This is a genomic window from Streptomyces sennicomposti, assembly GCF_019890635.1.
Classification (GTDB): domain Bacteria; phylum Actinomycetota; class Actinomycetes; order Streptomycetales; family Streptomycetaceae; genus Streptomyces; species Streptomyces sennicomposti.
The window spans coordinates 1-56,013 of record NZ_JAIOAB010000039.1 but is presented as its reverse complement, the minus strand read 5'-3'; the positions used below and the strand labels follow the sequence as shown (position 1 = coordinate 56,013).

The 56,013-nt window shown below is 74.5% G+C and carries 52 protein-coding genes and 1 pseudogene (1 of these 53 only partly in view); 29 read left to right on the top strand and 24 right to left on the bottom strand.

What is annotated here, in order from left to right:
- From K7787_RS21115 to K7787_RS21090, 6 genes are all read right to left on the bottom strand, one after another.
- Window positions 1-599, bottom strand: partial view of a class I adenylate-forming enzyme family protein gene (locus K7787_RS21115; RefSeq protein WP_223002548.1) — the start only. Its footprint begins 997 nt before the window's first position; only the first 599 of its 1,596 coding nucleotides appear in the window; it begins with the start codon at window positions 597-599; its stop codon lies off the left edge, out of view.
- Entirely contained in the window at window positions 596-2,386 is a 1,791-nt protein-coding gene (locus K7787_RS21110) for a CoA transferase (RefSeq protein ID WP_223002547.1), read from the bottom strand. Before K7787_RS21110 ends, K7787_RS21115 begins: the two co-directional genes overlap by 4 nt.
- The gene (locus K7787_RS21105; RefSeq protein WP_223002546.1) at window positions 2,383-3,234 is read right to left on the bottom strand and encodes a class I SAM-dependent methyltransferase; all 852 of its coding nucleotides are present in this window, start codon (window positions 3,232-3,234) and stop codon (window positions 2,383-2,385) included. The genes K7787_RS21110 and K7787_RS21105 overlap by 4 nt, the downstream gene beginning before the upstream one ends.
- A 138-nt stretch (window positions 3,235-3,372) precedes the next feature.
- Window positions 3,373-4,947, bottom strand: a complete 1,575-nt coding sequence (locus tag K7787_RS21100) for an AMP-binding protein (protein ID WP_223002564.1) — start codon at window positions 4,945-4,947, stop codon at window positions 3,373-3,375.
- A 1-nt stretch (window position 4,948) separates the two neighbouring features.
- Window positions 4,949-6,337 carry a protoporphyrinogen/coproporphyrinogen oxidase gene (locus K7787_RS21095; RefSeq protein WP_223002545.1) on the bottom strand — a complete coding sequence of 463 codons (1,389 nt, stop codon included), beginning with the start codon at window positions 6,335-6,337 and terminating at the stop codon, window positions 4,949-4,951.
- Window positions 6,334-7,311: a UbiA family prenyltransferase gene (locus tag K7787_RS21090; protein WP_223002544.1), complete on the bottom strand. Its 978-nt coding sequence runs from the start codon at window positions 7,309-7,311 to the stop codon at window positions 6,334-6,336. The genes K7787_RS21095 and K7787_RS21090 overlap by 4 nt, the downstream gene beginning before the upstream one ends.
- Before the next feature lie 527 nt (window positions 7,312-7,838).
- Between K7787_RS21090 and K7787_RS21085 the strand changes: the two genes are divergently transcribed.
- From K7787_RS21085 to K7787_RS21070, 4 genes are all read left to right on the top strand, one after another.
- Window positions 7,839-8,375, top strand: coding sequence for an EF-hand domain-containing protein (locus tag K7787_RS21085; protein ID WP_009192630.1), 537 nt, complete (start codon window positions 7,839-7,841; stop codon window positions 8,373-8,375).
- A gap of 17 nt (window positions 8,376-8,392) precedes the next feature.
- Complete coding sequence (locus K7787_RS21080) at window positions 8,393-9,553, top strand: EF-hand domain-containing protein (RefSeq protein WP_223002543.1); 1,161 nt, start codon at window positions 8,393-8,395, stop codon at window positions 9,551-9,553.
- A 140-nt stretch (window positions 9,554-9,693) separates the two neighbouring features.
- Entirely contained in the window at window positions 9,694-10,932 is a 1,239-nt protein-coding gene (locus tag K7787_RS21075; protein ID WP_247721131.1) for a DegT/DnrJ/EryC1/StrS family aminotransferase, read from the top strand.
- The gene (locus K7787_RS21070) at window positions 10,929-12,065 is read left to right on the top strand and encodes a DegT/DnrJ/EryC1/StrS family aminotransferase (protein ID WP_223002542.1); all 1,137 of its coding nucleotides are present in this window, start codon (window positions 10,929-10,931) and stop codon (window positions 12,063-12,065) included. Before K7787_RS21075 ends, K7787_RS21070 begins: the two co-directional genes overlap by 4 nt.
- Window positions 12,066-12,241: 176 nt before the next feature.
- On the opposite strand, the gene K7787_RS21065 is transcribed toward K7787_RS21070, so the two are convergent.
- A complete protein-coding gene (locus K7787_RS21065; protein ID WP_308036416.1) occupies window positions 12,242-13,480 on the bottom strand; it encodes a nucleotide sugar dehydrogenase in 1,239 nt (412 codons plus the stop codon).
- Between the two features lie 373 nt (window positions 13,481-13,853).
- Between K7787_RS21065 and K7787_RS21060 the strand changes: the two genes are divergently transcribed.
- The 6 genes from K7787_RS21060 to K7787_RS21035 all read left to right on the top strand — a co-directional run bounded on the left by K7787_RS21060 (window position 13,854) and on the right by K7787_RS21035 (window position 20,170).
- Window positions 13,854-14,930, top strand: coding sequence for a Gfo/Idh/MocA family protein (locus K7787_RS21060; protein ID WP_223002540.1), 1,077 nt, complete (start codon window positions 13,854-13,856; stop codon window positions 14,928-14,930).
- On the top strand, window positions 14,920-15,924 hold the full coding sequence (locus K7787_RS21055) for a sugar phosphate isomerase/epimerase family protein (protein ID WP_223002539.1): 1,005 nt from the start codon (window positions 14,920-14,922) through the stop codon (window positions 15,922-15,924). The genes K7787_RS21060 and K7787_RS21055 overlap by 11 nt, the downstream gene beginning before the upstream one ends.
- Window positions 15,925-16,141: 217 nt before the next feature.
- The gene (locus K7787_RS21050; protein ID WP_223002562.1) at window positions 16,142-17,446 is read left to right on the top strand and encodes a M20/M25/M40 family metallo-hydrolase; all 1,305 of its coding nucleotides are present in this window, start codon (window positions 16,142-16,144) and stop codon (window positions 17,444-17,446) included.
- Complete coding sequence (locus K7787_RS21045; RefSeq protein ID WP_223002538.1) at window positions 17,443-18,663, top strand: Ldh family oxidoreductase; 1,221 nt, start codon at window positions 17,443-17,445, stop codon at window positions 18,661-18,663. The genes K7787_RS21050 and K7787_RS21045 overlap by 4 nt, the downstream gene beginning before the upstream one ends.
- A complete protein-coding gene (locus tag K7787_RS21040) occupies window positions 18,660-19,760 on the top strand; it encodes a Gfo/Idh/MocA family protein (protein ID WP_223002537.1) in 1,101 nt (366 codons plus the stop codon). The genes K7787_RS21045 and K7787_RS21040 overlap by 4 nt, the downstream gene beginning before the upstream one ends.
- Window positions 19,757-20,170 (top strand): DUF6917 domain-containing protein, encoded by a 414-nt coding sequence (locus tag K7787_RS21035; protein WP_009192620.1) that lies wholly within the window; start codon window positions 19,757-19,759, stop codon window positions 20,168-20,170. Before K7787_RS21040 ends, K7787_RS21035 begins: the two co-directional genes overlap by 4 nt.
- 15 nt (window positions 20,171-20,185) lie before the next feature.
- Here K7787_RS21035 and K7787_RS21030 read toward each other — a convergent pair whose 3' ends face one another.
- A complete protein-coding gene (locus tag K7787_RS21030; protein WP_233359600.1) occupies window positions 20,186-20,926 on the bottom strand; it encodes a class I SAM-dependent methyltransferase in 741 nt (246 codons plus the stop codon).
- Between the two features lie 608 nt (window positions 20,927-21,534).
- On the opposite strand from K7787_RS21030, the gene K7787_RS21025 reads away from it, so the two are divergent.
- Window positions 21,535-22,305: a hypothetical protein gene (locus K7787_RS21025; protein ID WP_223002536.1), complete on the top strand. Its 771-nt coding sequence runs from the start codon at window positions 21,535-21,537 to the stop codon at window positions 22,303-22,305.
- A gap of 228 nt (window positions 22,306-22,533) precedes the next feature.
- Here the strand turns inward: K7787_RS21025 and K7787_RS21020 are convergent, their stop codons facing one another.
- The gene (locus tag K7787_RS21020) at window positions 22,534-23,469 is read right to left on the bottom strand and encodes a ketopantoate reductase family protein (protein WP_223002535.1); all 936 of its coding nucleotides are present in this window, start codon (window positions 23,467-23,469) and stop codon (window positions 22,534-22,536) included.
- A 178-nt stretch (window positions 23,470-23,647) separates the two neighbouring features.
- On the opposite strand from K7787_RS21020, the gene K7787_RS21015 reads away from it, so the two are divergent.
- Entirely contained in the window at window positions 23,648-24,538 is an 891-nt protein-coding gene (locus tag K7787_RS21015; RefSeq protein ID WP_223002534.1) for a LysR family transcriptional regulator, read from the top strand.
- Window positions 24,539-24,868: 330 nt separating this feature from the next.
- Window positions 24,869-25,597 carry a DUF4097 family beta strand repeat-containing protein gene (locus tag K7787_RS21010; protein ID WP_203620518.1) on the top strand — a complete coding sequence of 243 codons (729 nt, stop codon included), beginning with the start codon at window positions 24,869-24,871 and terminating at the stop codon, window positions 25,595-25,597.
- Window positions 25,598-25,693: 96 nt separating this feature from the next.
- Here the strand turns inward: K7787_RS21010 and K7787_RS21005 are convergent, their stop codons facing one another.
- Window positions 25,694-26,146 carry an Lrp/AsnC family transcriptional regulator gene (locus K7787_RS21005; RefSeq protein WP_043262201.1) on the bottom strand — a complete coding sequence of 151 codons (453 nt, stop codon included), beginning with the start codon at window positions 26,144-26,146 and terminating at the stop codon, window positions 25,694-25,696.
- Window positions 26,147-26,302: 156 nt separating this feature from the next.
- On the opposite strand from K7787_RS21005, the gene K7787_RS31850 reads away from it, so the two are divergent.
- The 4 genes from K7787_RS31850 (at window position 26,303) to K7787_RS20990 (ending at window position 28,775) form a co-directional block, all read left to right on the top strand.
- Entirely contained in the window at window positions 26,303-26,644 is a 342-nt protein-coding gene (locus K7787_RS31850; RefSeq protein ID WP_372456666.1) for an EamA family transporter, read from the top strand.
- Window positions 26,556-27,224, top strand: a complete 669-nt coding sequence (locus K7787_RS32300; protein WP_443742885.1) for a DMT family transporter — start codon at window positions 26,556-26,558, stop codon at window positions 27,222-27,224. Before K7787_RS31850 ends, K7787_RS32300 begins: the two co-directional genes overlap by 89 nt.
- 46 nt (window positions 27,225-27,270) lie before the next feature.
- The gene (locus K7787_RS20995) at window positions 27,271-27,993 is read left to right on the top strand and encodes a DUF2470 domain-containing protein (RefSeq protein WP_223002533.1); all 723 of its coding nucleotides are present in this window, start codon (window positions 27,271-27,273) and stop codon (window positions 27,991-27,993) included.
- 65 nt (window positions 27,994-28,058) lie between these two features.
- Window positions 28,059-28,775, top strand: coding sequence for a siderophore-interacting protein (locus K7787_RS20990; protein ID WP_043262199.1), 717 nt, complete (start codon window positions 28,059-28,061; stop codon window positions 28,773-28,775).
- Between the two features lie 58 nt (window positions 28,776-28,833).
- Here the strand turns inward: K7787_RS20990 and K7787_RS20985 are convergent, their stop codons facing one another.
- Window positions 28,834-29,709, bottom strand: coding sequence for a universal stress protein (locus tag K7787_RS20985; protein WP_223002532.1), 876 nt, complete (start codon window positions 29,707-29,709; stop codon window positions 28,834-28,836).
- 227 nt (window positions 29,710-29,936) lie between these two features.
- Here K7787_RS20985 and K7787_RS20980 point away from each other — a divergent pair, with 227 nt between their 5' ends.
- Window positions 29,937-30,647: a CBS domain-containing protein gene (locus K7787_RS20980; RefSeq protein ID WP_223002531.1), complete on the top strand. Its 711-nt coding sequence runs from the start codon at window positions 29,937-29,939 to the stop codon at window positions 30,645-30,647.
- A gap of 245 nt (window positions 30,648-30,892) precedes the next feature.
- Here the strand turns inward: K7787_RS20980 and K7787_RS20975 are convergent, their stop codons facing one another.
- The gene (locus K7787_RS20975) at window positions 30,893-31,612 is read right to left on the bottom strand and encodes a CBS domain-containing protein (RefSeq protein ID WP_043262196.1); all 720 of its coding nucleotides are present in this window, start codon (window positions 31,610-31,612) and stop codon (window positions 30,893-30,895) included.
- 97 nt (window positions 31,613-31,709) lie between these two features.
- Window positions 31,710-32,417: an HdeD family acid-resistance protein gene (locus tag K7787_RS20970; RefSeq protein ID WP_019979864.1), complete on the bottom strand. Its 708-nt coding sequence runs from the start codon at window positions 32,415-32,417 to the stop codon at window positions 31,710-31,712.
- A 296-nt stretch (window positions 32,418-32,713) separates the two neighbouring features.
- Here K7787_RS20970 and K7787_RS32460 point away from each other — a divergent pair, with 296 nt between their 5' ends.
- Window positions 32,714-32,938, top strand: coding sequence for a helix-turn-helix domain-containing protein (locus tag K7787_RS32460; RefSeq protein WP_019979865.1), 225 nt, complete (start codon window positions 32,714-32,716; stop codon window positions 32,936-32,938).
- A gap of 100 nt (window positions 32,939-33,038) precedes the next feature.
- On the opposite strand, the gene K7787_RS20960 is transcribed toward K7787_RS32460, so the two are convergent.
- The 5 genes from K7787_RS20960 to K7787_RS20940 all read right to left on the bottom strand — a co-directional run bounded on the left by K7787_RS20960 (window position 33,039) and on the right by K7787_RS20940 (window position 35,842).
- A complete protein-coding gene (locus tag K7787_RS20960; RefSeq protein WP_009192602.1) occupies window positions 33,039-33,914 on the bottom strand; it encodes an alpha/beta fold hydrolase in 876 nt (291 codons plus the stop codon).
- A 142-nt stretch (window positions 33,915-34,056) separates the two neighbouring features.
- On the bottom strand, window positions 34,057-34,560 hold the full coding sequence (locus tag K7787_RS20955; protein WP_009192601.1) for a winged helix DNA-binding protein: 504 nt from the start codon (window positions 34,558-34,560) through the stop codon (window positions 34,057-34,059).
- Complete coding sequence (locus tag K7787_RS20950) at window positions 34,557-35,054, bottom strand: MarR family winged helix-turn-helix transcriptional regulator (protein WP_223002530.1); 498 nt, start codon at window positions 35,052-35,054, stop codon at window positions 34,557-34,559. Before K7787_RS20950 ends, K7787_RS20955 begins: the two co-directional genes overlap by 4 nt.
- 171 nt (window positions 35,055-35,225) lie before the next feature.
- On the bottom strand, window positions 35,226-35,603 hold the full coding sequence (locus tag K7787_RS20945) for a hypothetical protein (protein WP_009192599.1): 378 nt from the start codon (window positions 35,601-35,603) through the stop codon (window positions 35,226-35,228).
- On the bottom strand, window positions 35,603-35,842 hold the full coding sequence (locus K7787_RS20940; RefSeq protein WP_009192598.1) for a hypothetical protein: 240 nt from the start codon (window positions 35,840-35,842) through the stop codon (window positions 35,603-35,605). The genes K7787_RS20945 and K7787_RS20940 overlap by 1 nt, the downstream gene beginning before the upstream one ends.
- Window positions 35,843-36,206: 364 nt before the next feature.
- Between K7787_RS20940 and K7787_RS20935 the strand changes: the two genes are divergently transcribed.
- A complete protein-coding gene (locus K7787_RS20935; protein WP_223002529.1) occupies window positions 36,207-37,178 on the top strand; it encodes an alpha/beta hydrolase in 972 nt (323 codons plus the stop codon).
- Between the two features lie 39 nt (window positions 37,179-37,217).
- On the opposite strand, the gene rfbB is transcribed toward K7787_RS20935, so the two are convergent.
- From rfbB to K7787_RS20915, 4 genes are all read right to left on the bottom strand, one after another.
- Window positions 37,218-38,195, bottom strand: coding sequence for a dTDP-glucose 4,6-dehydratase (gene rfbB, locus K7787_RS20930; RefSeq protein ID WP_223002528.1), 978 nt, complete (start codon window positions 38,193-38,195; stop codon window positions 37,218-37,220).
- 463 nt (window positions 38,196-38,658) lie between these two features.
- Window positions 38,659-39,303 (bottom strand): dihydrofolate reductase family protein, encoded by a 645-nt coding sequence (locus K7787_RS20925; RefSeq protein WP_223002561.1) that lies wholly within the window; start codon window positions 39,301-39,303, stop codon window positions 38,659-38,661.
- Window positions 39,304-39,634: 331 nt separating this feature from the next.
- Entirely contained in the window at window positions 39,635-40,141 is a 507-nt protein-coding gene (locus K7787_RS20920; protein ID WP_223002527.1) for an SRPBCC family protein, read from the bottom strand.
- Window positions 40,142-40,302: 161 nt separating this feature from the next.
- The gene (locus tag K7787_RS20915) at window positions 40,303-40,740 is read right to left on the bottom strand and encodes a cytidine/deoxycytidylate deaminase family protein (RefSeq protein ID WP_223002526.1); all 438 of its coding nucleotides are present in this window, start codon (window positions 40,738-40,740) and stop codon (window positions 40,303-40,305) included.
- Between the two features lie 225 nt (window positions 40,741-40,965).
- Here K7787_RS20915 and K7787_RS20910 point away from each other — a divergent pair, with 225 nt between their 5' ends.
- The 8 genes from K7787_RS20910 to K7787_RS20875 all read left to right on the top strand — a co-directional run bounded on the left by K7787_RS20910 (window position 40,966) and on the right by K7787_RS20875 (window position 53,134).
- Window positions 40,966-42,774: a methylmalonyl-CoA mutase family protein gene (locus tag K7787_RS20910; RefSeq protein ID WP_223002525.1), complete on the top strand. Its 1,809-nt coding sequence runs from the start codon at window positions 40,966-40,968 to the stop codon at window positions 42,772-42,774.
- A complete protein-coding gene (scpA, locus tag K7787_RS20905) occupies window positions 42,774-44,945 on the top strand; it encodes a methylmalonyl-CoA mutase (RefSeq protein WP_223002524.1) in 2,172 nt (723 codons plus the stop codon). Before K7787_RS20910 ends, scpA begins: the two co-directional genes overlap by 1 nt.
- Window positions 44,942-45,946 carry a methylmalonyl Co-A mutase-associated GTPase MeaB gene (gene meaB / locus K7787_RS20900; RefSeq protein WP_223002523.1) on the top strand — a complete coding sequence of 335 codons (1,005 nt, stop codon included), beginning with the start codon at window positions 44,942-44,944 and terminating at the stop codon, window positions 45,944-45,946. The genes scpA and meaB overlap by 4 nt, the downstream gene beginning before the upstream one ends.
- Window positions 45,947-46,367: 421 nt before the next feature.
- Window positions 46,368-47,852, top strand: a complete 1,485-nt coding sequence (locus K7787_RS20895; protein ID WP_223002560.1) for an SDR family oxidoreductase — start codon at window positions 46,368-46,370, stop codon at window positions 47,850-47,852.
- A gap of 53 nt (window positions 47,853-47,905) precedes the next feature.
- The gene (locus K7787_RS20890) at window positions 47,906-49,279 is read left to right on the top strand and encodes a cryptochrome/photolyase family protein (protein WP_223002522.1); all 1,374 of its coding nucleotides are present in this window, start codon (window positions 47,906-47,908) and stop codon (window positions 49,277-49,279) included.
- A gap of 255 nt (window positions 49,280-49,534) precedes the next feature.
- Window positions 49,535-51,106, top strand: a complete 1,572-nt coding sequence (crtI, locus tag K7787_RS20885) for a phytoene desaturase family protein (protein WP_223002521.1) — start codon at window positions 49,535-49,537, stop codon at window positions 51,104-51,106.
- Window positions 51,107-51,137: 31 nt separating this feature from the next.
- Window positions 51,138-52,127 carry a phytoene/squalene synthase family protein gene (locus K7787_RS20880; RefSeq protein WP_223002520.1) on the top strand — a complete coding sequence of 330 codons (990 nt, stop codon included), beginning with the start codon at window positions 51,138-51,140 and terminating at the stop codon, window positions 52,125-52,127.
- A complete protein-coding gene (locus K7787_RS20875; protein WP_223002519.1) occupies window positions 52,124-53,134 on the top strand; it encodes a Rieske (2Fe-2S) protein in 1,011 nt (336 codons plus the stop codon). Before K7787_RS20880 ends, K7787_RS20875 begins: the two co-directional genes overlap by 4 nt.
- An 87-nt stretch (window positions 53,135-53,221) precedes the next feature.
- Here the strand turns inward: K7787_RS20875 and K7787_RS20870 are convergent, their stop codons facing one another.
- Window positions 53,222-54,016, bottom strand: coding sequence for an alpha/beta fold hydrolase (locus K7787_RS20870; protein ID WP_223002518.1), 795 nt, complete (start codon window positions 54,014-54,016; stop codon window positions 53,222-53,224).
- 188 nt (window positions 54,017-54,204) lie between these two features.
- Between K7787_RS20870 and K7787_RS20865 the strand changes: the two genes are divergently transcribed.
- Complete coding sequence (locus tag K7787_RS20865) at window positions 54,205-54,597, top strand: MerR family transcriptional regulator (protein ID WP_223002517.1); 393 nt, start codon at window positions 54,205-54,207, stop codon at window positions 54,595-54,597.
- Here K7787_RS20865 and K7787_RS20860 read toward each other — a convergent pair.
- Window positions 54,586-55,896: pseudogene (locus K7787_RS20860) on the bottom strand (FAD-dependent oxidoreductase); the annotation flags it as partial. The gene K7787_RS20865 and the pseudogene K7787_RS20860 sit on opposite strands and share 12 nt — an antisense overlap.
- Window positions 55,897-56,013: the final 117 nt, after the last annotated feature.

Here is a 56,013-nt window from a genome sequence, read left to right as displayed (position 1 = left end):
GGCTCCGCCTCCGAGCCGGAGGAGACGAGGATGCGCGCGGGCGCCTCCGGGTCCACCGGGGACGGCCGGAAGGGGGTGCGCGCGGGGACGGCGAGGGAGCGTCCCTTCGGGTGCGTCGGCTCGGCCCAGGAGAACACGGCCTCCAGGTGGGGCAGGCAGGCCTCCGGGACCGCGTCGGAGGCGTTCTCCACGATGACCGCGCGGGCCCGGGAGCGGCCGAGCAGGCTCGCGGGACCCCGGCTGCCGTGCCCGGGCGGATACGGCAGCGCGACGGCGCCCAGTGCGGCGACGGCCAGCTCCGCCGCCACCGCCCGCCGCCCGTTGGGCACGCGTACGGCGATGATGTCCCGTGCGCCGAGGCCGCTTTCGGCCAGCCGGGCGGCGATGTGCCGTACCTCGGCGTCCAGTTGGGCATAGGTCACGGCGCCCGCCGGGTCCACGACGGCGGTCCGGGTGGGATGGGCCTCCACGTGGCCGGCGAAGAGGGTGTACAGGTCGCGGTCGGGGCAGTGGCCGCGCGCCACCCAGGCGCGGCGCAGTGCGGCGGGCACCAGGTCCCGGATCTCCACTCCGGCGGCCGAGGTCCACACACGGGTCACACGAACTCCCAGGGTGCTCGGGCGAGTACGGGGGCGAAGCGCGGGTCGCGGGCGAGGCCGGCGAGGTCGGTGCACACCGGTGTCGCCCGCGTTCCCGGCGCCGCCAGCAGGGGCAGCATCTCGGCGGTGGGCCGTCGGCGGGCCGAGGCGGCGAGCGCGGCCGGGTCCGCCGTGCGGTGCACGCCGAGGGCGCGGGCGATCCGCTCCGGACGCGCACGGCCCTCGCGGTCCAGCCACAGATGGCCGTCGAGGGTGTCCAGCGGCCGGTCGAGGACGCCCCACCGGGCGCGCCGCGGCTCCCGGGGCACGACGGCGGCGGCGGAGAGCAGCGAGGAGTCGGCGCGCCGGCCGTGTCCGGTGCGCAGCCGGGCCAGCAGCGCGGCGAGCACGGCCTGTGCGCTGACCAGGCCGCCGAGGACGTCGGTGAGGGTCATCAGGGAGGGGGCGGGCGGCTCGTCCTCGGGGCGGACGGCGGCGGCCAGGCCGCTGTGCGCCTGGACGAGGTAGTCGGTGCCCACCGGCGGCCGCGGACCGAGCGCGTCGCCCCAGCCGGACGCCCACGCGTACACCAACCCCGGCCGCACCCGGCCCAGTTCGTCGGCGTCCAGCCCAAGCCGGGCCGCCTTGCCGGGCGCCCAGTTGTGCAGGAACACGTCGGCGTCGCGGACCAGTTCGCACACGGCCCGCCGGCCCGACGGCGTGGTGATGTCGATCTCCACCACGTCCTTGCCCGCGTTGAGCGCGCCGAACCTCGCCGAACACCCCTGCGCCAAGGGCGGGATGCCGCGCATCGGATCGCCGCCGGGCGGCTCGACGCGCACCACCTCGGCGCCGAGCAGACGCAGCACATGTCCCGCGAGCGGGCCCTGGACGCGCCGGGTGGACTCCACGACCCGCAGTCCGGCGAGGGGCAGGTGTGTGCCGGGGACGTCCGCGCCGGGACGCGCGGGTGTGGGTGTGGCGGGGCCCGGGAGGGGGGTGAGCGTCCACGGCGGTGGCGCTCCCGGCGGCAGCGGGTCCTCCCGTACGGGCAGCAGGCTCGCCCCGGACCGGTCCGCCGCCGCGCGCAGCCGGGCGAGGGGGACGGTGCGTACCGTGTCGGCCAGCGCGGCCGGGAGCGGGCAGACGGCGGTGCCGAACCGGGCCTGGAACGGCCGCCAGCCATGCCGTACGGCGTCGGCGGGTGCGCCGAGTTCCCGCCAGAAGCCGATCCACGACTCGGCGTCCAGCGCTTCGAGTTCGACGCGTACGCCGTCGGCCGAGACGAACCCGGCCCCGCCGCGAGGAGCTTCGACGGCGGCCGAGGCGTCGCTCGCGGCCACCGGTTCCTCCGCCGCCGCGCTCGCCGCCGCCAGATACTGGGTGAGGGCGAGCAGCGCGGCCTGGGTCACGGAGGTGCGCACCCCGTCGGGCCGGCCGCCCCGGACCCGGGCGATCAGGGCGGCGCTGACCCCCTGCGCGGCGAGGACTCCGGCGACGGTGGTGGCGAAGTCGACGGCGAGGGGGGCCGGGCGGCCTGCGGCCAGTCCGTGGACGTGCATGATGCCGCAGGCGGCCTGCACGGCCCGCTCCTCGGTGAGTGCGAGGGGCGGTGCGAGGTCCGCCGCGGCGTGGGCTGATGCCGAGGGGGCTGCGAGGGCCGGTGCGAGGTCCGGCGGGCCCGTCCAGTCGACCCTGCAGGCGACGGTGTGCGTGTCGGGGTCGCCCAGCAGGTGCAGCAGGTGTGCGGCGACCCGGGTGGCCACCGGGGGTCCGGTGAGCGCGGCGGGCGGTGCGGCGAGCGTCATCGGTCGCCGTCCCGGGAGGCGCGCCGGGCGGCGGTCGCCCCGTCCACCGGCGGTCGCCGTCCCCGCACCGAGTACATGACGCTGGAGGCGGCGCGGAAGGACGGATCGCGCATCACCTCGCGGACGCGGGCCAGTTGGGCCTCGGTCATGCCCGCGGCCAGCAGCTTGTCCCGCAGGTGGTGGGTGTGGTGGAGCTGGAGCCGCAGGCCCGGCGAGTCGGCGGTGCGCAGCTCGATCCGGGGCTGTACGTCCACGTCGACCAGCCCGGCGGCGCGCAGGGCGGCCGGGGCGCGCCGTCCCCATTCGGGGTCGCCGCCGCCGGCCCGCATGACGGCGCGCTTGGTGGCGAGGAACGTCTCGTACAGCCGCGCGGACTCCTCGTCCGGGGCGAGCAGCGGTGGTTCGTAGGAGGTGTCGAACTCCTCGATCTGGAGCCAGCCGCCGGGTGCGAGGGACCGTACCAACTTGTCCAGGACGGCGAGGCGTTCGGGGATGTGCTGGAGGACGAGGCGGGCGACGACGAGGTCGAAGGCGGCCTCGGGGAGCGGGTCGGTGACGGCGTCGTGCCGGACGGCGGTGAGGCCGGGGCGGGGCTGGATGTGGTGGGGTTTGAGGTCGGTGGCGATCACCTCGCCGTCCGGTGCGACGCGGTCGGCGAGCCAGCGGGCGACGCTGCCGCCGCCGGAGCCGATCTCCAGGCACCGCCAGCCGTTGGTGACGCCGGTCTCGGCGAGCCGGGCGAAGGTCGCGGCGTCGTAGGCGTCGGCGAGGCAGCGGTGCTGTTCGCGGCTGTGCACGCTGTCGTTGTCGAAGACGTAGCCGGGGTCCTCGGCCAGGCGTGAGGGCATGCGGTGTCTCTCTCTGTCCGTCTCGGCCGCTCTGTCTGTCTCGGCCGCTCTGTCTGTCTCGGCCGTTGTGTCTCTCGGCCGCTCTGTCTCTCGGCCGTCGTGTCTTCCTCGGCCGGGTGTCTCTCTTGACCGGGTTCGTCAGGTCCAGCGTCCGGTGCCGCTGGTGCCGGCCGTGCCGGTGAGCTGTCGCAGCAGGGGGGTGCGGCGCACCTTGCCCGTGCCGGTGCGCGGCACCTGTTCCCAGCGCAGGGCGACGGGGTCGGCCAGCGGCGGCAGGCCGCGTACCGCCGCGCGCCAGTCGGCGAGGTCGAGGCGGCCGTCGGCGGTGACCACGACGGGCAGCGGGGCGCCGCCGGCGCCGGTGAGGACGATGCATTCGAGCGCCTGCGGCAGCCGCTGTTCGAGCAGGTCCTCGGCGTGCAGGCAGCTCAGTCGCGGGCTGTGGTCGACCTCGCGGTCGAGCAGTTCGACGCTTCCGTCGCGGTTGCGCACGCCGATGTCGCCGGTGTTCCACCAGCCGCCGTGCTGCTTGGCGGACCAGCGATCCTCCTCGCCGACGTACTCCAGGGCGCGGGCGTGGGTGCGGGCCAGTACGAGTCCGGCCCGGCCTCGGGGCAGCGGCCGGAAGGTGTCGGGGTCGACCACCCGCAGCCGGGTCTTGACCGGGATGGGGCGGCCGAGGTTGCGGGTGCCGGGGCCGGGCAGGGTGCCGCCGGGGCCCCGACGGTGGAAGCGGAAGGTCAGCGGGCCGGTCTCGGTCTGCCCCCAGCCCTGCATCCACAGCGGGCTGCGGCGCCGGCTGGCCGCGAGGTAGGCGCGGATGGTGGGCGGGTGCATGGCGTCGTAGGTGCTGACGAAGAGGCGTACGTCGCGAAAGGGGTTGTCGAGCCGTTCGGTCAGCGGCCGGAAGCGGACGTAGGAGGCGGGGAGCGCCTCGACGACGGTGGGCGGGTGGGCGCGCAGCACGGGGTCGGCGAGGTCGGGGTCCTGGGTGGTGACGACGACGAGGTGTGCGGGGGCCAGGCACAGGGTGCTCGCGGTCCAGCAGAAGGTCCGGCCGTGGGCGAAGGAGCTGGCGTTGAGGAGGGTGTCGTCGCGGCGGACGCCGATCCTCGGGTAGCGCACGCACTCGAAGCGGGCCAGTTTGCGGATGATGGTGCGGGTGGAGTGGGTGACGAGTTTGGGCACGCCGGTGGTGCCGGAGGTGTGGTTGATGACCAGGGGTTCGTCGTCTGCGCGGCGGATCGGGGCGGGCGGGGTGTGCCCGCGTACGTCGTCGGGGCCGAGGGTGCCGGGCACGTCGTCGTCCAGGACGAGGGTGGCGGTGGCGAGCGCGGCCGGGTCGGGGCCTTCGCCGCGGGCGCGTTCGAGGATGTGTGCGGAGGTGACGAGGAGGGCCGGGGAGAGGCGGGTGAGCAGGGTGGCGAGGGCGTCGCCGGACAGTCCGGCGGACAGTTGCGCGGGTACGGCGCCGAGGCGTACGGCGGCGCAGGCGAGCAGGTCGTAGTCCCAGTGGTTGTCCTTGACGATGGCGACCCGGTCGCCGCGCCGGACGCCGGCCGCGGCGAGCTGCCCGGCCGTCTCCCGTACGAGGAGGGCGAGTTGGGGGACGGTCCAGTCGGTGCCGGCCTGCGGGGCGATGTCGAAGGGGCGGTCGAGGTGGACGGCCGTGCCGGTGGCGTGTGCGGCGCACTCGTCGAACAGGACGCCCATGTCATGCGGTTTCACGGGCCTCGCTCCTCGGGGTCACGGTGGTCGGGCGGGGGGTGCGGGCGGTGGGTACGGGGCGCAGCCGGGCCAGGACGCGGGAGGCGGCGAGCGCCCCGGAGCGGACGGCGCCCTCGCCGGCGGGGCGCAGCATCACCCAGTCGCCCGCGTACTCCACAGGGCGCAGCGGCCGGGCCATGAAGGCCGGGCGGTGGCGCAGTGCCTCGGGGGTGGCCTCGGGCAGGCCGTGGGCGAAGGTGTGGGTGAAGTGGCGGCGCGGGGCGGTGTCCAGGCCGGGGATGTAGCGGGTGGCGGCCCGGACGAGCCGGTCGGCGGTCTCCTGCCGGGTGGCGCCGCGGAGTTCGGGGATGCGCCGCGGGTCGGCCATGAGGGTCAGCAGGCCCTTTCCGGCGGGTGCGCGGCCGGGGTGTTTGGCGTGGTCGACGATGATGCCGGAGAGCACGTCGTCCTCGGCGTCGGGTGTGAGCAGGGCGTACAGGGGCCGGCGGGAGGGCGGTGCGAGGGGCCGGTCCAGCAGGCAGCTGACCTTGAGGGTGGGGGTGAAGGTGCACGCGGTGAGGAAGTCCCGTTCGTCCTCGGGTGCTTCGGGGCGCAGCTTGGCCGCCACGGGTGCGGGGACGCACAGGACGGCGGCGCGTGCGGTGACGGTGCCCGCGGAGCCGTGCAGCCGGACGGTGTCACCGTCGGCGGCGACCTCGTGCACGGGGCTGCCGGTGGCGATGTCGAGGCCGTCGGCGAGGCGGCGGGCGAGCAGGTCCATGCCGTCGTGGTAGGTGCGCCAGCCGGTGACCGGTCCGACGGCCTGCATGAGGCCGATCAGCGGGGCGGCGGCGGAGCGGGCGGTGTCCCAGCCGAAGAAGCAGCCGGCGACGGGCTGGAGCAGATAGTCGTGGAGGTCGGGGTGGTAGCGGCGGGCGAAGTCCGCGACGGTGTGGGCGCCCGCGGGGGTGCGTTCGGGGCGGTCGGTGTCGAACCGGCGGCGGTGCACGGCGGTCCAGGCCAGGAAGCGGGCGAGGTCGAGGCGGGCGCGGGGGGTGAGTCCGGCGCCGATCAGGAGGGCGGCCGGGTCGGCGACGCCGGGGTGGGCGCGGCCGTCGCGCCATACGCCGACGGCCTTGCCGATGCGCGGTACCTCGCGGGCGGTCACACCCAGCCGGGCCAGCAGCTCCCAGGTGGCGCGGTAGCCGCGTTCGGGGATCTGCTCGGCGCCCTCGTCGATCAGGTATCCGTCGTGCCGTACGGTGTGCATCCGGCCGCCGACGTGGGCCTGTTCCTCGAAGACGCGCACCTGGAGGCCGGCGCGGGTCAGTTCGTGCGCGGTGGTCAGGCCGGCCACGCCCGCGCCGATCACGGCGACGTCCAGGTCGGGGCTCATCGGGCGGCTCCCGCGGCGTCGATCAGGTTGGCGGCGATCAGCAGGACGAAGCCGACCCGGTGCGCCGTGAAGCCGATGCGGCGCGCCCGCATGATGTCGCCGGTGCGGAAGCCGATCAGGTACTGGCGGGTGCGCAGGGCGGTCACGGGCAGCATCAGCGCCACGAACCACCAGGGGGCGATGCCGGTGGCGGAGGCCGCCGCGCCGAGCAGGAACTCGGCGGCGGAGAGCGCCCCGACGAAGACGGCGTTGCCGCGCTGGGAGGTGAGGGCGGCCACGGTCGGGCGGCCGACGGAGCGGTCCCCGGCGACGTCGTTGGTGTTGGAGTAGACCCCGAACATGAGCGGTCCGAGACCGAACAGCACACCCTGGACGAGCAGGAAGGCGGAGAAGCGGCCGGCCGCGAGACCGTAGGCGCCCATGACCATGGCCACGCCGAGGCCGCAGATGAACGCTTCCTGGAAGCCGTGGTAGCTGATCTTCAGGCCGTAGGAGTACTGGAGCGACACCACGAACAGGGCGGCGATCAGGACGACGGTCCAGGTGGGGCGGTGCGGGGCGGTCTGGATCGCGGCGGCCCACAGCACGGCGCCGACGGCCGCGGTGACCCAGGCGAAGCGCAGCGCCTCGGGCACCGTGAGCGTTCCGGCGACCAGGGGCTTGCGGCGTTTGTTGCGCAGCGGGTCGTCGGGGCCGTAGTTGGTGATGTCGCTGCCGTCGCGGTAGCCGGTCACGTCGTCCAGGGCGACCATCGACATGATCACGAAGACGGAGCCGAGCAGGAACAGCGCCGACGGGACGAGGACCGCCGTGGCCGCCCCGCGGTCCGCCGGCAGCACCGCCGACAGGGCCACGGCGATGGCCGGGTAGTAGTCGTAGACGTCGAGTTTGCCCAGCCGGGCGTAGCTCCTGAGCTTGCTCTCCGCCGGTATGTCGCCGGCCGCGAAGGTGTGGGCCTCGGCGCTGCTGGTCATCGGCTCCGCTCCTTTCCTCTGCAGGGGGCTGCTGTGCACGGAAAACCGTCGGAAATCATTGGCCCGGGAATCACCGCTGCGCGAAGCACAGGTCAGGGAATTCACTCCGGGTGTGCGTGAGCGCGTAAATGCGGCGCTCACCGAATTCCGGCCGGAATGCCGAGAAGGACTGTAGGACCGGGGCGGGACCGTCCGACACCGATGCCCGGCGGGGTTCGCCCCAACGGGTGACGCCGGGTGTATCCGGGCTGCGCATCGGACCACCGAGGTAGTTGAACGTTCCTACAAGTCAAGGGGGTTGAAGAGGAGCGATGCCCGCCGGTCGGCCGTTCACCTCTCGCACACCCGAACAAGCGGGAACCCCGCACACTCACTCGTACGGGCTATCTGTCGCCGCCGGAGTTCGGCGCGGGCACGCCTGGGTAATTCTGCGTCCGTACGATCCGAAAGGCGGCGGGGACGATTTCCGGCCGCGCTTTTCAGCCGCCTTCGATTTCCCGCCCGCCGCGCAAGCGAAAAGGAGTCACATGCCTCCGACCGGCATCCAGCAGGAACGCCTCCACCAACGCTTCGATCTGTACGACGCCGACCGCGACGGCCGCATCGACCGCTCGGACCTGGAACAGGAGGCCCGGCGCATCGTGCGGGCCTTCGAGGAGCCCGAGAACTCGCCCCGGGCGCAGGCGTTGCTGACCGCCTACCCGCAGATGTTCGACTACCTCACCGAACGCGGCGGTCACGCCCCCGGATCGGCCATGACGAAGGATGAGTTCGTCGCCGTCGCCCACCAGGAGATGCTCCAGCACGGTCCGGCCGGCTTCGGCCGGGTGCTGCGCCCCAGCATCCGCGCCATGGTCGACCTGTGCGACACCGACGGCGACGGGCAGGTGAACCCGGCCGAGTTCCGCACCTGGCTGAAGGCCATCAGCGGCGACATCGACGCCGAGGCGGCCTTCTCGGCGATCGACGCCGACGGGGACGGCCGGCTGACCGTCGACGAGCTGGTGGCGGCGGTCGGCCGCTACCACGCCGGCGAGACGGACGCCCCCCTCCTCGGTGTCTGAGCGGGCCCGGTGACCGGATGGGGCACACCTGTCCGGTCCCGGCGGGGCGGCTGACCGGCGCCCGCCTGCTGTGGGCACGCGGCGCGCTGGCCGCCCTGGCGCTCGGCGAAGGACTGCCCGGCGCCTGGGCGCTCGGCCGGCCGCGCGGCTTCTACGACGCCTTCCCGCTTCCCGGCCACTCCTGGGTGGCCCTGTTCCCGCCCTACAACGAGCACCTGGTGCGCGATTTCGGCGCCGCCGTGCTCGCGATGGCCGCGGTGATCGGCTGGGCCGCCTGGAGTGCGCGACCGGGTCCGGTGCGGGCCGCCGCCACCGCGCTGCTCGTCTTCTCCGTGCCCCATCTCGCCTTCCACCTGAGGCACTTGGGCCGCGCGGACGGAGTTGAGGCGGTCGCGCAACTGCTCTCGCTGGTGCTGCCCGTCGTCCTGGCGGTCACCGCGCTGGCGGCGACGGCCGGGGCGGCGGGGCGGGACGGGGCCGCGCGCACCGGCCCGCCCGGGACGGCGCGAACCGGCACATCCGGGGCCGCGGGAGCCGCCGCACCCGGGACCACCCGCACCGCCGCACACACCACCGATCCAACCGACCCGCATACCACCACCCGAAGTAACACCCCGACAGAAACCCCAAGGGAAAGAGGAACCCAGATGACCACCAGCGTCCAGGCACAGCGGCTCGACCGGCGCTTCGAGCTGTGGGACAGCAACGGCGACGGCCGGATCGACCGCGGCGACTGGGAGGCCGAGGCGCACCGCATCCTCAAGTCGTTCCAGGAGACGCCCGCCTCGCCCAAGGGCCAGGCACTCCTGGAGGCCTACCTCGGGATGTGGAGCTACCTGGCGGAGCACGCGCAGCTCGGCCCGAACGGCTCCCTCGACCGGGCGCAGTTCCACGCCCTGGTCTCCGAGCACATCCTGGACCGCGGCAAGGAGGGCTTCGACGAGGTCCTCCGGCCCACCGTCACCGCCATCCTCGGCCTGGCCGACACGGACGGCGACGGACACGTCGACCCGAAGGAGTTCCGCGCCTGGATCAAGGCCATCGGCGCCGAGGAGTCCACCGCCGACGAGGCGTTCCGCGCCATCGACGCCAACGACGACGGCCGGCTGAGCGTGGACGAGCTGGTGGAGTCCGTGCACCGGTACCACGCGGGCGAGCTGGACGTCGCTCTGCTGTGACGGGTGCCGTCTAGGACCGGTCCCTCTCCCGGCGATTCCTCGCTCTCCGTACCGCCGGGAGGGGGCCGTCCGCTGCCCGCGGCCCCGTTCGACTCCCACGGCGCCCGCCGTACGCCCCTGTCCGCCCGCCCCGAGGACCCATGCCGCCCCGAGAATCCGTAAGCCACACGACCACCGACTCCGCCGCCGACCCCGCTACCGACCCCGCCGCTGCCCCGCCGGGCCGTCCGGTGCCCTTCTTCACCCAGGCCGTCTCCTTCGAGGAGGCCTGGCCCGACATCCGCGCCCGCGTGAGCGAGGTGATCGACGACGGCAAGTACTCGCACGGGCGCCAGGTCGGCCGGCTGGAGACGGCGTTGGCCGAGTGGACCGGCGCCCGGCACTGCGTCGCCGTGAACAGCGGCACCGACGCCCTCGTCCTGCTGCTGCGCGCCTGCGGCCTTCAGCCGGGACAGGAAGTGGTGGTGCCTGCGTTCAGCTTCATCGCCACCGCCTCGTCCGTCGTGCTGGCCGGCGGCCGCCCCGCCTTCGCCGACATCGACCCGGTGACGTACGCGCTCGATCCCCGCTCGGCGGCGGACGCCGTCACCGAGCGCACCGCGATGCTGATGCCCGTGCATCTGTTCTGCCAGATGGCGGACATGGGCGCGCTGGCCCAGGTGGCACGCCGGCACGGGCTGACGCTGGTCGAGGACAGCGCCGAGGCGATCGGCATGCGCTGGGACGGCGTCCACGCGGGCCTGCTGGGCGCGGGCGGCGTCCTGTCGTTCTTCCCCACCAAGACGCTCGGCGCGATCGGCGACGCCGGCGCGATCCTCACCGACGACGCGCGCATCGCCGAGACGGCTGCGGCACTGCGCCACCACGGCCGCACCGGACGCACCCTGGCGCACTTCCCCGGCATCTCCAACGCCACCGAACTCAACGGCGTCAACAGCAAGATGGACGACCTCCAGGCCGCCGTCCTGCTGGCCAAGCTGCCGCGGCTCGCACACGCGGTGCGCCGCCGGGCCGAACTCGCCGCCGCCTACACCGAACGGCTCCGCGACATCCCGGGCCTGCTGCGGCTGCCGACCCTGGTGCCGCGTGACGTGGCCACGGACGCGGTGTTCTACGTCTATCTGATCGAGGCCGAGCGGCGGGACGCGCTGGTGGACCATCTCGCCGCCCATGGCGTGGGGACCGAGACGTACTACCCGGTGCCGCTGCACCTCCAGCCGTGCTTCAGCGAACTCGGCCACAAGCGGGGCGAGTTCCCGAACGCGGAGGCCGCCTGCGAGCGTACGGTCGCGCTGCCGTTCCACCCGGACCTGACGACGGCCGACATCGACACGGTCTGTGATCTGATCCGCCGCTTCTACACCGGGAGGGCCGCATGACCGGGCCGGGGACCATTCCGTTCTTCGCCCCCGATCTGTTCGAGGAGGACCGCGAGGTCCTGCTGGACCTGGTGCGGCGGACCGGCACGGCCGGGGAGCAGAAGTTCATCCTGGGCGAGCGCACCGCCGCCTTCGAGCGGGCGCTGGGCGAGACGCTGGGCGGGGCCGAGGTGGTCGCCTGCTCCAGCGGCACCTCCGCCCTCACCCTGATCCTCACCGCCATGGGGGTCGGCCCCGGCGACGAGGTGGTCGTCCCCGCCTACGGCTGCGCCCCGCTCGGCAACACCGTGGCCAACCTGGGGGCCACTCCCGTCTTCGCGGACATCGACCCGGTGACGATGGTGGTCGATCCGGCGGAGGTGGAGGCCGCGATCACCGCGCGGACGAAGGCGCTGCTGCCCGCGCACATGTTCTCGGTGATGGCCGACATGCCGCGGATGCGGGAGATCACTCGGCGGCACGGCGTACGGCTGGTGGAGGACTCCGCCGTCGCGCAGGGCGGGGTGCTGGACGGGCGGCCGGCCGGGACCTGGGGCGAGGCGGGGCTCTTCTCCTTCGTCCAGGTGAAGACCTTCGGCACCGCCGGTGAGGGCGGCGCGGTGGTCACCGAGGACGCCGAACTGGCGCGTGTCGTACGGGCGTTGCGCAACCACGGGCAGGACGGGCAGCGGTTCGTCCACCAACGCGTCGGCTGCAACAGCCGGTTCGACGAGGTGCAGGCGGCTTTCCAGCTGCACCGGCTGCCGGGCTTCCCCGCCCGGCTGGAGCGCCGGGCGCGTATCGCCGACTACTACACCGAGCGGTTCACGCCGCTCGGTGAGCGGGGCGTCGTGCCGCCCCCGCCGGGCCGCAACGGCCGCTGCTACTACGTCTATTCGCTGCTCGCCGACGAGCGCGACGCGCTCAAGGAGCACTTGGCGGCGCACGGGGTGAGCAGCCACGTCTACTATCCCGCGCCGCTCCCCCACCAGCCGGCCTTCGCCCGCTTCGCGTCGCCCGGCCGGCAGTGGCCCCACGCGCTGGCGGCGAGCCGGCGCCAGCTGGCGATCCCGATCAATCCGCACCTCACGGACGCGCAGGTCGAGCACATCGCCGACACGGTGTGCGCCTTCGCGGCGGCGGGACGGGGGTGAAGGCTGGTCGGCCGCGGCGGGAGGGGGATGACATGGCCCGGCCGCGACGGGGCGGGCGTGAGGTTGCCCGGTCGTGGCGGAGCATGGTCGGGGTTGCCCGGCCGCGGCGGGGCCTGGTTGGGGTTGTCCGGCGGTGGCCGGGAGGGGCGGGGCGCCGGTCCCGGCCGCGTGTGCGGTCACAGCACGTGGGCGGTGGTGTGGCGCAGCCGGCCACGGGTGTCGAGCAGCAACGGGGCCCAGTGCGGCAGGTCTTCGACGGGCAGGACGCTGTGGTCCTGGAGCAGGACGGTCAGGTCGGCCTCGGCCGCCGCCTCCCGCAACCGCGCGGCGCGGGGCACCGGGACGCCGTCGACCGTCCAGGCGTCGGCGTACGGGTCGTGGTAGCCGACGTGCGCACCGGCCTCGCGCAGCAGCCGGGTGAGCGGTGCGGCCGGGGTGGAGCGCAGATCGCGGCTGTCGCGCTTGTACGTCACCCCCACCAGCAGCAGCCGGGCCCCGGCGATGTCCTTGCCCGCGCCGCGCAGCAGGCCGGTGGCGCGGCGTACGACGTGTGCGGGCATCCCGGCGTTGATCTGCTGGGCCAGTTCGACCAGGCGCAGCGGGCGGCCGGCGGTGCGGGCCCAGTGGGTGAGGTAGGCGGGGTCGACGGGGATGCAGTGGCCGCCGACGCCCGGGCCGGGGTGGAAGCGCTGGTAGCCGAAGGGTTTGCTGCCGGCGCAGTCGAGGGCGTCCCACACGTCGACGCCGAGGGCGCTCGCGGTGACGGCGAGTTCGTTGACGAGGGCGATGTTGACGCTGCGGTAGACGTTCTCCAGCAGTTTCGCCAGTTCCGCCTCGCGCGCCGACCCGGCTTCCACGACCCGGTCGCACAGCCGCCGGAAGAAGCCGGCCGCGGCGGCCGTGCAGCCGGGTGTGCACCCGCCCACCACCCGCGGGGTGTTGCGGATGCCGAAGTGCTCGTTGCCCGGGTCGATGCGCTCGGGCGAGAAGGCCAGCGCGAAGTCCCGCCCGGCGGTGAGACCGGACGCCTCCTCCAGGAGGGGGCGTACGACGCCGTCCGTCGTGCCGGGATAGGAGGTGGACTCCAGCACGACGAGGGTGCCCGGTTTGAGGTGGGCGCCCACGGTGCGGGCCGCCGTGCGCACCTGGGTGAGGTCCGGCTGCCCGGCCTCGTCCAGGGGCGTCGGCACGCACACGACCGTGACCGCGGCCTCGGCCAGGAGGCCCGGGTCCGCGGTGGCGCGGAATCCGCGCGACCGCATGCGGGCCAGGTCGGCGTCCGTCACGTCGGAGATATGGGAACGGCCGGATTCCAGGGCCGCGATCACGGCGGAATTCTCGTCCAGGCCGATGACACGCATTCCCGACGCGCATGCCTCACGCGCCAGTGGAAGTCCCGTGTACCCCAGCCCGATGACGGCGACAGTTTCCACCGCTTCCCTTCCCTCACATCCATACGAACCCCCGGTTGCCGCGGCAACTTTAGGCGGCTGACCACGACAGAGCACCAGGTCGGAAGGCACGTCACCCGAAATGATGAAAAGCGTATCGAGAAAGGTCATCTCGTCTCTATCGTGATCGTCCGGTGCCATCGGCGATCGATGGATGCCAGCTGCAATCGATATTTTTCCCGGGCATGGAAATGCCCGGGAAACGGGTAGCGTTCAGACGCCGAATGAGATCCCGAATACGGGTGCGCATACGGCTCTGAATAGGCCCCTGGAGAGGGTCCGGGACGTTTCCGTCGGCTCCGCGGCCGACGAGAAGGACGAGAGGGGGGATGTCCGTATGCCGCTCGGTACCTTGCTCATCGGGCTCGGCCGGGCCGGTGCGGGGCTCCATCTGCCGGTGCTGCGCCGGGCGCGCACCGCGTACGCGGACCTGTTCGCGGACCGTCCGGTGCTGGGTGTCGATCCGGGGCTCGGACCGGTGGCGCGGGCGGACGGGCTCGAGGTCGTCGGCTCGCTGGACGACGCGAGCCGCCGGCTCGACCCCGCCGCCACCGTCGTGCACGTGTGCACTCCGCCGGCCGTGCGGGCCGCGCTGCTGGAGGAGGCGGCACACCTCGGTTACCGGCGGTTCGTCGTGGAGAAGCCCCTCGCCGCCGACCGTACGGCGCTCGGCCGGGTCCTGGACGTCGTACGACGGCGGGACCTGCGCGTCCACGTCGTCTCCCCGTGGCTGCACAGCGCGCTCACCGACCGGCTCGCCGCCCTGCTCGACGGCGGCCTCGGCGAGGTCCGTTCGGTCACCGTCGTGCAGGACAAGGCGCGGTTCCGCCGGTCGCTGACCAACGGCAGCCACACCAGCGCCCTGGAGGTGGAGATCCCGCACGCGCTCGGCGTCCTGCTGCGGCTGCTGGGGGACGCCGAGGTGCGCGGGGCGTCCTGCACGGATCTGCGGTGGGGCGAGCGGGTCGTCCCGCGGATGGGCGGCGCCCGGCTCACGCTGCGCCATCGCAGCGGGGTGCGCAGCCGTGTCCGCTGCGATCTCACCTCGCCGGTGCGCCGACGCCGGATCACCGTGGAGACCACGACCGGCGCGCGTTTCGTCGGCCACTATCCCGTCGCGCAGGACGACGACGTCGCCCAGCTCGACGTGTGGCGGGACGGGCGCGGGGAGCGGGAGTTGCTCCACGACGACGCGCTGAGCCGGTGCCTGGTCCACGCCTACCGCGGTTTCGCCGAAGGCGACGGCCCGGGCGCTACGGCCGGGGCCGCCGACGGACTGCGCCTGCACGCGCGTGCCGTGGAACTCCTCGACGACGCCCGCCGCCTCACCGCCACCGAGGCCGCACCACACCCCCTCCCCCACGACACGTGTCCCGTCCCCCGCCCTCAGGAGGCCGCCCGCCATGCCGGCTGACACCCACCCGGCGACCACGTCACCCACCGGCCCACCGCCGGCCGGTCCGCCGCCCCTCGGCGCGCCTTCCACCGCGACGCCCCTCGCCCCCACACCGCCCACCGCGCCGCCGACCGGCATCCGGTACGCCGGTATCGGTGACGAGGCGGCGCCCGGCCTCGCCGACCAGCTCGCCGCGCTGGACGAACTCGGCTGGAACGCGATCGAGTTGCGCGGCGTCGAGGGCCGCGCTCTCGCCGACCTGGACGAGCGCGCGTTCGGCGCGGTCGCCGACCGGCTCGCCGCCGCAGGCGTCCAGGTCGTCTGCGTCGACTCGCGCATCGCCGACTGGAGCCGCCCGATCACCGGCCCGTTCGAGGACGACTTGGCCGAGCTGCGGGTCCTGGCCCGGCGCTGCGCCGTCCTCGGCACCCGTCACGTGCGGGTGATGTCGTACCCCAACGACGGGTTGGACGAGACGGATTGGGCCCGCCGGGTACGGCGGCGGATGACCGCGCTGGCCCGGGAGGCCGAGGACGCCGGTCTGGTCCTGCTGCACGAGAACTGCGCCGGCTGGGCCGGTACGAGCGCCGAGCGGATGCTCGACCTGCTCGACCACGTCGCCAGCCCGGCGCTGCGGCTCCTGTTCGACATCGGCAACGGCGTCCACTACGGCTACGACGCGGCGACCCTCCTGGAGCAGGTCGTCGGCCACGTGGCCCATGTGCACATCAAGGACGCCGTGCCCACGCCCACCGGCCGCGCCGCCTACACCCTCCCCGGACAGGGCCGCTCCCGGGTGCGCGAGTGCCTGACGACGCTGCTGCGGCACGGTTTCACCGGCGCCTGGTCGATCGAGCCGCACACCCATCTGCGCCCGCACGAGGGCGCAGACACCCGGCAGGACAGCGGCACGGCGGCGTTCGTCGCCTACGGACGCGCGCTGGAGCGTCTGGTCGCCGAAGAGGTCCTGCCGTCCCTCACCGCCGCGCCGCACGGGGGCGGACGTGACTGAGGGGGCCCAGGGGCCCGGCGCCCCACGGTCCGGCACCCGCCTGCCCGGCCCTCGGCCGTCCGGCACCCGCCTGCCCGGTGCCCGGCCGTCCGACGCCCCACCGTACGACGCCGGACCGCCCGGCGTTCGGCCGTCCGACCCTCGGCCGTCCGCCACCAGGCCGTCCGCCACCGAGCCGTCCGGCGCTCGGCTCACGGCCGCCGACCACGCGCTGCTGCTGCGGCTCCTCGACGCCCGCACCGCCGGGCCGCTGGAGACCGGCGGTGACACCGACGGCGTACACCTGTGGGAGGCGGGCCGCGAGTACACCGCCGCGGCACGGCAGTTGGGCATGTCAGTGGTCCTGCACGGCGCACCGCCGGATGACGCCCTGCGCCGGGACGACGTGCCCGCGCCCGTCCGGGAGGCCGCCGTGGACCCCGCCTTCCTGGCCTGTCAGCCGAGCCTCGTCCTGCGTCTCGGACCGGCGGACGTGCCCCGCCACGCCACCGTCATGTTCAACGTCCATCTGGACACGGTGGCCGGCTGGTGGCCGCCCTCCTTCGACGGCATCCGGTTCAGCGGCCGGGGCGCCATCGACGCCAAGGGTCCGGCGGTCGCCCTGCTGGCCGGTATCCGGGCGGCCCGCGCCGCGGAACCGGCGCTGGGCACCCGCATCGGCGTCCTCGTCCAGGCGGTGGCGGGCGAAGAGGGCGGCGCCCTGGGCACGTTCGGCACCCGGCCGCTGGTGGAGGCGGGTCTGACCGGGCGGCTCAACCTCTTCTGCGAGCCCACCGGGCACCGGTACCTGCCGCGTGCGACGGCCGCGATGACCGCGTGCGTACGGGTGCGGGGCGACGACGCGGTCGACGACCGCCCGGAGGCCGGCCACAACGCCACCGTGCTGCTGGGCTTCCTCGGCCACCACCTGGCGACGACCCTGCCCGGCCGGGCCCCGGGGGCGCGGGTCTGCGTGGCCGGACTGCACACCGGCGACCGGCACAACAAGGTCTACGGCAGCGGGCGGCTGCTCCTCAACATCGCCTACGGCGACCGGGAGTGCGGACGTGCCGCCGAGGCGGCGCTGCACGAGACGGTGCGGGACGGGCTGGCCGCCTTCCGCGACGGCGCGCGAGGGCACCCGACGCTGGCCAGGACCGCGCACGACGCGGACGCCATCACCTCCGTGCACTGGCTCAAACGCGGACTGCCCGCGCTGAACGGCCCTGTAGGAAACGCTACTTGGGCCGAGGAGCTGTTGGAGCGGGACTGCGGGATCGCCCCCTGGCCCGCCGACGAACCCGCCTTCACCTGCGACGCCCTCTGGATGAGCGACGTACCCGACGCCTTCACGGCCGTGTTCGGGCCCGGCGGTCTGGACGCCAACCGCGCCCACGCCGACGGCGAGTACGCGGACTTGGCCGCACTGGACCGGTACGCGGACGAACTGGCCCGGATCCTGGTCGCGTTCGCCCGCCGCACCCTCACGACCCCCGAGACCACCGCTCCCGTCCACCACGCCACGAAAGGCACCACTCCGTGACGAAGCCCCACCCCGGCACCCCCACCCTCGCACCCGCGCCCGCCCCTCACCCACCGGCCGCACGGCAAGCGCAGGAACGTCCACCGGCCGCACGGCAAGCACCGGCGCCCGCGCGCCGCGAGGGCGGCATCCGGGTCCCGTACGCGGGTCTGCTGGACTTCGTCACCGAGGTCTTCCGGGGCCGTGGCCTGCCGGAGGGGCGGGCCGGGGAGGCCGCCCGCGCCCTGTGCCACGGCGACCTGACCGGCTTCACCACGCACGGCGTCACCAACCTCGTCCGCCTCTATCTGCCCCTGCTGGACGGCGGGCGCTGCGATCCGGCCGCCGAGCCCGGGCAGGTGACCGACAGCGGCCCGGCCGTGCTCGTCGACGCCCGGCGCGCGCTGGGGCTGTGGTCGGCGACCGAGGCGATGGACCTGGCGGTCGAGCGGGCGCGCACCTACGGCATCGGTCTGGTGTCGGTGCGCGGCGGCACCCACTTCGGCTGCGCCGGATACCACGCGCTGCGCGCGGTCGAGCACGGCATGATCGGGCTGGCCACCGCCAACTGCGGACGGCAGAAGCTCGTCCCGCCCCCTGGCGCGGCCGCCCCCATGCTCGGCACCAACCCGCTCGCGCTCGCGGCGCCGGCCGGTGAACACCCGCCGTTCTCCCTGGACATGAGCACCACGGTCGTACCCACCGGCCGGGTCCGGGCCGCCGCCCGCGCCGGTGAACACGTGCCGGAGGGCTGGCTGGAGGACGCCGACGGGAGCCCGGTCACCGACCCGGGCGCGTACGACCGCGGCGAGGCGCGGCTGCGCTGGCTGGGCGGCGATCCGGAGACGGGGGCCTACAAGGGGTTCGGGCTGGGCCTGCTCGTGGAGGTGTTGTCCGCGCTGCTGCCGGGCGCCGGTCTCGGCCCGAGCGGAGACACCTCGCCGCGGCCCGACGACGACGTCGGCCATCTGCTGCTGGCGATCGCCCCCGGCCGTCTGCGTCCCGAGGCCGACTTCCTCGGCGCGGCCACCGGCCTGTTCGGCGCCCTGCTCGACTGCCCGCCGCTGCGGGCGGACGAACCGGTCGCCTACCCCGGCTGGTGGGAGCACCGGCGCACCCGGGAGCGGATCGCGCACGGCGTTCCGCTGAGCGCCGCCCTCCATCGTGAACTGCTCGATCTGGCAAGCGAGTCGAAGGTCGCCTTCCCCGCCGTCCGGCCGGAAGGGGGCCCCTCATGACCTCCGCGCCTGCGCCCCTGCGCGTCGGGATCATCGGCCTCGGCGTGATCTCCCGGTTCTATCTGGCCGCCCTCGACCGCTCGCCGGACGCCTCGCTCGTCGCCGTCTGCGACCACGATCCCACGACGTTCGGCCGACTGCCCGCGCACATCGGGCGCTACGACGACCACCGCCGACTGCTGCGCGACGCCGACGTGGACGCCGTGATCGTCAACGTGCCCAACGACGCGCACTTCCGGATCTGCCACGACGCCCTGGCGGCGGGCCGGGCGGTGTGCGTGGAGAAACCCCTGGCCACCCGCCCGGAGGACGCCCGGCGGCTGACGCGGTACGCCCGTGAGCGCGGCCTGCCGCTGTTCACCTCCTTCCACCGGCGCTACAACGACCCGGTCCGCGCCCTGCTGCACCGGCTGCCGAAGGACGTGCCGGTCGCCTCGCTGACCGTGCGGTACAAGGAGACGATCGAGGAGCACGCCGGACGCGACCGCTGGTACCTGGACCCCGCCCGGTGCGGCGGCGGCTGCCTCGCCGACAACGGGCCCAACGCCCTCGATCTGGTACGGCTGTTCCTCGGGGACGAGCTGCGCGTCACCGCCGCGGAACTGCGCCGGGACGCGCGCGGCGTCGACCGCTCCGCGCTGATCGGTCTGGAGGCTTCGACCGGCGCACTCGCCCGGGTGGAGCTGGACTGGTCCCATACGGGCGAGTGCAAGACGGTCCACGTACGGCTGGCCGACGGGCGGTCGGACGACGCCGACATGCTCGCCGGGCATCCGGAGTTCAAGGGCTCGCTGTGGCACGAGTACGTCGGTGTGCTGGGCGACTTCGTGTCGGCGGCGCGCGACGGCGGCCTCCCGCACCCCGCGCCGGACGGACTGGCCGTCGCCGAACTGGTCGCCGCCTGCTACGCGCGAGCGGACGGCGACGGCGACGGCGACCGCGACAGCGACCGCGTGGACCGAACGGCCCACCTCGGCCGAACCAGCCGATCCGACACCGCCACCCCCGCCACCCCCGCCACCCCCGCCACCCCCGGCGACCGCACCGACCGCACCGACCGCACCGACCGCACCGACCGAGAGGAGTCCCCCGCGTGAATCCCGCGGAGGACGGCGCCAAGCGTGTCGTCCACGGACAGTTGGTGAAGATCCTGACCCATCGCCTCGACCGGCGCGGCATGGTGCTGGAGCCGTACGCGAGCCGTTGTGTGCGGCGCGGCGAGGTCCATGAACTGGTGACCACCGACCACACCGACACGGCGGCCGGGGCGCGGGTGGACCGGGTGGGTTTCCTCGGCTTCGTGGAACTCGCCTGCGCCGGCGTCCTCGACCGGGGCGACACGGTCCTCGCCGCGGGCCGGCCGATCGGCACCGTCCTCGGCTTCGACGGCTGCCACTTCCCCAACCACTACAACATCCTCATCCGCACCCCGCGCCCGGTGACCGGCCCCGAACTGTCCCTGACTCCGGAGACGGAGATCCGCTTCGAGGCCGGGACGCCGCGGTGACCCGTGCGGGCCCCGTCAGTCCGCGTCGCCGGTGAGGCCGGTGTCGATGAGGCCGGTGTCGATGAGCGCGGCGAAGGAGCGGTCGCCGCCGTAGTAGAGGTCGCGGCGCTCGATGACGCGGGCGTCGGGCAGCAGGTCGAGGAAGTGGGCGAGGGGCCGCAGCCGTGAGAACCGGCCGACCGGGATCGCCGCCTCTTCGTACTCGACGAGCAGCAGTCGACGGGTGCTGACCGCCAACGTGCGAAAGAGGGCAGCTAGTTCGGCGTCGTCCAGGAGATGCATGAGCACCCAGACGAACACCGTCACATCGGCGGGACCGCCCACCAGCCGGTCGAAGTCCTCCGGTCGCAGATCCTGGGCGCGCAGTTGGTGGAAGCTGACGTTGTCGAGTGCGGCGCAGGCCGTGCGGGCCGTCTCCAGCATGCCCGGTGTCATGTCGAGCGCCGCGACGCGCCCGGCCGCCGCCGCGAGGGTCGGGGTGAGCCGGCCGATGCCGCAGCCGACCTCGACCACCGAGCCGAGGCCGTGGGGCAGTTCGTGGCCGGCCCGCTTCAGCAGGCGGGTGAGGGTCTGCCGGGTCTCGGCGGTGACGGCCTCCGCGATCTCCGGCGGCTGCTGGGCGCGCATCACCCGGGCCAGTCCGTCGCGCCCGGCGCGCTCGCGCCACTCCCGGGCGATCTCCTCCGGGGCGGGGGGTGCGGCGGACTCCGTCCGTGCCGGGCGGGCCACGCGTTCCTTGGGTCCCGTACGTTCCATGCGTTCCATGTGAGGGACAACGATCTCGGCGCGGGTCCCGACACGGCGGCGCGCGAGAGGTGTTCACGGCGCACGCGGCTGGATACCCATCCGACGAGTGGATGTGCGGGCGCGCGTCCGTCGTACCGCGAGGCCGCGCACCGCCGGTGCCCGGAACCCTCCGACGAGCACCGCGGGGCGCGCCGCCTTGTCGGGTGTCCCGGCCTCCGCCCTGTGGTCGATCCGGAACGGCCGGCGCCGGCCGGCCGACGGAAGCGGGGCGACGGGCAGCCATCGTCTTCACCGCGCCCTCGAACACTTCGGCTCCGTCGGGCGCTGCACTCGTCGAACCCGGCAGCGGGCCGAGGACGTCGACCAGGCGGTCGCATGGCGTCCGTGTGAGACTAGACCCTGACCGCACCCCGGGCGCACGGCTCAGCGGCGCGACGAGGCGAACCGTCGTGGCGCGAGGGCAAGCCGCCGACCGGGGGACGGTTCACCTGCCCCATTCGACCCCGATGCGACCCTGCCGCCGAACGGCGGAGTGGACACCCCCTCTGACCTGGGCCTCAGGAGTGCGACCGGGCAAGCCGGACGGTACGCGCGCCGTACCGGGCGAGGAGGACGGCGTGCGGCTCACCGACACCCGGTCCGGGCGGCTCACTCAGGTCCCGCGGAGTCCCGGCGGACTGCTGCGCGTCTGCGTCCACCCCGCACCGGCCGGACGGCGCGACCTGCTGGGCGAGCTGCGGGCGATGCTCGTCGCGGACGTGCTGTTCCGCATCGCCGAGCTGGAGGACCTCCAGGTGGTCACCGGCTACGTCGAACGTCCGCTGCCCGAGGAGCGGGCGCGGGCGCTCTCCGGCGCCGCTGGGCTGCTCGGCATCCATCCGCCCGCGGTCCGCACCCCGGACGCCGCCTTGATCGCGCCGTTCGGCGGCCCCGTGGACGTCCATGTCCTCGCCCCGGCGGCCGAACCCCCGGCGGCGGAGCACGGGCTGCCGGTCGGGGTGGGGGCGACGGAGGCGCCCGGCGGCCTGGACGCGCTGACCGGCGGCGGGGCCGATCCCCTGGCACTGCGGCTGGCCCTGCTCGCCCGGCCGTACGCGCGTCCCGCCGACCTCACCGGGCGGACCCTGGACGACGCGCGGGCGACGCTGGCCCGGTGGCGGGCGCGGGTCGCGGCCTGGGCGGACGCGCCCTCGCGCCCGCTGCACGCGGACACCGTACGGCGTCTGGGTGCCGCCTACGACGACGACCTGGACACGCCCGCCGTGCTGAACGCGCTGCGGCGGCTGGAGGACGAGCCGGACGTCCCGGACGGCACGCGGTTCGAGACGTTCGTGTACGCCGACCGGGTGCTCGCCCTCGAACTCCCGAGGGACATCGGCCGCGCCTGACCGGCCGGGCGGCCGCCCACACCACGTACCATCGGCGGCCGGGCGCGGAGGCATCGCGGATGCACGTCCCCACGAGGCGCAGGCCGCCCGGATACGGCAGGCGGACTTCGAGGAGATACAGATCCCGTCCGGTCCCCGGCTCGGCTCGCTGGTGCTGGAGGCCTCTGGCGTGACCGAGGGCTACGGGGACCGGCTGCTGACGGTGCGGGTGACGGTCGCCGGTCCGCGTCAGTCGTCGCCCGCGGGGTGCTCGGCCGCCAGTTCGGCCACCAGTCGGCTCGTGACCGGCGCCGGCACCCCGTGCCGTTCGGCCGCCCGTACGACGGCCCCGCCGATGGCGTCGAGTTCCAGCGGGCGGCCCGCCTCCGCGTCACGCTGCATCGAGGACTTGGCGCCGGCCGGGAACGCGTCGTACAGCGCCAGCGACCTGGCGGGATCGACGGGCGCGCCGCAGGCCCGGCTCACCGCGGCGGTCTCCTCGGCCAGTGCGGTCAGTTCGTCGCGCCGCCCGGTGCGCACCGCGCCGATGGTGAGCCCGTAGCGGGTGGTGAGCAGGGCGAAGGGGGCGAGGAAGGCGAGCTTGGCCCAGAGGACGGCCGTCTCGTCGTCGGACAGCCGGGTGCGCACCCCGGCGTCATTGAGCAACTCGGCGAGCGGGGCGAGGCGTTCGTGTTCTCCGGCGAGGTCGATCTCCGTGAACGGGCTGCCGTGCTCGATGACTCCGGGGGCGGTGCGGGTGGACTCGACCCGGATCACGCCCGCCGCGACGGTGGCCGCGCCGTACCGTGCGCGCAGGGCCGGCAGGTGCTCGACGCCGTTGAGCAGGGGGAGGATCAGGGCGTCGCCGAGCAGGTCGGCCGGGACGCGTTCCGACGCGGCGTCCAGTGCCGTGTGTTTGACGGTGACCAGGAGCAGGTCGACCGGTTCGCGCAGTGCGGTGTCGGCCTCGACGGGTGCGGTGAAGTCGCCGAACTGCCCGCTGCGCACCCGGATCCCGTCCTTGCGCAGCGCCTTTACGGTGTGCTCCCCGGCGACGCAGACGACCCGGTGTCCGGCCCGGGAGAGGAGCCCGGCCAGCAGGCCGCCGACTCCGCCCGGGCCGAGGACCGCGACGGTCCGACGGCCGCTGTCGTGACTGTCGTTGAGGGGTGGTGTCGTGGGCACGTGTGCTTCCTCTCGGCTGGGGGCGGGGTCGGCACCTGTCCCGCCGGCCCGCTCCGGTCCGGACCGGAGGGCTGGAGCGCGGGAGGAGGTTGCCGCCCCGGGATGATCGTCCAAGGCCCCGAAGCCCAAGTCAATCCTAGGGTTTGATGAGACGTCCCCAAGAACTAGCTTGGGTGCCATGACACTTGATGATCTGCGCGCCTTCGTCGCGGTGTGCCGGGCCGGCAGCCTGAGCGCCGTCGCCCGGGAGCTGTGCTGTACGCAGTCGGCGGTGAGCCAGCATGTGAAGCGGCTGGAGCGGGAGACGGGTGTACGGCTCCTGGAGCGCCATCCGCGCGGGGTGGCGCCCACCGCGGCGGGGCGGATCCTGCGGACCGCGGCGGCGGACGGCATCGCCGGTCTGGACGCGGCGCTGCGCCACCTGGACGAGCTGGTCCGCGGCGAGGCGGGTGCGGTGCGGGTGACGACGGGCGCCACCACGGTGCGGCACTTCATGGCCGAGGCCGTGGTCGCGTTCCGCGAGCGGTTTCCCCGGGTGAGCCTGGAGTTCCGCACGGAGACCTCCAGCCGCGACTGCTTCGACGCGCTCGCCTCCGGCGCGGTCGATCTGGCCTGGATCACGCTGGGCGGTCCGGTCGGGGGCATCGAGCAGCGTCCGGTCGTGGAGCTGCCGTGGGTGCTGGCGGTCCGGTCCGACGACCCGCTCGCGGCGCGTTCCCACATCGAGGCGGCCGATCTGGCGGGCATCCGGCACATCGGGCTCCCGGGGAACTCCTCGTCCCGGGCCCATCTGGACACGGCCTTCGCGACGCTGGGCGTCCAGGTGCGGTGCGACACCAGTGTCGCCGACTGGGACACCGCCATCCTGCTGGCGGAACTCGGCCTCGGGCACGCGGTCGTTCCCGCGCTGCCCGGCCGCGGGGCCTCGGCCGGCGCCGGGCCGCTGCGCTTTCTGCCCATCGCCGGTCTGCCGGAGCTGCCGGTGGGCTGGGCCGTGCGCCGCTGGGCCGATCTGACGCCGCTGGCCCGGGCGTTCGCCGACACGGTCGGCGCGATGTGCGCGCGGTGACGGGTGACAGGACGGTGACGGTTGACGGTGGGGTGACGGGGGACGGCGCGGTGCCGGGTGACGGCTCAGTGACGGGTGACAGCGCGGTGACGGGTGACAGCTCAGTGACGGGTGACGGCGTGCTGACGGGTGGCATGGGTACGGCGGCGTGACCGTCGCCGGGGGCCGTCCGGCAGTGAACATCAGGGTGATGTCGGGGGTTACCCCCATGGTGGGGCGGGTCGCGGCGCCGGTAGCGTCGTGGCGACGGCGGACCCGGCCAGGGGTCCGCCGGGCAGCGACCGAACCGCCGGCAGGATCGGCGACTTGTGCACAACGGGGGGATTTCTCATGCACCATCGGCTCCGCCTTCTCGCGGCCGCGACCCTGACCGTGGCCGCGGCCGGGGCGCTCGGCGCATGCGGTGCGCTCAGCGACAAGACCTTCGAGGACGACCACGCCGTCCCCGAGAAGGTCACGTCGATCCGGATCGACAACGAGAACGGCGGCGTCGAGATACACGGCGGGGGCGGCACGAAGGTGTCGGTGCACCGCAAGGTGAGCTACCGCGGCGACAAGCCGACGGCACTGTCCTACCGCGTCGACGACGGCGTCCTCGTCCTGGCCGGCTGCGGCCGCCACTGCTCGGCGCAGTACACGGTCGACGTGCCGGCGGGGCTGCCGGTGACCGGTTCCACGTCGAACGGCGAGCTGGACCTGTCCGCCGTGGGCACGGTGAAGGTGTCGACCAGCAACGGCGATGTGCACGTGGACGGCGCGAGCGGACCGGTCGATCTGCGCACCTCGAACGGCCGGATAGAGGCGAAGGGGCTGAAGGGCGCCGGAGTCAGGGCCAAGAGCTCCAACGGGCCGGTCTCCATCGGCACGGCGGTGGCCCAGGACGTGTGGGTGCGGACCACCAACGCCGAGGTCACCGTCACGGCGCCGGGCGGCCCGTACCGGGTGTCCACCCACACCGACAACGGCAGCCCGCACGTCTCGGTGCCCACCGACCCCAAGGCCCGGCACACGCTGGACCTGAGCACGTCCAGCGGGGACATCACGGTCAAGGCCTCCTGACGGCCGCCGCCTCGGCCCCGGGGCGTGTTCCCGGGGGCGTGTCCCCAGGGGGCGTGTCCCCGGGGCTCCTCCCCCACGGGTCCTCCCGCCCCCTCCTCACATCGGCTCGATGACGTGCTTGCGCAGGTGCCCGTAGACCACCGACGTGCGCACGTCCGCGAGTTCCCGGCGCTCGGTGAGCTTGTCCAGGACCACCGAGTGCAGTTGCTCGGTGTCCCGGACCGCCACGTGGAGCAGGAAGTCGTCGGTGCCGGTGAGGACGAAGACCTCGATCACCTCGGGCATCCGCGCCACGAAGGCCTGGAACTGCTCGATGACCGCACGCGTCGGCGGCCGTACCCGCACGGCGATGATCGCCTGCAGCCCCCGGCCGATCGAGGGCAGGTCCACCTCGGCCTGGAAGCCGACCAGCACACCGCGCTCGCGCAGGGAGCGGACCCGCTCCAGACAGGTGGAGGGGGCGATGCCCAGCTCCTGCGCCAGGTCCCGGTTGGTGCGCCGACCGTCCTGCTGCAGAAGCCGCACCAACGCCGAATCTAGTTCGTCCATGCCCCGCCGACACTCCCCACCAGCCGAATGTAATTCGGCCAGAGTGCCATACCACACTTCTCATTGCTAGCTTTCCCGCACGGACTCCGTCGAAAATTCGCCGCCTCACCCGGCGAGTCGGACGGGGTCGAGGCACGCACGGGAAGGGGCATCGGAGTGGACGAGCAGAGGACCAGGGTCCTGGCGGTCTGTTCGGTCGTGGCGGCGGCGCTGTTCTGGAGCAGTTCGTACGCGGTGACCAAGGAGGTGCTCGCCGACGTCGGCCCGCTGACCATCGGGGCCGTCCGCTTCACGGTCGCCGCCGTGCTGCTCGGGGCGATGGTGCGGTTACGCCGCCGTTCCCCGGCCGGACGCCCGCAGCCTGCGGCTGATCCGTCTCAGCGGTCTGCTCGGCATCACGGCCTACTTCGTGCTGGAGAACATCGGCGTCGAACTGTCGACCGCCTCCGACGCCTCCCTGATCGTGGCGTCCTATCCGCTGATGACCATGCTCCTTGAGCTGGCGGTCCTGCGGACCAGGATGCCGCCGCTGCGGGTCTGCGGCGTGCTGCTCGCCACCGGGGGCGCCGCGCTGGTGGTGCGCAACGGCGCCGAAGTGGGCGGCGGCGCACGCTGGTCCGGCGATGTCCTGCTGCTGCTCGGCGGGCTGGTGTGGGCCGGGTACAACATCCTCGGCAAGCACGCGGGGCGTGGGCAGGACGCCGTGCGCCTGACCTACCACCAGACGGTGGCCGGCGCGGCCGGTTTCCTGCTCGCCTCGCTCCTGGAGGCCGGCGACTGGCGGCTGCCCGGCGCCACGGCCTCGGCGCTGCTCGCCTATCTGGCCGTGGCGTGCTCCGTCGGCGGCTTCCTCCTCTACAACTACGGCCTGCGCCGGATGACGTCGAGCGTCGCGGTCAACATCCTCAATCTGGTGCCGGTGTTCGGCGTGCTCGGCGCCGTGGTGGTCAACGGCGAGACGGTCCGGCTCCCGCAGCTCTGCGGCGGTCTGGTCATCGTCGCCGGGGTGGCTCTCGGCCTGATGGAACGCCGGCACACGGCGACGGCTCCGGTGGTTGCCGGGACAGGAAGTCGATGATTAGGTTAGCCTTACCTAACTCGAACCTCTTCCGCGAGGAGTTGCCTTGGCTGCCGCCATCGACACCGCTCCGTCCGAGCAGACCGCGGCGGAGTACGTCCGCTCGGTGCTGGCCCGGGCGGTCTCCCTGTCGCTCAGCACCGACGGTCAGGACTACGACCTGATCGGGATGCACTCGGTGGACGCCGAGGGCCGGGTCACCCTTCAGTCGCAGCCCGGCTGCCCGCTGGCCGCGCAGGTCGCCGCCGCGCCGGACGGCGGCCTCCCCGCCCGGATGGAGTTCACCGACATCGCGCCCACGGCCCTCCGCGACCGCGTACGCGCCCAGGTGACCGTCTCCGGCCGGCTCGTCACCGGCCGCCCGGAGCACGGCGACGGCCTCCGCTTCGACGCGGAACAGGTGACCCTCCGGACCGTCACCGGATGCCACGACGTCGACGTCGCGGACCTCACCCGCGCCCGGCCCGACCCGCTCGCCGTCGAGGAGGCCGCGCTGCTGACGCACCTGGCCGACGCCCACGAGGACATGGTGGCGGCGCTGGCCGCCCTCGCCGGCTCGCGGCTGCCGCGGGGCGTGGTGCGCGTGATGCCGCTCGCGGTGGACCGCTACGGCATCGCGCTGCGCTGCGAGTACCGCGAAGGCCACTGCGACGTACGGCTGTTGTTCCCGGTCGTGGCCCGTGACGCGGCCGAGGCCGGCGAGCGGGTCCGGCTGCTGCTCACCGCCTCCGGGTGCGCACACCACCCGCACCCCTCCGCGCGGCGCTGACGCCGCATCCCCCACCGGATCAGAGCACCTCCAGAGCACCTCCAGAGCACCTTCAGGGGCGGAACATGGGACACGGCTGGCAGGGCGTCGCCCTCAAGCTCATGCGCGGTCAGGACTTCACGTTCACCGTGCGGTCCAACGAGCGGATCTCCGAACGTCTGCACCGGCTGTCCTTCAGCGACGGCGGCATGCTGCGGGCCACCGGGACCCACCCGACGATGTGGGTGCGGCTCTGGTTCGACAACGGCGGACGCCCGCACCAGCGGGCCTACACCCTGGTGGACCCGGACCCCGCCGCCGGCGCCTTCGACATGGAGTTCGTCCTGCACGCGGGGTGCGCCGGCGACTGGGCCCGCACCGCGCGCCCCGGCGACACCATCGACGCCACCGTGCAGGGCTCGGAGTTCGCGCTGCCGGACCCGCCGCCCTCGCAGCTCCTCGTGGTCGGCGACCCCGCCTCGCGACCGGCCATCAACTCCCTGCTGGCGTCGGCGCCTTCGGTCCCGGCCACCATATGGTTCGAGACCTCCCACCCCGCGGACGCCGACGGCATCCCGCACGAGGAGGCCGCCGGCCGCCGGGTCGTGCGGGTCCCCCGGCAGGACGGCGGCGCCAGGCTGGTCGAGACCGTGCGCGCCGCCCTGCCGGCCCATCTGGACCCCGCCGCCTATGTGTGGATCGCCTGCGACACGGCGACCACCCGCAAGCTCGCCGCCTTCGTGCGCAAGCAACTCGGCGTGCCCAAGGAGCGGTTGCACGCGCTGGGCTACTGGCGGGCCTGAGCGGCGGCGCGGCGAGGTCCGTCCGGGCGGTCCCCCATGGCGCCCGGCGGCCCCGGCCTCACGCCCGCTGCGGCACGACCGCCACGGGGCACTGGGCGTGATGCAGCAACGTGTGTGCGGTGCGCCCCAGTTGGAGACCGAGCTGCCCCGTGCTGCGGCGCGCTCCGACGATCACCAGATCGGCGGCGGCCGAGCGGTCCACGAGCACCCGGTGCGCCGGACCCTCGACGGTCGCCCGCCGCACCCGGACCTCCGGGTGCTCGGCCGCCGCCTCGCTCAGCAGTTCCTCCAGCAGGGCGGCGGCCCGCTCCTCGTGCCCGAGGGGCGAGTTGTCGGGCGGCGCCACCGCACGGCTCGCCTCCAGCAGCGGGGTGCGCCAGGCCCGTACGACATCGAGGACGCAGCCGCGCGCCGCCGCCTCGCGGAACGCGAACCGCACCGCCGCCCCGGCGCTCTCCGGGCCGCCCGCGCCGAGCAGGATCCGCTCGTGCGTGCCGGTCACGCCCGCGCTGTCGCCGCGGACCACGACCACCGGGCAGCGGGCCCGGGACGCCACCCCCAGGCCGACCGACCCGAGCAGCAGCCCCTTCAGCCCGCCGCGCCCGCGCGAGCCGATGACCAGCCCGGAGGCGGTGTCGCCCGCGTCCACCAGGGCGGAGACCGCGTCCTCGGGGAGCACGTCCGTGGACACCTTCACCTCCGCGTCGCGCAGCCGGGCCCGCTCCTGCGCGGAGGCGACGACGTGCTCGGCCATCACCTGCTCCGAGGGCCGGTCCGTGCCGCCGGTGGGCACCACGCCCTCGTAGCGCTCCCACAGGGAGGCGTACACCAGCCGCAGCGGCAGCCGGTGCAGGGCGGCCTCGTCCACCGCCCAGTCGACCGCCGTCAGACTCGGGCCCGATCCGTCCACACCCACGATGAGGGGCGACTCCATTGCGACCACCGCCTTTCACCCGGCTGCCGCGCCGTGCGGCAGGTCGTTCTCCTGCCACCGTCGCACCGGGCGGGGCGGGGCGCGAGGGCGGTTCGGCCCGTCCTCAGGACGTTCGGCCGCCCGTCCTCAGGACGTTCGGCCCCCTGTCGGCGCGGCCGGACAAGCTCAGGCTGGAAGTACGGCGGAGGACCGTCGGACCACCGCGCGCACCGGAAGGAACCATCGCCATGACCTCCACCCTCAGCACCGTCAGCGACGTCATGACGCACACCGTCGTGGCCGTGGGGCGGGACGCCCCGTTCAAGGACATCGTCGGGCTCATGGGGCAGTGGAAGGTCAGCGCGCTGCCCGTCCTGGAGGGCGAGGGCCGGGTGATCGGGGTCGTCTCGGAGGCCGATCTGCTGCCGAAGGAGGAGTTCCGCGACAGCGACCCGGACCGGTTCACCCAGCTGCGCCGGCTGTCCGACCTGGCCAAGGCGGGCGCGCTGACCGCCGGGGAGCTGATGAGCAGCCCGGCCGTCACCGTCCACCCGGACGCCACGCTCGCCGAGGCGGCCCGCATCATGGCGCAGCGCAGGGTCAAGCGGCTGCCCGTGGTCAACGCCGAGGGGCTGCTCGAAGGCGTGGTGAGCCGGGGCGATCTGCTGAAGGTGTTCCTGCGTCCGGACGACGAGATCGCCGACGAGGTGCGGCGGGAGATCGTCTCGCGCCTCTTCCCGGCGCCGGCCGAGCCGGTCCGCGTGGAGGTCTCCGACGGGACGGTCACCCTCACCGGGCGCATCCGGGACACCTCCCTGGTGCCCGTGGCCGCCCGTCTGGTCCGCGCCGTGGAGGGCGTCGTGGACGTCGAGTGCGACCTGGTGGGCGGGGCGGCGACGCCGGTACGGGGGCCGGGCGGTACGGAGCAGCGCGATCCGGCGCCGGCGGAACAGCGGTGAGGCGAGCCGCGGCTCGGGTCCCGGTCCCGTCCGGCCGAGCCTCGCTGAGCGGGGCCCGAGGGCGCCTGGCCTCGCGGTGAGGGGCTGACCGGGAGCGGTCGGTTTCGGCGAACGAACGGGGGCCGCTTCCCCCCTCCGATACGTATCGGAGGGGGGAAGCGGCCCCCGCCGTGTCGGAGGGGGAAGCGGCCCTCGACGTATCCGAGCGGGAGGCGGCCCCGCCGAGCAGATCACGGCAGCCCCGCTCAAGGCGCGGGGTTCGCCCCCGTCGGCTTCGCCGGGCGGCCGGCGTCGGTGAGGTCCGGTTCGAGGACGGGGCGGCGGCGCGGGCCGCCGATCGCCGAGCGTACGTCCACGACGCCCTCCACCGAGGAGACCAGCCGGACGGCGAGCGGCACCAGCGAGGTGTCGGCGACATGGCCGGTGAGAGTGACCACCCCTTCGCGCACCTCCACGTCCACCGCGTCGAACGGCACCGGGAACCGGCCCGCGACGATCTGCCGCCGGACCTCCTCGGCGATGTCCTCGTCCGGGCGGAGGAACACTTTCAGCAGGTCGGAGCGGCTCACGATGCCCTTGAGCCTCCCCTCCTGGTCCACCACCGGCAGCCGTTTCACCCCGTGCCGGGCCATGAGCCGGGCGGCCCGGGCCAAGGTGGCGTCGGCGGGCACGGTGACCGCGGGCACGGTCGCCAGTTCCCGGGCGGTCGCCGCCCGCGCCTTGACCGCACCGGCGGAGCGGCCCGGCCCGGACGGCCGCGCGTCGGTGTCGCGGAACTCCTCCTTGTGCAGCAGATCGGCCTCGGAGACGACGCCGATCACCCGGCCCTGTTCGTCCAGCACGGGCATCGCGCTGACGCCCCACTGCCGCATGGTGCGCACGATCTCCTTGAACTCCGCGCCGCCGGCCAGGGCGACGACGGTGCCGGTCATCACGTCGCTCACGGTGTACTGGGAACCCTGCATGGCGTCGTCCTCATGGCCTCGGGCAGCGAGAGGCACCCGGTGTCCCCGCCGCCCCGCTCCGGTCCGGGGGCGTGGCGCGGGGCACCGGGCGCGGGGGTCAGTGCTGCGGGTGGGGGTGTGCGTGGAACAGGGCCCGCCGCTGCTTGCCGGCGCTGCCCCGGGTGAGCCGGCCGGCCGCGATCCGCAGCTGGATGGCGTGCACCACCTCGGTCACCCCGAGGACGATGGCCATGATGCCGGTGACCAGCGTAAGCGCGGCGATCGAGCCGAACGGCGAGACGATCAGCACGATGCCGGCCAGCAGCGTCAGGATGCCCAGGAACAGCTGCCAGCCACGCGCCGGCATGCCGGGCGACGAACCCGCGGCGGCCGTCATCATGATGCCGCGCAGCAGCCAGCCGAAGCCGAGCCACAGGGCGAGCAGCAGAATCGACTCGAGTGTGTCGCGGAAGCAGATGAGTCCGAGCAGGACGCAGAGCGCGCCCGTGATGAAGTGCAGTGCCCTCAGGTGTCCGGGCACATGCGCGCCGAACGCGGAGGCCAGCTGGAAGACGCCGGTGACCAGCAGGAAGACACCGAAGAGCACACCGACGACGCGCAGCGTCTCGCCCGGCCAGATCAGGACGATCACGCCCAGGGCGATCGACGCGAGGCCGATGGTGAACAGTGCCTGCCAGCCGAGGTTCGCCAGCGACCCCAGGGTCTCCCCGGCGGGGTCGGCGCCCTGGGGCGGTGCCTGGGTGGAACTCCGGTGCGGGGTCTCGTGCGGGGGGCTGTGGTCCGGGGAGTCGGAGGGGAGTGTCATGTCCGTCCACCTCTTTCATGGCGCGACACAGCAGGTTCAGGACATCTTCATCGTCACCCAGATGGCGGTGTCCCGCCCGGGGAGCCCCGCGGCGGAAGCGCCGGGCGACGGATGCCGGTCCTGGTGCTCCCACGGTGCTACGGCCGCTCCCGCGCCGAGGAGGGCCGAACGGGCCCGGACGGGGGCCGAGGGTCCTGACCCCGTGCCGCGCCGAAGGCGTCCGGGGCGGTGACGGGTGCTCCGTTCGGGGTAGACGACGGGCACACCCGGACGACGATCACCGAAAGGACCGAGTCGTGGAGAAGGGCAAGCAGATCACCGGTACGGCCCGTGCGGAACTGGCGCGGGAGATGAGGAAGCAGTACGAACAGGGCATGTCCATACGGGCCATCGCGGAGGAGCACGGACGGTCGTACGGCTTCGTCCACCGTGTGCTCACCGAGACGGAGGTGCCGCTGCGCGCCCGCGGCGGCAACCACTCCCCGCAGCACCTCCAGGACGCCGGCGGCTCGCGGCGGTGACGGCGGGCCGCCGCCCCAGGTCCCGGGGCGGCGGCCCGCCGTCGGGGAGACATGAGGGGTCAGGTGCGCGGGGCGGGGTGCCGTCGGACGGGCTCGGCCGTCAGGCGGGCGTGACCGTCAGGTCCGCGACGGCCGACAGGACGCGGGCCGCCGGGGCCGGGTCGACCAGCCATTTCAGATGGCTGCTCCGGAGGGTGTGGACGTCGTAGGGGTTGTCCGGCGTCAGCGCGTCGCCCTCGCGGATCAGCCGGTCCTGCAGGGCCAGTGGGAGGCTGGCGTCGTCGGCCAGGCGTACGTAGCTCCTCGGGATGCGGCCCCAGGTGTCCGCCTGCGCACGGTCGTCGGAGGTGCCCGCGTCGAGATTCTCGTCGGGCTGGAAGGTGTTGAGGAAGGCCAGGAACTCGTCGTCGGTGCCGTCGGCGAGGAACGCCGCCTTGAACGCGGCGAGCGCGGCCGGGTCGGCGGTGCGGAAGTTGACCCGCAGCAGGCCGAGTTCGGCCGGGTTCCCGGCCAGCGCCAGGGCCAGTGAGCCGGCGTCGACCGTGGCCATCTCCGGCTCGGCGTAGTAGGCGGCGGTGTCCAGCTCGACCGGGCACCAGGCCGAGACGTAGACGAGGCGGTCGATCAGGTCGGGCCGCGCGTTGGCCGCGGCCGTGGCCGTGACGCCGCCGCGGCTGTGCGAGACGAGGATCACCGGCCCGTTCCGCCTGGCCCGCTCCAGGACGCCGATCAGGTGCGTGACGTTGTCGGCCAGGGTCACGCCTTCGATGGAGCCCGGCGCCGCGGCGAGGCCTTCGGGGTCCTGCGGGGCCTGGTAGGCGCGCGGGAAGGTCGCCCGGAAGCCGTGGCCGGGCAGGTCCACGGCGACGGATCGGCGCCCGAGGAGGCCGAGTTCGGCCTGCAGCGGTGCGAAGGCGAAGGAGTTCGAGAACGCTCCGTGCACCAGCACGAACGTCGGCTGCGTCTGTCCGCTCATCCACGGGACCCTACGCAGCGGAAGATCACCGGCGCAACCGGTGCCAACTCCCCCGCTCTCGGCCGCCGTTGCGCCCTCCGTCCTTCGTCCCGCGCCCCACCACGCACACCGGGCGGCCGGACCGGCCCGCCCGGCGGTACGGTCAGGCGGGCGCCCCGGCGGTCAGCCGCGCCAGTTCCGCGTCGGCGCGTTCGGTGACCAGGGCGAGGACGCGGCCGGCGGCGGCCAGGTCCTCGGCGGGTATCCCGCCCCAGATGCGCGCGCTGACGGGGGCGGTCTCCGCGGCGACGGCGGCGAGCGCCGCGCGCCCCGCTTCGGTGGGCCGCAGGTGTGCGCCGGCCACGGCGAGCAGGCCGCCGGCCACCAGCTCGTCCAGGGTGGCTTGGAGGGCGGCCGGGTCGGCCTTGAGGACGCCCCGCACCTCGGTCACGAGCGCGTCCCGCGTCCGCGGGGTCTCAGCGGTGACGGCGGTGCGCAGGGCGATCTGCTGCGGGAAGGTGAGGCCGTGCCGGGCCAGGAAGTGCTCCAGGACGCCGCGGGCGGCGTAGTGGGCGAGCCCCAGGGCGCGGGCGTCGGCGGGAGGTGCGGCGACGGCGCGGGAGGCGGCGGCTTCCGGTGCGGTGCCGGTGGGTCGTGTGGTGGTCATGGCGGTGTCGTCCCCTTCGTGCTCTCGTCGTGCGGTACGGGTGGAGCCAGAGGTGCGTCGAGCAGGGTCGTCAGTTCGTCGGTGAACGCGCGCGTCCGCGGGGCGTCGAGGCCGCCGAGCGGTTCCAGCAACTGCTCCAGCAGCCCCTGGACCACCTCGATGGCCTGCCGGGTGACGGTCCGGCCCCGTTCGGTGAGGGCGAGCTGCACGGCGCGCGGGTCGCGGGGGTCGCGGGCGCGTTCGACCAGTCCGGCCGACTCCAGGGCGCGCGCCAGCTTGGAGACGTACAGGGCCTCCAGGCCGGTGTGGTCGGCGAGCCGGCGCTGGCTGGGCCGCTCGCCGGCGCGCTGCATGCCGTACAGCGACGCGACCAGCGAGTACTGCGCGTGGGTGAGGCCGAGCGGGGCGACCGCGCGGTCGACCGCGACCCGCCACTTGTTGGCGAGCCGCCACACCAGGAAGCCGGGCGTGGGGCCCGGTGAACCCTTGTTCATAAGAAATACCGTACATGGCTACAGTAGCCATGGCTACTATCTGGTCGCTTTCCGCCGCGACTCCCGCCCCGGCGTCAGGCCTCAGGCGTCAGGCAACGGACCTCAGGCAACGGACCTCAGGCATCAGGTGACAGGTCGCAGGCGACGGACATGAGGCGACGGCGACGGGCCTCAGGCGGCGTGCGGCCAGGTGCGCAGGAGGGCCGCGATCCGGGCGGCGGTGCAGGCGGGGTCGCGCAGCAGGTCGCGCAGGGCGACGGCGTCCTCGCGGGTGGGTTTGACCGGGACGCCGGAGGCCTCCAGGTACATCACGCCGGTGGCCGCGGCGACGGCCATGTTGGAACGCTCCAGCCAGCGGCAGCGGCCGAGGATGTGCACCAAGGCGGCGGCGCGGGCGAACGGGCCGTCGTAGACGGGCTGTTCGAGCAGTTCGGCCCGGTGGCAGGCGACGGCGGCGACGGGCACCCCGTAGTCGTCGGGGGCGGGGTCGCCGGCGCCGGCGAGTTCGGCGACCTGGAGGATCCAGGGGACGTCGATGTGCAGGTCCATCAGGCGGCGTGCGCTCCCGGCGAGCGGCGGTCGGCGTCCTCGGCCTCGTCGAAGAGGTCCTGGTGCTCGGCGAGGAAGCGCTGTGCGGCGTCCAGGCCGCGCTGCCGCATCCCGTCGGCGTCGTCGCGCACCAGGGAGGCGATGTAGTCGCCGAGGCTCAGGCCGCGGTCCTTGGCCCGCGCCCGGGCCAGTTCCGCGATCTCGTCGTCGACGCGCGCACCCAGCTGTGTCTTGGCCATACGCCGATGGTAACAGCTGTTACCGGAATCGGGAGGACGACGGCGGATCGGCGGATCGCGGGCCGGGCTACGGCGGATCGGGGTCGGGACGGCGGCGGGTTGCGGCCCGGACAGGGGTGGATCGGGGGCGGGACGGCGGCAGGTAGCGGCCGAGACAGGGGCGGATCGGGGTCGGGACGGCGGCAGGTTGCGGCCCGGACAGGGGCGGAGTGCGGGCGGAACGGCGGCAGGTTGCGGTCCGGGGGTGGACACCGAACGATGGGAACCGGGCGGTTCTCGCCCGGGGGGCCACGCAGACCATCACCGGCAGCGGCCCGTACGGCCGCACGGCAGGGCACTTCGGTGCTCGCGACCTGGAGCGAACATGACCGAGCTTCCGCCGCCGCTCACCCCGTACCTCGAACCGGCCGCGAAGGAGCTGGCCGAGGCGACCGACCCGCATCCCCGGATCTACGAGGTCCCCCCGGAGCAGGGCCGCGACATCCTGCTCGGCCTGCAGAGCGACGCGAGCGTGCCGCGCCCGGACGTCGACGAGGAGTGGGTCGACGTGGACGCCGGCGAGTGGGGCACGGTGCGCACCCGCATCATCCGCCCCAAGGGCGCCGAGGGCCCGCTGCCCGTGGTGTTCTACATCCACGGCGCCGGCTGGGTCTTCGGCGACGACAAGACCCACGACCGCCTCTTCCGCGAACTTGTCGTGGGCGCCGGGGCAGCGGGCGTCTTCCCCGTCTACGACCGGGCGCCGGAGGCGAAGTACCCCACCCAGGTGGAGCAGAACTACGCCGTCGGCCAGTGGGTCGCCGAGCACGGCGCGGAGCACGGTCTGGACACCTCGCGGATCGCGGTGACCGGCGAGTCCGTCGGCGGCTGCATGTCGGCGGTGTTCGCGCTGATGAACAAGGAGCGCGGCGGCCTCGACCTCAAGGCGCAGGTCCTGCTCTACCCGGTGGCCAACGCCGACTTCGACACCCCCTCCTACCTCCAGTTCGCCGAGGGCTACTACCTCACCCGCGACGGCATGAAGTGGTTCTGGGACCAGTACGCGGAGCCGGAGCAGCGCACCGAGGTCTACGCCTCCCCGCTCCAGGCCTCCCTGGACCAGCTGCGCGGACTGCCCACCACTCTGGTCATCACGGACGAGGCCGACGTGCTGCGCGACGAGGGCGAGCAGTACGCGGCCAAGCTGCGCGAGGCGGGTGTGGACGTCACGACGGTACGGGTGGCCGGCATGGTCCACGACTTCCTCCTCCTGGACAGCCTGCGCGACACCCGCGCCGCCAACGTCGCCCGCAAACTCGCCGTCGACGCCCTCAGGACGGCGCTGCACGACAGCTGAGGCGCGAACGCCCCGGCGCTCACGCGAACGCCCCGGCGCTCACCGGGCGGTGAACAGCGGTTCCCACCAGTCACGGTGGGCGCGGTACCAGTCCGCCGTGGCGGTCAGGGCCGGGGCGAAGGCGGTGCGCGGGCGGTAGCCCAGTTCGGTGGTGATCTTGCCGTCGTCGACCGCGTAGCGGCGGTCGTGGCCCTTGCGGTCGGCGACGTGCTCGATGCGGTCGGGGCCCGCGCCGCACCAGTCCAGCAGGCGCCCGGCCAGTTCCAGGTTGGTGAGGGCGGTGCCGCCGCCGATGTTGTAGACCTCGCCGGGCCGGCCCGCCGTACGCACCAGTTCCACCGCGCGGACGTGGTCGTCCACGTGCAGCCAGTCCCGTACCTGCCGGCCGTCGCCGTACATCGGCAGGTTGCCGCCGGTCAGCAGGGTGGCCACGAACCGCGGGATCACCTTCTCCGGGTGCTGGTACGGGCCGAAGTTGTTGGTGCAGCGGGTCACCCGGACGTCCAGGCCGTGGGTGCGGTGGTGGGCGAGCGCGATCAGGTCGGCGGCGGCCTTCGAGGCGGCGTACGGCGAGCTGGGGCGCAGCGGGTCCTCCTCGCGCGCGGCGCCCTCGGGGAGCGAGCCGTACACCTCGTCGGTGGAGATCTGCACGAAGGTGCGCACCCCGTGCCGCAGCGCCGCGTCCAGCAGCACCTGGGTGCCGACGACGTTGGTGAGGGTGAATCCCGAGCCGTCCTCGATGGAGCGGTCCACATGCGACTCGGCCGCGAAGTGCACGATCTCGTCGTGCCCGGCCGCCAGGCGCCGCACGGTCGGCGCGTCGCACACGTCGCCGTGCACGAAGGCGTAACGGGGGTGGGTGCGCACCGGTTCGAGGCGGGCGAGGCTGCCGGCGTAGGTGAGCTTGTCCAGCACGGTGACCGTGACGCCGGGCGGGCCCGAGGGGCCGAGCAGGGCGCGGACGTACGCGGAACCGATGAAGCCGGCTCCGCCGGTGACGAGGATGCGGGAGGTCATGAGGTCGGTGCGTCTCGCTGGGGTGCGGGTCGGGAGTGGGCGCCCGTCGGCCGCGGGCCGGGGTCTCCGGTCGGGGCGCCGGCCGGGGGTGCTGGTGAGAGGCCGCTGGTCGAGGGGGCAGGGTCACGGTTCTACCACCCCGGCAGGAGTCGCCGCCGCTCCCGTACCCGACAGGGCCCGTGCCGAGGCCGCCAGGTGGTCGCGGAACCAGCGGTGGGCGGGGTCCGGCGGCGTTGCGCGGGTGCCCCGGCACGGGGGCTTGGACGATGCCGCCGCGCGCACTCCCGAGTCGGCCACGGGGACGACGTTCCGCCAGTGCTGCGCGGAGGTGCTCAAGCCGGCCGTGACGGGCTGACCCCACGGCGGGACGACCGGTGGACGGCGCCGCCCGGCTGAAGGGCGGCGCCGTTCCGGGACGGGGCGGAGTCCTTGCGCGGCGGGGCGGCGTCCGGTGTGGACCGGCTCACTTCCGCCAGAACACGTGGTGCGTCACTCCGCTCGGGCTGGGGACGACGTCCAGGTGGAAGCGGTCGAGCAGGTCCTCCGGGGACTCCCACAGCCGCAGTCCGCTGCCGAGCTTCACCGGCGCGACCGCCACGTGCAGGGTGTCCACCAGGTCCGCGTCGAGGAACTGCCGGATGGTGCTCACCCCGCCGCCGAGCCGTACGTCCTTGCCCCGCGCCGCCTCGCGCGCCCGGTCGAGGACGGTGGCCGGGTCGCCGGAGACGAAGTGGAACGTGGTGTCGGAGAGCGTGAAGGACGGGCGCTCGTGGTGGGTCATGACGAACACCGGGGTGTGGAACGGCGGTTCCTCACCCCACCAGCCGCGCCACTCGTGGTTCTGCCACGGGCCGCGCTGGGGGCCGAACTTGTTGCGGCCCATGATCTCGGCGCCGATGTTGTGCGAGAAGTCCCGGGTGAAGTAGTCGTCCAGGCCCCGACTGCCGCCGGGGTCGGTGCGGTTGGGCCAGCTCGCCGTGGCGCCGGCCCACGCGAACAGCCGCTCGGGCTCCACATGGCCGAACGGACGCTCGAAGGTCTGGTCCTCGCCGGCGGCGACGCCGTCGCTGGACACGCTGAAGTTCTGCACTCTCAGTAGCTGGGCCACTGTGCCTCCCATGTCGTCGACGACGATACGACCGCAGGGGGCCGCAAAACTCATCGCCGCACGGCGAATTCATGGCCGCACGGCGGATTCATCGCCGTGCGCCGGACTCACCGCCGTACGGACGGCCCGTGCGTACGGCACCCTGGTCGCCGTGATCGCGATGATCAACGCGGCCAACCGGTTCAGCGTGATCACGCGCATGCCGGGCGGCGCGTACGAGCCGGGCATGTTCGGCGCGCTGTCGGACCGAGGCCCGCCGCCCGCCCGGCCCGGCCACCGCCGCACGGCCCAGCCACCGCCGCACGGTCGGCCCCTGCCGCATGGCCCGCGGTCAGGCTCGGCTCTTCTCCAGTTCCCGCTTCAGGTTCCGCAGGGTGATGTCGATGTTGCGGTTCTGGAACTCGGCGAAGGTCTTGCCCGAGGTGACGATCCGGTCGAAGACGCCCGCCACGGCGTCGGGCCAGGCCCGCCGGTCGTCGGTCCAGGTCTCCGTCACCCGGGTTCCGGCGCCCTCGGGTGCGAAGGTGTACTCCCAGGTGGCGATCGGGCCGCGCAGGCGGGGGCGCTTCAGCCCGATCGCGTGGACGCGGAAGGCGAACCGGCGGCCCGGTTCGGCCGCGGTCACCGTGCACCGCGTGGACCACCGGAACGCCCCGCGCTTGTTGCGGCCGACGAAGGAGTCGCCCAGGGCGGCCGGGCCGGGCGGCGCGCCCTCGGCCGTGCCGAGGTTCTCCGGGCTCCAGCGGCCCATGTCGCCGGGGCGGCTCACCGCCTCGTAGGCCGCTTCGGGCGAGACCTCGACGAAGACACTGCGGGCCACGGTGAGGACGCGGGTCACGGTGGCTCCTTCCCACGCGGACGGACAGGACGACTTCCCGCCAGTAACTTACTGGCGAGTAGGCATCTTGGCACGGGAAGGCCCCCGCCGGAACCACTCGGCCCGCCCGGCCACTCGGTCCGCCCGTTCACCCGGTCCGTTCCGCTGCTCGGCCCGCCCGGCTACTCGGCGTCGAGCTGGTGGTCGGCCCAGACGTACGTCGAGGGCAGCAGCTCGGCGACGGGCACGGCCCGCAAACCCTGGCCCTGGCCCTCGCCCTCGCCCTCACCCCCGCCGACGATGATCCGCAGGTCGGGGTAGTAGTCGAGCAGGGCCTGTCGGCACCGGCCGCAGGGCGGTACGACGCCCCGGTCGCGGTCGCCGACGGCGACGACCGTCTCCAGCTCGTAGACGCCCTGCGCGGCCGCCGCGCCGATCAGGACCAGCTCGGCGCAGGGGCCGCCGGTGAAGTGGTAGGCGTTGACCGCCGTGACGATGCGGCCGTCGCGGGCGCGGGCCGCGGCCGCCATGGTGTGGTTGTCGCCCCGGCAGCGGGTGCGGGCCACCTCCGCCGCCGCCCGCACCAGTTCGTGGTCGACGTCGTCCGTCCGCGTGGTCATCTCTTCAGCCTCCGTCGCATCCCCGCGCCCGCTGCCCGGCCGGGCCGTCCCGGCCGGTCGCCCCGCACGCCCGCGATGATCTCATCCGGCGGCGGACGGCCCTCGGCAGAGGCCCGTCGGGGGCGCGGGCGCGGGGCGACGAGGCGGAGGTCACAGTGACCGCGAGGGCAAGGTCACAGCCGCGCCCTCTGCTGCGGATTTAGCCGCGTGGCCTAGCATCCGAGCATGACGGTCCTGCCTGACGACGGGCTTGAACTGGCCGCCGAGTTCCCTGACGTGACCCATGAGCAGTGGCAGCGCCTCGTGGCGGGTGTCCTGCGCAAAGCGGGCAAGGACGTCGAGGGCGACGCGGCCGAGGAAGCCCTGTCCACCCAACTGGAGGACGGGCTGCGCACCCGTCCCCTGTACACCGCGCGCGACACCGCGCCCGAACCGGGCCTGCCCGGCTTCGCGCCCTTCGTCCGGGGCGGCCGGGCCGAGGGCAATACCGTGGGCGGCTGGGACATCCGGCAACGGCACACGGTGGCCGACCGCGACACCGTGCTCGCGGACCTGGAGAACGGCGTCACCTCCCTCTGGCTGGTCGCCGGGGAGGGCGGCATCCCGGTGCCGGACCTCGGCACGGTCCTCGACGGCGTCTACCTCGACCTGGCGCCCGTCGTGCTCGACGCGGGCGCGGACACCGAGCCGGCCGCGCGGGAGCTGCTGCGGCTGTACGAGGAGCGGGGCGTCGCCGCCGAGGCGGCGCGCGGCAACCTCGGCGCGGACCCGCTCGGCCACGAGGCCCGCACCGGGCGGCCGGGCGACCTCGCTCCGGCCGCCGAGCTGGCCCGGCTGTGCGCCGGGACGTACCCCGGGCTGCGGGCGCTGACCGTGGACGCGCTGCCGTACCACGAGGCCGGCGGTTCGGCCGCGCAGGAGCTGGGCGCCTCGCTGGCCACCGCGGTCGCGTATCTGCGCGAGCTGACGGAGGCCGGACTGAGCGTCGAACAGGCCTGCGCGCAGCTGGAGTTCCGGTACGCGGCGACCGCGGACCAGTTCCTGACGATCGCCAAGCTGCGGGCCGCGCGCCGGCTGTGGGCGAAGGTCGCCGAGGTGTGCGGCGCGCCCCGCGCGGGAGCGCAGGTCCAGCACGTGGTGACCTCGCCGGTGATGATGACGCGCCGCGACCCGTGGGTGAACATGCTGCGCACCACCGTGGCGACGCTGGCCGCCGGGGCGGGCGGCGCGGACTCCGTGACCGTGCTGCCGTTCGACCACGCGCTCGGGCTGCCGGACGCGTTCGCGCGCCGGATCGCCCGCAACACCTCCACCATCCTCGTCGAGGAGTCGCATCTGGCGCGGGTCATCGACCCGGCGGGCGGTTCCTGGTACGTGGAGCGGCTGACCGACGAACTGGCCCGCGCGGGCTGGGAGTTCTTCCGCTGGATCGAGCGGGCCGGCGGCCAGGCGGCCGCACTGCGCTCGGGCGACCTGGAGCGGGAGCTGGCCGAGACGTGGCGGGTGCGTTCGGAGCGGCTGGCGAAGCGGCGCGAACCCATCACCGGCGTCAGCGAGTTCCCGCATCTGGCGGAGAAGCCCGTGGTGCGCGTCAGCGCGCCCGAGGCGCGGTCCGGCGGTCTGCCGCGGGTGCGGCGCGACGAGGCGTACGAGGCGCTGCGCGCCCGTTCGGACGCCCGGCTGGCCGCGACGGGCGCCCGGCCGCGAATCTTCCTGGTCCCGATCGGCCCGGCCGCCGCGCACACGGCGCGCCTGACGTTCGCCGCGAACCTCTTCCAGGCGGGCGGCGTCGAGCCGGTGACCGAGGGGTCGTTCGAGGACAGCGGGGCGAGTGAGGTGTGCCTGTGCTCCAGTGACGCGCTGTACGAGGAGCAGGCGGAGACCGTGGCCGCCGAGCTGCGGGCGGCCGGCGCCTCGCATGTGTTCCTCGCCGGCCGGCCCGGGCAGTACACCGGTGTCGACTCCTACGTCTACGCGGGCTGCGACGCCGTGGCCGTGCTCTCCGCCACCCTCGACCGCATGGAGGCGTCCTGATGGGAATCCCCGACTTCACCGGGATCGAGCTGGGCAGCCCGGCCGTCGACGGCGACGCCGAGCAGTGGCGTACGGCCGTGCGGGCGGCGGCCGGCGACGGCGCGGACTGGGAGACCCCGGAGGGCATCCCGGTCAAGCCGCTGTACACCGGGCGGGACCTGGAGGGCCTGGACTTCCTGGACACCCGGCCGGGCATGGCGCCGTATCTGCGCGGCCCGTACCCGACGATGTACGTCAACCAGCCCTGGACGATCCGCCAGTACGCGGGCTTTTCCACGGCCGAGGAGTCCAACGCCTTCTACCGGCGCAACCTCGCGGCCGGGCAGAAGGGCCTCTCGGTCGCCTTCGACCTGCCCACCCACCGCGGCTACGACAGCGACCACCCGCGGGTGACCGGTGACGTCGGCATGGCGGGCGTGGCGATCGACTCGATCTACGACATGCGGCAGCTGTTCGACGGGATTCCGCTGGAACGGATGACGGTGTCGATGACGATGAACGGCGCCGTGCTGCCGGTGCTGGCGCTGTACATCGTGGCGGCGGAGGAGCAGGGCGTACCGCCCGAGAAGCTGGCCGGGACCATTCAGAACGACATTCTGAAGGAGTTCATGGTCCGCAACACCTACATCTATCCGCCGAAGCCGTCGATGCGGATCATCTCCGACATCTTCGCCTTCACCTCGCAGCGGATGCCGCGCTACAACTCCATCTCCATCTCCGGGTACCACATCCAGGAGGCGGGGGCGACGGCCGATCTGGAGCTGGCGTACACGCTCGCGGACGGCGTGGAGTACATCCGGGCGGGCCGGGAGGCGGGGCTGGACGTGGACGCGTTCGCGCCCCGGCTGTCGTTCTTCTGGGCGATCGGCATGAACTTCTTCATGGAGGTCGCCAAGTTGCGGGCGGCGCGCCTGCTGTGGGCGAAGCTGGTCAAGCAGTTCGAACCGAAGAACGCCAAGTCGCTGTCCCTGCGCACGCATTCGCAGACCTCCGGCTGGTCGCTGACCGCGCAGGACGTGTTCAACAACGTGACGCGCACCTGTGTGGAGGCGATGGCGGCGACCCAGGGGCACACCCAGTCGCTGCACACCAACGCCCTGGACGAGGCGCTGGCGCTGCCCACCGACTTCTCCGCGCGCATCGCCCGCAACACCCAGCTGCTGCTCCAGCAGGAGTCGGGCACGACCCGGGTCATCGACCCGTGGGGCGGCAGCGCGTACGTGGAGAAGCTGACGTACGACCTGGCCCGGCGGGCCTGGCAGCACATCCAGGAGGTGGAGGCCGCCGGCGGCATGGCGCAGGCCATCGACGCGGGCATCCCCAAGCTGCGCGTGGAGGAGGCGGCGGCCCGTACCCAGGCCCGGATCGACTCCGGCCGCCAGCCGGTGATCGGCGTCAACAAGTACCGCGTGGACAGCGACGAGCAGATCGAGGTCCTCAAGGTCGACAACTCCTCGGTGCGCGCCCAGCAGATCGAGAAGCTGCGGCGGCTGCGCGCGGAGCGCGACGAGGTCGCCTGCCAGGGCGCGCTGGACGCGCTGACCCGGGCCGCCGCCGGCGAGGGCAACCTGCTGGAGCTGGCGGTGGACGCGGCCCGCGCGAAGGCGACCGTGGGCGAGATCTCGGACGCCCTGGAGAAGGTGTACGGGCGGCACGCCGGCCAGATCCGTACGATCTCCGGGGTGTACCGCAACGAGACCGGCCAGTCCCCGTCCGTGGACCGCACCCGCACGCTGGTGTCCGCCTTCGAGGAGGCCGAGGGGCGCCGCCCGCGCATCCTGGTCGCCAAGATGGGCCAGGACGGCCATGACCGCGGCCAGAAGGTGATCGCCACCGCCTTCGCCGACCTGGGCTTCGACGTGGACGTCGGCCCGCTGTTCCAGACCCCGGCGGAGGTGGCCCGCCAGGCCGTCGAGGCGGACGTGCACATCGTGGGCGTCTCCTCGCTGGCCGCCGGTCATCTCACCCTGGTGCCGGCGCTGCGCGAGGCGCTGGCCGAGGAGGGCCGGGAGGACATCATGATCGTGGTCGGCGGGGTGATCCCGCCGCAGGACGTGCCGGAGCTGCTGCGGATGGGCGCGGCGGCGGTCTTCCCGCCCGGCACGGTCATCCCGGACGCGGCGTACGACCTGGTGCGCCGGCTGGCGGACGAGCTGGGGCACGACCTTTGAGGGCGGGGGCGGTCGATCTCGACGCGTATGTGAAGGGTGTCCTCGACGGGAAGCGTGCCGTCATCGCGCGCGCCATCACGCTCGTCGAGTCCACCCGCCCCCAGCACCGGGCGCTGGCGCAGGAGTTGCTGACCGCGCTGCTGCCGCACGGCGGGCGGGCGCGGCGGATCGGGGTCAGCGGGGTGCCGGGGGTCGGCAAGTCGACGTTCATCGACGCGTTCGGCACGATGCTGACCTCGCTGGGGCACCGGGTGGCGGTGCTCGCCGTGGACCCGTCCTCCAGCCGGACCGGCGGGTCGATCCTGGGCGACAAGACCCGGATGGAGCGTCTCGCGGTGGACCCGGCGGCGTTCGTGCGCCCCTCGCCCACCGCGGGCACGCTCGGCGGGGTGGCCAAGGCGACGCGTGAGTCGATCGTCGTGATGGAGGCGGCCGGCTACGACGTGATCCTGGTGGAGACGGTCGGCGTCGGCCAGTCGGAGACCGCGGTCGCGAACATGGTCGACTCCTTCCTGCTGCTCACCCTGGCCCGTACCGGCGACCAGCTGCAGGGCATCAAGAAGGGTGTGCTGGAGCTGGCCGACGTGATCGCGGTGAACAAGGCGGACGGCCCGCACGAGCGGGACGCCCGCGCCGCGGCGCGTGAACTGGCGGGCGCGCTGCGCCTGATGCACGGCAAGGACGCCTTCTGGACGCCGCCCGTGCTCAGTTGCAGCGCGCGGGAGTCGGCGGGTCTGGACACCGTGTGGGAGCGGCTGGAGCAGCACCGCACCCTGCTGGACTCCACCGGGCGGCTGGCCGCCAAGCGCCGTGACCAGCAGGTGGACTGGACGTGGGACATGGTCCGCGACGAGATCCTGGGCCGGCTGTACGCCGACCCGGCGGTGCGGGCGCTCGCGCCGGTCCTCGAACAGCGGGTCAGGGAGGGCGAGTTGACGCCGACGCTGGCGGCCGAGCAGATCCTCGGCGCGCTCGGGAGCGGTGCGGACGGAACAGTCTGAGGCGGGGCCCGGCGAGGGCGGTGACCGGCGGCTTTCGGGTCGGCTGCGCGGGCCGGCCCGCGCCCGGGCGAGCGCGCCGGCGGCGGGAGCCCGTTCGGGTGACGTCGCGCGTCCGCCGGGCCGCCGGGCCGTTGAGCGGGTACGTGGACAGTCCGCGCCGGGTGTGCGACCACGGCGGGCGGCGGCGCGGCGCACGGCATCGGACCGACCGGTTGGAGACTCGCTCGTGGACACGCACGGACAGCCGGACACGGCCGGACAGGCGGACCCGGCCGGAGAGGCGGACAGGCACGGACAGCCGGACACAGCCGGACAGGCGGACAGGCACGGACAGCCGGACACAGCCGGACGGGCGGACACGCACGGACAGCCGGACACAGCCGGACAGGCGGGTGCCGAAGGGCGGCCGGACACGGGGTCCCTGCACTGCCTGGTCACCGGGGCGTCCGGGTACGTCGGGGGCCGCCTGGTGCCCGAGCTGCTGGCGGCCGGCCACCGGGTGCGGTGCCTGGCACGCTCGCCCGGCAAACTGCGCGACCAGCCGTGGGCGCACGACGTGGAGACCGTCGCCGCCGACGTCACCGACGCGGACTCCGTGGCCGGGGCCATGCGCGGAATCGACGTGGCGTACTACCTGGTGCACGCGCTCGGGACCGGCTCGTCCTTCGAGGACACCGACCGCCGCGCGGCCCGCGTCTTCGCCGAGCGGGCGCACGCCGCCGGGGTGCGGCGGATCGTGTACCTCGGCGGACTCACCCCGCACGGAGTGCCCGAGCGGGAGTTGTCCCCGCATCTGCGCTCCCGCGCCGAGGTCGGGCGGATCTTCCTGAACGCGCCCGTGCCCGCCACCGTGCTGCGCGCGGCGGTCGTCATCGGCTCGGGCTCGGCCTCGTTCGAGATGCTGCGCTACCTCACCGAGCGGCTGCCGGTCATGGTCACCCCGAGTTGGGTGCACACGCGCATCCAGCCCATCGGCATCCGCGACGTGCTGCGCTACCTCGTCGGCTCCGCCGCCATGCCCGAGGACGTGAACCGGACCTTCGACATCGGCGGCCCGGACGTGCTGACCTACCGCGAGATGATGGCCCGCTACGCCGCCGTCGCCGGTCTGCCGCGCCGCCTCATCGTGCCGGTGCCGGTCCTCACCCCCGGGCTGTCCAGCCACTGGGTCGGCCTCGTCACCCCGGTGCCCGCCGCCATCGCCCGGCCGCTGACCGAGTCGCTGCGCCACGAGGTGGTCTGCCGCGAGCACGACATCGCCCGCTACGTCCCCGATCCGCCGGGCCGGCCGCTGCCGTTCGACGACGCGCTGGCCCTGGCGCTGCGCAAGGTGCGCGAGGCGCAGGTCGCGACCCGCTGGTCGTCCGCCGCCGTGCCCGGCGCCCCCAGCGATCCGCTGCCCACCGACCCCGACTGGGCCGGCGGCAGCCTCTACGAGGACGTGCGGGAGGCCCCGGTCGACGCCTCCCGGGAGTCGCTGTGGAAGGTGATCGAGGGCATCGGCGGCGACCACGGCTGGTACTCCTTCCCGCTGGCCTGGGCGGTGCGGGGCTGGCTGGACCGGTTCGTCGGCGGGGTCGGTCTGCGGCGCGGCCGGCGCGACGCGGAGCGGCTGCGGGTCGGCGACTCGCTGGACTTCTGGCGGGTGGAGGAGATCGAGCCGGGGCATCTGCTGCGGCTGCGCGCGGAGATGCGGCTGCCCGGGCTCGCCTGGCTGGAGATGTTCGCCGAGACGGACGAGCGGGGCCGCACCCGCTACCGGCAGCGCGCCCTGTTCCACCCGCGCGGCCTGCTGGGGCACGCCTACTGGTGGTCGGTCGCGCCCTTCCACGCCGTCGTCTTCGGCGGTATGGCCCGCAACATCACCCAGGCGGCGGCCAAGGGCATGTCCGCCCACCGGAAGTGACGGCACGCCCGTTCCCGCCGCACCGTCCCGCCCCGCCCCCGGAAAGTGACCTCATGACCGTCGCCGTCGTCCTGTTCACCTCGGATCTGCGGCTGCACGACCATCCGCCGCTGCGCGCGGCCCTCGCGGCGGCCGACGAGGTCGTCCCGCTGTTCGTCCGCGACCCCGGCGTCCACGCGGCCGGATTCGACGTGCCCAACCGCGCCGCCTTCCTCGCCGACTGCCTGGCCGACCTGGACGCGGCGCTGCGCCGGCGCGGCGGCCGGCTGGTGGTGCGCGGCGGTCCGGTCGTCCGCGAGGTGGCGGCGGTGGCCGAGGAGTGCGGAGCGACGCGGGTGCATCTGGCCGCGGGCGTCACCGGCTACGCCCAGCGGCGGGAACGGCGGCTGCGCGACCACCTGGCGGGGCGGGGCGTCGAGCTGCGGGTGCACGACGCCGTGATCACCGCCGTCGCCCCGGGCGCCCTGGCGCCGTCCGGCTCCGACCACTACGCGGTCTTCACCCCGTACTTCCGCCGCTGGTCCGGCGAGCGGCTGCGGGAGGCGTGCCCGGCGCCTAGGAGCGTACGGGTGCCGGAGGGGGTGCGCGGCGAGCCGGTGCCGTCCCGTGACGACCTGTCCGGCCTCTCCCCCGCGCTGCCCGCGGGCGGCGAGACGGCCGGGCGCGAGCGCCTGTCCCGGTGGCTGCGAGCGGGCGTGGCCGCGTACGGGGAACGGCACGACGACCTCGGCGGCGACGGCACCTCCCGGCTCTCGCCCTATCTGCACTTCGGGGCGCTCTCGCCCGTCGAGCTGGTCCGGCGGGCGCGGGAGCGGGGCGGTGAGGGGGCGGAGGCGTTCGTACGGCAGTTGTGCTGGCGCGACTTCCACCACCAGGTGCTGGCGGCCCGCCCGGACGCGTCCGTACGGGACTACCGCACCCGCGAGGACCATTGGCGCGGCCCGGACGAGGCGGCCGAGGACATCGCGGCCTGGCGGGAGGGCCGTACGGGCTACCCGCTCGTCGACGCGGCGATGCGCCAGCTGCGCCACGAGGGCTGGATGCACAACCGGGCCCGGCTGCTGGCGGCGAGCTTCCTCACCAAGACGCTGTACGTGGACTGGCGGATCGGCGCACGGTACTTCCTGGACCTGCTGGTGGACGGGGACGTCGTCAACAACCAGCTCAACTGGCAGTGGGCCGCCGGCACCGGCACCGACACCCGCCCCCACCGCGTCCTCAACCCGGTCGTCCAGGGCAAGCGCTACGACCCGGACGGCACGTACGTACGCCGCTGGGTGCCCGAACTGCGCGAGGTGGCCGCCCGGTTCGTGCACGAGCCGTGGCGCCTGCCGGAGGAGGAGCGCGCCGCCCTCGGCTATCCGCAGCCGCTGGTGGACCTCGGGGAGGGCCTGGCGCGCTTCAGGCACGCCCGGGGACGCGACTGAGGGCGGCGCGGGCGCGCGGGGGGCAGCGGCCGAGGCGGCGTGGGGCCGGTCGGCCGACCGGGCGATGGGCCGGTGGAGTGACGGGGCCGCCGGGGAGCGCCCCCGCAGGGCGTCGCGGGGCAGGGATCAGCGCAGCCGCGCGGCGACCGCGCGGCTCACGCCCCGGTGTGCGGGGAGCGAGAGCGGGTGAGCGTTGTCCGTGCTGCGACCGCGGCCCCCGGTGGCCGCACCGACCGGCCGTGCCCGGGGGTCCGGGTGAGGACGGTGCCCGGGGCGACCGGGCACGTCGTCGTCGTGGGCGCCGGTCTGTCCGGTCTCTCCTGCGCCCTGCACCTGCTCGGCGCGGGCCGGCGGGTGACCGTCGTCGAGCGCGACGCCGGTCCGGGCGGCCGGGCCGGGCGGGTGCGGCTCGGCGGGTATGAGCTGGACACCGGACCGACCGTGCTGACCATGCCGCACCTGGCCGACGAGGCCTTCGCCGCCGTCGGCGACCGCCTCGACCGCCATGTCCGCCTCACCCCTCTGCACCCGGCCTACCGGGCCGCCTTCGCCGACGGCTCCGCGCTCGACGTGCACACCGACGCCGAGGCGATGGAGGCGGAGGTGCGGCGCTTCGCCGGACCCGCCGAGGCGGCCGGCTACCGCGCCCTGCGCGACTGGCTGACCCGGCTGTACCGGGCGCAGATGGGGCGGTTCATCGACGCCAACTTCGACTCGCCCCTGCAGCTTCTCACCCCGGACCTGGCGCGCCTGGCGGCGCTGGGCGGCTTCGGCCGGCTGGACCGGCGCGTCGGCCGCTTCCTGCGCGATGCCCGGCTGCGCCGGGTCTTCACCTTCCAGTCCCTGTACGCCGGAGTCGCCCCCGCCCGGGCGCTCGCGGCGTACGCGGTGATCGCCTACATGGACACCGTGGCCGGGGTCTGGTTCCCCGAGGGCGGCATGCACGCGCTGCCCCGCGGGATGGCGGCCGCCGCGGCCGGCGCGGGCGCGGAGCTGCGCTGGTCGGCCGAGGTGAGCGGCCTGGAGTGCGCGGCCGGGCGGGTGCGGGCGGTGCGGCTGGCGTCGGGCGAGCGGATCGCCTGCGACGCGGTGGTGCTGAGCTGCGAACTGGCCGCCGCGCACCGGCTGCTGGGCCGCGCACCGCGCCGCCCGGTACGGCTGCGGCACGCGCCGTCCGCCGTGGTCCTGCACGCGGGCTGCGACCGCACCTGGCCGGGCCTGGCCCATCACACCCTGTCCTTCGGCGCGGCCTGGGAGCGCACCTTCGACGAACTCACCCGCACGGGACGGCTGATGAGCGACCCGTCGCTGCTGATCACCCGCCCGACGGCGCACGATCCGGCGCTCGCGCCCCCGGGCGGCCACCTGCACTACGTCCTCGCGCCCTGCCCGAACACCGACATCGGCCCCGGCGCCGCCGACTGGCGGGATCTCGGCCCGCGCTACCGCGACAGCCTGGTCGCCGAGCTGGAGCGCCGGGGCCTGACCGGATTCGCGGCGAGCGTGCGCGAGGAGCTGCTGGTGACGCCGCTGGACTGGACGGCGCGGGGACATGCGGCCGGCACCCCCTTCTCGGTCGCGCACACCTTCGCCCAGACCGGCCCGTTCCGGCCGCGCAACCTGGTGCGCGGGCTGGAGAACGCCGTCCTGGCCGGCTGCGGCACCACCCCGGGGGTCGGCGTGCCGACGGTGCTCCTCAGCGGCAAGCTCGCCGCCGCCCGCATCACCGGCGGGGTCCTCCCCCGGCGCGTCCCCCGCCGTCCCCCGCCGTCCCGCGCCGCGTCCCGCGCGGGCCACGTCCGCACCGACCCCGGAGGCCGCCCATGACCCGGCGTGAGACCAACTGCGCAGGCCGCCCATGACCCGGCGTGAACTGGACGCGGCCGGGATCACCGATCCCGCGCTCCGCGCCGCCTACGCCCGCTGCCGCCTGCTCAACGCCCGCCACGGCCGCACCTACTTCCTGGCCACCCGGCTGCTGCCGGTCGAGCGCCGGTCGGCCGTGCACGCGCTGTACGGCTTCGCCCGCTGGGCCGACGACATCGTGGACGACCTCCGGCGCGGCCGTACGCCCGCCGAACGCGACCGGCTGCTGCGCTCGCTGGAGAGCGACCTCGCGCACGCGCTGCGCACCGGCGGCGGCTGCGAGCCCGTGGTCCGCGCGGTCGCCGACACCGCCGGGCGCTACGGCATCGACCACACCCTGTTCGCCGACTTCCTGGCCTCCATGCGCGCCGACCTCGACGTCACGGACTATGCCACCTACGCCGACCTGCGGGCGTACATGCACGGCTCGGCGGCGGTGATCGGGCTGCAGATGCTGCCGGTGCTCGGCACGGTCGTGCCCCGCGCCGAGGCCGCGCCGCACGCCGCCGCGCTCGGCGTGGCCTTCCAGCTGACCAACTTCCTGCGGGACGTGGGCGAGGACCTGGACCGGGGCCGCGTCTACCTGCCCGCCGACCTGCTCGCCGCGCACGGCGTGGACCGGCCGCTGCTGGAGTGGAGCCGCCGTACCGGACTGGGGGACGCGCGCATCCAGGCGGCGCTGATCGCCGCGGAGGCGCTGACGCGGGAGGTGTACCGGGAGGCGGAGCCCGGCATCGCGATGCTCGACCCCCGGGTACGGCCCTGCATCCGCGCGGCGTTCACGCTCTACGGCGGCATCCTCGACGCCATCGCCGAACAGCAGTACACGGTGCTGCACCGGCGCGCGGCGGTCTCCGCCACCCGCCGTGCGGTGGTGGCCGCGGCCGGACTCGTCCAGATCGCCGGGGCGCGGTGGCGCGCCCGCGGTGCGCGGACGGCGCCGGACGCCGTGGCGCCGGAGTGCGAGGAGGCCGCACAGTGAACGGCCGTCCTGGGCCCTCTGGTTGGCGGCCACCGCTGCGTCGGCGGCCGGGCCGGCCGAACTGGGCCGCACAGCCGTCGACTTGGCGGGCGGCCCGCCCGGCGCTGATCGCCGACGCGCTGAAACGGGCGTCGGCCCGTCCGTCCGGCAACTGGTTCGTCGTCGCCGCCTCCCGTGAAGTACGGCCCGGTGGGCCGCCGTTCGGCAGGACGGTCGGCGGCGTCGAGGTGGTGCTGTGGCGGTCGGCGGCCGGGGAGCTGCACGCGGGCCCGGGCATCTGCCCGCACCTCGGGGCGCCGCTGCGGGAGGGCCGGGTGGTGTGCGGCACGCTGGTGTGCCACTGGCACGGACTCGCCCTGGACGGCGGGCCGTTCGCCGGGTGGGAGCCGTATCCGGCGTACGACGACGGGGTGCTGGTGTGGGTGCGGCTGGACGCGGTCGGCGGCGAGGAGCCGACCCGGCGGCCCGTGGTGCCGCGGCGGCCGGCGGCCGGCGGCGCGCTGGACGCGGTGTGCACGGCGGAGGGGCGGTGCGAGCCGCAGGACGTGGTCGCCAACCGGCTCGACCCGTGGCACGGGGCGTGGTTCCACCCGTACTCGTTCGTGGATCTGACGGTGGTCCGGGCGCCCCGGGGCGAGGGCGACGACGCCTTCGTCGTGGACGTCTCCTTCCGGGTGACCAGGCGGTGCGTGGTGCCCGTCCGGGCGGAGTTCACGGCGCCCGGTCCGCGCACGGTCGTCATGCGGATCGCCGACGGCGAGGGGGCCGGGTCCGTGGTGGAGACCCACGCCACGCCGCTGACCGGCGGGGCGGACGAGCGGCCCCGGACCGCCGTGATCGAGGCGGTGGTCGCCGCCTCGGACCGCCCCGGCTTCGCCCTGGCCCGCGCCGCGGCCCCCGCCCTGCGCCCTCTGGTCCGCCGCACGGCGGCCCGGCTGTGGCGCGACGACCTGGCCTACGCGGAACGGCGCTGGCAGCTGCGGGCGTCGGGGCGTTTGCCGGGGTGAGAGGCTTCCCGGCGGGGCGGAGTCGTCTGCGGTCGTCGCCACTCGGGCGGCAGCCGTACGGCGTCGCCTCCCGGCCGGGAGTCGCCCTCAGGCGTCGTTGTCCCGCAGGAAGTCGCTGATGAGGGCGCCCCACTCCTCGGGCCGTTCCACGAACGGCAGATGCCCGGAGGCGATCTCGGCGCGCTCCGCCCCGGGTATGCCGTCGCTGAGCTGCCGGTGGTGGTACGGGGTGACGAGCTGGTCGAGCGTGGTGGAGACGACGAGGGTCGGCACCGTGATCGCGGCGAGGTCGTCCCGTACGTCGATGCCGCCGAGGAGCAGGTCGACGTGGTCGGGCGTGCCCGGCGGAACGGTGGCCGCACTGGTTTCGAGGGCGGCGTCGAGGGCGTCCTGGCCGAGCGCGTCCAGGGCGGGGGCGCTGAAGGCGACCAGGGCGAGGAAGCCGGCCAGGGCCTCCGGGTCGTCCGCGTCGAGCAGGTCGCGCCACATCCGGGCGGCCAGCAGGAACCGCGGGCTGGGATGGGCGAAGCCCGCGGTGAGGACGAGGGCGGTGACGCGCCCGGGGTGCCGGGTGGCGGCGCGGACGGCGACGGCGGCGCCCAGCGAGTACCCGGCGACGGCGAAGGTCTCGACGCCCTCCTCCACGGCGGTGGCGACCAGTTCGTCGGCCAGGCCGTCCAGGGTGAGCGGGGCGTCGGCGCGCGGGGTGCGGCCGGTGCCCGGGTAGTCGGGCCCGACGACGGTGCGGTGCGCGGCCAGGGCGTCCAGGACGGGGCCGTAGTTGGCGTCGATGCCGCCGCCGGCGCCGTGGGCGAGCAGCAGGCCGGGGCCGGTGCCGCGGACGATGCGGCCGAGGCTGGAGCCGGGCAGGGCAGGGGACATGGTTCGGGTCTCCTTCGGGTTCGCCGCCGCTTGCTGCGGGGCTCACGATGCGGGGCACGGGGCCACCGGACCAGCGACGCTGACTAGTTGACGCCGCGCCAGATGATCGGGGCGGCTGCCGGTGACCATGTCCGGAACGCTAAAGTCTGACACCGGTGTGAGAGTCAACGGGGTGAGGTGCAGACCACATGCGCATCGGGGAGATGGTCCGCCGGACCGGGGTCAGCGAGCGGCTGCTGCGCTACTACGAGGAGCAGGGCCTGCTGTCGCCGACCCGGCTGCCGAGCGGTTACCGCGTCTACGGCGAGGCGGACGTGGACACCGTCCGGCGTGTCCGGATCCTGCTCGCGGCCGGGCTGCCGACCGCCACCATCGCGCAGGTCCTGCCCTGCGTCCGCGACGACGGCCCGATCCTCGCGCCCGTCTGCCCCGACCTGGTGGCGACGCTGCGCCGGGAGCGCGAGCGCATCGCCCGTGCGATCGAGGATCTGCGGTCCTCCCAGGGCCTGCTCGACGCGGTCATCGCCGCCGGTCCGCAGGACGCCGCCCCGGCGGTGCTCCAGCCGGCGTCATCGTACTGACCCCGCCGCCGGCCGGCGGGCCGCCGCGCTCAGGGCGCGCAGGACCGGGGAGCGGCCGGTGCGGGGGACGGTCCACAGCACCTGGCCGCGGACGCCCCAGGCGGCCAGGAGCAGACCGGCCGCCAGGAAGCCGGTGGTGGCGGCGCGTTCCATCAGGGCCACGGGCAGGTCGCAGCGGATCGCGTCGCCGGCGAGCGTCACCCGGGGGTGCGGGGTGGCCACGGTGGGCCGCCGGGTGTGGCCGCCGACCGGGAACAGGGGGCAGTCGGCGTGCCAGGCGTGCCGGGCGTCCACGATCCGCGCCTGCCGGGTCTCGGGGTAGACCCGGTGCAGGGCGGCGAGGAGGCGGTCCTGTGTCTCCCGCCGGTCGGCCGGTCCGGTGACGGCGTAGGCGTGCAGTTCCACCACCGAGCCGCCGGTGCGGGCGGCCCAGCGGGCGGCCTCGCCCTCGTAGCGGTCGAGGACGCTGACGTTGTCGAGGCCGTCGTAGCCGCTGGTGCCGAGGAAGCCGGGCCGGTCGGCGCGGACCGGCCGGTCGAGCCAGAGCCGGGAGACGAGGAAGGGCGGGGCGGTGCGCAGGGCGCCGATGCCGGCGCGCCAGGCGGGCGTGCCGAGCCGGGGTGAGCCGGCGACGAGTGCGCGCAGCGCCCCGGGGTCGAGGGCGAGGACCGCCGCGTCGTGGCGGTGGGCGGCGGTGTCGGTCCGTACCGTCACGCCGCCGTCGTCGGTCTCGGGGTGGACGGCGCGTACGGGGGTGCCGGTGCGCACGTCGGCGCCCAGGCGCCGCAGGTAGTCGCCGAGGGGTTCCCACAGCGCCTGCGGGAACGGCTCGTCGGGCACGTCGAAGAGGAGGCCTTCGGCGGAGCCGAGGAAGTAGATGTGGAACATCAGGATGAGTTCGGCGGCCGAGAGTTCGCGCGGGTCGGCGAAGAAGCTGCGGGAGAACACCTCGAACGCCAGGTGGTGCGCGGCCTCGGGGAAGCGGACGCCTTCCAGGAAGCGGCTGGCGCTGACCGTGTCGAAGCGTTCGTAGACCTCGGGGACGCGGACGTCGAGGAGCGGCAGCGCGGCCCGCGCGTCCATCGCGGCGAGGTCGCGCCAGCCGAAGGTGGGGCTCAGGGCGACGAAGCCGAGGGCGCTGAGGGGCGGGGTGCGCGGGACGCGGGCGAAGCTGTCGGTGAGGCCGCCGCTGTGCCGCAGCGGGTAGTCGGGCAGGGGGTGCAGCCGGTCCAGGCCGGGGTCGGTACGGCGCAGCAGGCCGCGCAGGTTGTAGTACTGGCGGAAGAAGGTGGTCATACCACTGTGGGTAACCGCCGCCGCACAACGCGACACCGACCCGCCGGACAAATCACCACAATGGCCGCCCCGGGTCGGGGCGGGGCGGCCGGGCCGGACTCAGAGCGGACCTGCGCATCG

Bases quoted from the DNA above. Each gene is read 5' to 3' on its own strand.
- K7787_RS21075 (WP_247721131.1), top strand. From the start codon at position 9,694: ATGCCGCCCCGAGAATCCGTAAGCCACACGACCACCGACTCCGCCGCC.
- K7787_RS21110 (WP_223002547.1), bottom strand. From the start codon at position 2,386: ATGACGCTCGCCGCACCGCCCGCCGCGCTCACCGGACCCCCGGTGGCC.
- K7787_RS20915 (WP_223002526.1), bottom strand. From the start codon at position 40,740: ATGACCACGCGGACGGACGACGTCGACCACGAACTGGTGCGGGCGGCG.
- K7787_RS20985 (WP_223002532.1), bottom strand. From the start codon at position 29,709: ATGGAGTCGCCCCTCATCGTGGGTGTGGACGGATCGGGCCCGAGTCTG.
- K7787_RS20975 (WP_043262196.1), bottom strand. From the start codon at position 31,612: ATGCAGGGTTCCCAGTACACCGTGAGCGACGTGATGACCGGCACCGTC.
- K7787_RS20880 (WP_223002520.1), top strand. From the start codon at position 51,138: ATGACCCGGCGTGAACTGGACGCGGCCGGGATCACCGATCCCGCGCTC.
- K7787_RS20865 (WP_223002517.1), top strand. From the start codon at position 54,205: ATGCGCATCGGGGAGATGGTCCGCCGGACCGGGGTCAGCGAGCGGCTG.
- K7787_RS20940 (WP_009192598.1), bottom strand. From the start codon at position 35,842: ATGGCCAAGACACAGCTGGGTGCGCGCGTCGACGACGAGATCGCGGAA.
- K7787_RS20950 (WP_223002530.1), bottom strand. From the start codon at position 35,054: ATGAACAAGGGTTCACCGGGCCCCACGCCCGGCTTCCTGGTGTGGCGG.
- K7787_RS21010 (WP_203620518.1), top strand. From the start codon at position 24,869: ATGCACCATCGGCTCCGCCTTCTCGCGGCCGCGACCCTGACCGTGGCC.
- K7787_RS21015 (WP_223002534.1), top strand. From the start codon at position 23,648: ATGACACTTGATGATCTGCGCGCCTTCGTCGCGGTGTGCCGGGCCGGC.
- K7787_RS20890 (WP_223002522.1), top strand. From the start codon at position 47,906: ATGACCGTCGCCGTCGTCCTGTTCACCTCGGATCTGCGGCTGCACGAC.
- K7787_RS21090 (WP_223002544.1), bottom strand. From the start codon at position 7,311: ATGACCAGCAGCGCCGAGGCCCACACCTTCGCGGCCGGCGACATACCG.
- K7787_RS21055 (WP_223002539.1), top strand. From the start codon at position 14,920: ATGCCGGCTGACACCCACCCGGCGACCACGTCACCCACCGGCCCACCG.
- K7787_RS20960 (WP_009192602.1), bottom strand. From the start codon at position 33,914: ATGAGCGGACAGACGCAGCCGACGTTCGTGCTGGTGCACGGAGCGTTC.
- K7787_RS20970 (WP_019979864.1), bottom strand. From the start codon at position 32,417: ATGACACTCCCCTCCGACTCCCCGGACCACAGCCCCCCGCACGAGACC.
- K7787_RS21105 (WP_223002546.1), bottom strand. From the start codon at position 3,234: ATGCCCTCACGCCTGGCCGAGGACCCCGGCTACGTCTTCGACAACGAC.
- K7787_RS21095 (WP_223002545.1), bottom strand. From the start codon at position 6,337: ATGAGCCCCGACCTGGACGTCGCCGTGATCGGCGCGGGCGTGGCCGGC.
- K7787_RS20910 (WP_223002525.1), top strand. From the start codon at position 40,966: ATGACGGTCCTGCCTGACGACGGGCTTGAACTGGCCGCCGAGTTCCCT.
- K7787_RS20990 (WP_043262199.1), top strand. From the start codon at position 28,059: ATGGGACACGGCTGGCAGGGCGTCGCCCTCAAGCTCATGCGCGGTCAG.
- K7787_RS20935 (WP_223002529.1), top strand. From the start codon at position 36,207: ATGACCGAGCTTCCGCCGCCGCTCACCCCGTACCTCGAACCGGCCGCG.
- K7787_RS21040 (WP_223002537.1), top strand. From the start codon at position 18,660: ATGACCTCCGCGCCTGCGCCCCTGCGCGTCGGGATCATCGGCCTCGGC.
- K7787_RS21060 (WP_223002540.1), top strand. From the start codon at position 13,854: ATGCCGCTCGGTACCTTGCTCATCGGGCTCGGCCGGGCCGGTGCGGGG.
- K7787_RS20980 (WP_223002531.1), top strand. From the start codon at position 29,937: ATGACCTCCACCCTCAGCACCGTCAGCGACGTCATGACGCACACCGTC.
- K7787_RS20870 (WP_223002518.1), bottom strand. From the start codon at position 54,016: ATGTCCCCTGCCCTGCCCGGCTCCAGCCTCGGCCGCATCGTCCGCGGC.
- K7787_RS21100 (WP_223002564.1), bottom strand. From the start codon at position 4,947: ATGGGCGTCCTGTTCGACGAGTGCGCCGCACACGCCACCGGCACGGCC.
- K7787_RS21085 (WP_009192630.1), top strand. From the start codon at position 7,839: ATGCCTCCGACCGGCATCCAGCAGGAACGCCTCCACCAACGCTTCGAT.
- K7787_RS21005 (WP_043262201.1), bottom strand. From the start codon at position 26,146: ATGGACGAACTAGATTCGGCGTTGGTGCGGCTTCTGCAGCAGGACGGT.
- K7787_RS21030 (WP_233359600.1), bottom strand. From the start codon at position 20,926: ATGGAACGTACGGGACCCAAGGAACGCGTGGCCCGCCCGGCACGGACG.
- K7787_RS21070 (WP_223002542.1), top strand. From the start codon at position 10,929: ATGACCGGGCCGGGGACCATTCCGTTCTTCGCCCCCGATCTGTTCGAG.
- K7787_RS20955 (WP_009192601.1), bottom strand. From the start codon at position 34,560: ATGACCACCACACGACCCACCGGCACCGCACCGGAAGCCGCCGCCTCC.
- K7787_RS21080 (WP_223002543.1), top strand. From the start codon at position 8,393: ATGGGGCACACCTGTCCGGTCCCGGCGGGGCGGCTGACCGGCGCCCGC.
- scpA (WP_223002524.1), top strand. From the start codon at position 42,774: ATGGGAATCCCCGACTTCACCGGGATCGAGCTGGGCAGCCCGGCCGTC.
- K7787_RS20945 (WP_009192599.1), bottom strand. From the start codon at position 35,603: ATGGACCTGCACATCGACGTCCCCTGGATCCTCCAGGTCGCCGAACTC.
- rfbB (WP_223002528.1), bottom strand. From the start codon at position 38,195: ATGACCTCCCGCATCCTCGTCACCGGCGGAGCCGGCTTCATCGGTTCC.